We start from the raw sequence: 56,036 nt of genomic DNA, 5'->3' as shown, positions 1-56,036 counted from the left end.
AGCCCGCGACGGATCGCTCCGCCCTCTCGACCATCAGCGCCTCTCGCTGATCGTGCGCGAAGCCTGCGAGGGCTTGTCCGAGACCAGCGCCGAGGACGTGCTCGCGGAGACCTATCGCAACCTCTACGACGGCATCGCCGCCCACGAGCTAACGCTGGCGCCGATCCTCGCCGCCCGCACGCTGATCGAGACGGAACCCGCCTACAGCGAGGTTTCCGCCCGCCTCTTGATGGATCAGCTTCGCGAGGAGGCACTTTCGTTCGTCTCCAGCCGGCCGGAGCGGGCGAGCCAGGCCGAAATGGCCGAGCGCTATCCCGAATACTTCCGCAGCTATGTCGCCCGCGGCATCGCAACCGAACTGCTCGATCCGGAGCTTGCCCGCTTCGACCTTGAACGCCTGGGCCACGCCCTCAAGCCCGAACGCGACATGCGGTTCCAGTTCCTCGGCCTGCAGACGCTTTACGACCGCTACTTCCTGCAAACGCGCGGTGTTCGCTTCGAGCTGCCGCAAGCGTTCTTCATGCGCGTCGCGATGGGTCTCGCCCTGCGCGAGATCGACCGCGAGGCGAAAGCCATCGAGTTCTACGACCTGATCTCGTCGTTCGATTTCATGTGCTCGACGCCCACGCTGTTCAACGCCGGCACGCCCCGCGCCCAGCTCTCGTCCTGCTTCCTCACTACCGTTGCCGACGATCTCGACGGCATCTTTAAGTCCATCAAGGACAACGCGCTGCTCGCAAAGTATTCCGGCGGTCTCGGCAACGATTGGACGCGCGTGCGCGGCCTCGGTGCTCACATCAAGGGTACCAACGGCGAGAGCCAGGGCGTCGTGCCGTTCCTTAAAGTCGCGAACGACACGGCGATTGCCGTCAACCAGGGCGGCAAGCGCAAAGGCGCGGTGTGCGCGTATCTCGAAACCTGGCACATCGACATCGAGGAGTTCCTCGACCTCCGCAAGAACACAGGCGACGACCGCCGCCGCACGCATGACATGAACACGGCCCATTGGATTCCGGACCTGTTCATGCAGCGCGTCGCCGAGGACAGCCACTGGACGCTGTTCTCGCCGGACGAAGTGCCGGACCTGCACGACCTTTACGGCCGCGCCTTCGCCGAGCGCTATGCTGAGTACGAAGCGAAGGCCGAGCGCATGGAATTGCGCATCGCACGCCGCGTCCGCGCCGTCGATCTCTGGCGCCGGATGCTCACCATGCTGTTCGAGACAGGCCACCCCTGGATCACCTTCAAGGATCCGTGCAACCTCCGCTCGCCCCAGCAGCACACGGGCGTCGTGCACTCGTCCAACCTTTGCACCGAGATCACGCTCAACACCTCGAACGACGAAGTCGCGGTCTGCAACCTGGGCTCCGTCAACCTCGCAAACCACGTCACGGCCGATGGCCTCGACCGCGTGCGCCTCGCACACACGATCGACACGGCCATGCGGATGCTGGACAACGTGATCGACATCAACTTCTACACCATCCCCGAGGCGCGCCGCTCCAACCTGCGCCACCGGCCCGTGGGCCTCGGCGTAATGGGAGTCCAGGACGCGTTGCACACGCTGAAGATCCCGTACGCATCGGACGAAGCCGTCGCCTTCGCCGATACGAGCATGGAAGCGATCAGCTACCACGCAATTTCGGCGTCCGCCGATCTTGCGGAAGAGCGCGGCCGCTATCCCTCGTTCGACGGCTCGCTCTGGAGCCGTGGCATCCTGCCGATCGACTCGCTCGCACTCTTGAGCGACGCGCGCGGCGGCGATCTCCGGATCGATACGTCCGCCACGCTCGATTGGGCACCGTTGCGCGAGCGCATCCGCACCGTCGGCATGCGCAATTCCAACGTCATGGCGATTGCACCCACAGCCACGATCTCGAACATCTGCGGTGTTGCGCAGTCCATCGAGCCCGTGTTCCGCAACCTCTACGTCAAGTCCAACATGTCGGGCGACTTCACGGTCGTGAACACGCATCTCGTGCGCGATCTCAAAGCGCGCGGGCTGTGGGACGAGGTGATGGTATCGGATCTCAAATACTTCGACGGTTCCGTCGGCGCCATCGACCGCGTGCCGGAGGACATCAAGGCGCTTTACGCAACCGCCTTCGAAATCGACTCGCACTGGCTCGTGGATGCCGCCTCGCGCCGGCAGAAGTGGATCGACCAGGCCCAGTCGCTCAACCTCTACATCTCGGCGCCGAACGGACGCAAGCTGGACGCGCTCTATCGGCTCGCGTGGGAGCGGGGCCTCAAGACGACCTACTACTTGCGCTCGCAGTCCGCGACCCATGTCGAAAAATCGACGCTCAAGGGCACGGACGGCAAGCTCAACGCCGTCTCGGGAAGCGGCATGGTGTCGGCGCCGGACGCACACGAAGCGCACGTCCCGCGTGCCTGCTCGATCGAAGATCCCACCTGCGAAGCTTGCCAATAGGCAGCAGCGCAACCCTGCCGGGCCCCCGCGCCCCGGCCTCGATCCCGAATGCTCGTAAGTAATGCGTCGGCATTCTCCAGCTTTACATCCTGCCTTGGAGAAGTCTCATGCTTGACTGGTCGGAACCAGCCGCAAACCGCGCGCCTCAAGCGCCGCTCCCCTCGCCCGCCATCGTGCCGGACGCCGAAAGCGGCACCGGCCTCGGACACATCGACCGCAGCGGCGGACGTGTGCGCGTCGACGATAAGGCAATGATCAACGCCCGCGCCGACGTGAACCAGCTCCTGCCCCTCAAGTACGGCTGGGCCTGGGACAAGTATCTGTCGGGCTGCAACAATCACTGGATGCCGACCGAGGTCTCCATGCAGGCCGACATCGCGCTCTGGAAATCGCGTGACGGGCTCACCGAGGACGAACGGCGCATGGTGAAACGCAACCTCGGCTTCTTCGCCGCATCCGAAAGTCTCGTCGCCAACAACATCGTGCTCGCCATCTACCGGCACCTCACCAATCCGGAGTGCCGCCAGTATCTGCTGCGCCAGGCTTTCGAGGAGGCTGTGCACACGCACACCTTTCAGTACATCGTCGAAAGCCTCGGCCTCGACGAGGGCGAGCTGTTCAACATGTACCGCGAGGTTCCCTCCATCACCGACAAGGCCGCCTGGGCGCTCGCTTACACGAAACACCTGGACGATCCCGAGTTCAAAACCGGCACGCAGGAAACAGACCAGGCCTTCCTGCGCGACCTCGTAGCGTTCTACGTCGTGTTCGAAGGCATGTGGTTCTACACGGGCTTCGCGCAGATCCTCTCCCTCGGGCGGCGCAACAAGATGGTCGGCATCGCCGAGCAGTATCAGTACATCCTGCGCGACGAGAGCATTCATCTGAACTTCGGCATCGACGTCATCAACCAGATCAAGGTCGAGAACCCGCATCTCTGGACCAAGGCGTTCCAAGACGAAGTGCGCCAGATGCTGCACGACGCAGCCGAACTCGAAGCCTCTTACGGCCGCGATACCATGCCTTCCGGCCTGCTCGGCCTGAACTCCAAGCTGTGCGAGCAGTACATGCGCTTCATCGCCAATCGCCGCTGCGGGCAACTCGGCCTCGCCCCCGTGTTCGCGGAAACGGAAAACCCGTTCCCCTGGATGTCGGAAGTGATGGACCTCAAGAAGGAGAAGAACTTCTTCGAGACGCGCGTCATCGAATATCAGAATGGCGGGGCGCTCTCCTGGGAATGATCGACGAAACCCTGGGCGGCACGCACCACCGCCCAGGGTGCGCAAGGCATCGACCACGCGTGCGGAGAGTTGCACGGGGCCTGGACGTCCGGCAGGATGAAGCGATCCTATTCGGCCCTCCGACGACACGCAGCCTGCAGAATGAATGCCCCGCACCTGACCGAAAACGAACATCGCCGCATCGCGTGCATCGCCGAGAGCTATGCACGCTTGACCGGACGGCCTCTTGTCGCTGACAGCGACGCCGATCCCGTCGAGGCCCTCTGGCGCGCGCCCATGGCTATCGTAGCTCACGGCACGGAGGCCGATCCCATCTTTTTCTTCGGCAACCGGACCGCGCTCGTGCTGTTCGAAATGGATTTCGACGAATTCAGGCGTCTGCCATCCCGCTTCTCGGCCGAGCCGCTGCTTCGCGAAGAACGTGCGCGCCTGCTCGAACGCGTGACCAAGAACGGCATCATCGCGGATTACGCAGGCGTACGCATTTCTGCAAGCGGAAGGCGCTTTCGCATCGCCAACGCATCGGTGTGGAACCTGACGGACCGACGTGGAAACGCGGTGGGCCAAGCGGCCGCCTTTTCCGAGTGGATCGAAATGACGGCGACGACGTGATACGCATTCACCTCTCTGCACCGCGCGCGGATCCGGAACCGCAGCTGTGCCGGAGCCGTTCAACTCCCGATCCGGGACGAGGGCATGAATGACCAAACCAGCGACGTTCGAGCAATTCTGGCCCGATTACCTGCGAGCCCATTGCGACCGTCGCTCGCGCGCCCTGCACCTCGTGGGAACGGCCATGGGCGTCCTTTGCTTCGCGTTGTTCCTGATCGCATTCCATCCGGGCTGGCTCATCGCGGCACCTGTGGTCGCTTACGGCTTTGCCTGGGCAGGACATCTCCTGTTCGAAAAAAACTCACCGGCGACATTCTCCCATCCGCTATGGTCCTTGCGCGGGGATCTAAGAATGGTCTGGCTCACCCTCACCGGACGCATCGAACGCGAAATCGCACGCGTCGGCGTCGCTCTGGAATAGCGCCCGAAGCGAAACCGCCTGCCGGCTGACACCACCATCCGATCGACACGAAAGGAACCGTCACATGAAGTGCACCGCCGCATCCGTCGCCGCGATCGCCCTGTTGGTATCTGCCGCCCAAGTCACGAGCGCGGCATATGCCGACAAGAAGAGCGCGGCATCCACCGGGACCGCGACGGCGTCCGAGACCGAAAAAAGCGGAACCGACGAGAAGCTGCAGTCCATCGAGCAGGGCTTCTCCATTCCCGCAGCCGACGGTGCATCGGGCAAGACCGAAACGCAGAAGAAGGACGCCGGCAAAAAGTAAAGCGGGCGAATCAGAGCCGTAACGACCGACGCGGCTTCTTGGCGATACGCTCGATCGGCGGCCCGGCGCGCCGCGCAGGCCCTGAATGCGCCGCCGAAAGATCGCCGAACCGGCCCATGGCACGGCTCCAAAGCACCCTCTCGTTTCGCTCGCCCAATTGCGCCATCTCAAACACGAACGCGCCGAGCCGCTCGCGCAGCACGCAATCCTCGCGCTCCAGCATGAGCGCCGCGCACGCTGCATCGAACACCCGCTGCAGCGCCTTGAGGTCGTCATCGTCGAAGGCGGCTTTGTACTGACGCGAAAACATTGACGCCTCACCCTAAGATTTCAGATCAAAAGAACGCGACAACCACACGCTGTAACTAAAGTATTCCAGGCGCGCCTCAAGTCAAACAAACCTCGAACAAGTCTAAATCATCAGAATGACAATATAAGTCATTCAACTCATAGAGAAATTGTCACGCTCTCAGCGCAGAGCACCGCTCCACATTTCACGCCGCTCGACATCCGGCTTGCCCGCACTCGACGTGAACCGCCTGATGTGGTTACTGAAGTTGTCCGACCGAGGGAAAACGGGCCAACAGACATGCGCCGAAATGATCGGGCACAACCGGCCTCGCAGGTTCGGCAGGCTTTGCGTCCTGCCGGCCAACGAACGGCCACAACGCCATGAACGCGTTCGATCGCGACACAGAGCTGGAACGGCGGCAGATCCACGAGATCTCGATCAATGTCGCGCGCCGTCTGCTCGACGTTCTCGAACGACGAAATCAACTCCCGCCGGCGGTCGCCAGCGAGATCGTCAGCGGCGCGCGCGCCATCGCGGAGATCCAGCGCGAGATCGATGGCATCATGACCGCCCTCCCGCACGGCGGGATGCTCGACATGGCCGTGCTGACTCACGTTCTCGCGAACCACAACCGCGCCCTCAGCCTGGTCGAAGACCTCGAAGTTCGAACGGGTGGACGCGGCGCCGCAAGACACCCCGATCCGGAGCGCACGCATGCCGCCCTGATCGCGACAGCGCGTGAAATCGAGCGTGAAACGCGCTTCCACGGCACCGGCCCCGCATCGCAAGCGCGCAGCACGGCGCCTCCGAACTTTTCGCCACCGCAACCGGAACAGTACACTGCCGCCTATACGCAGCCATCGCCTCAACGTGCGCACGGCGCTCCGCCCTCGATGTCTCACGGCAACGCGAGCCCCCCCGCTCCCGCCCACGCCATGCGAGAGCCTGTCCCGGCAGCAGCAGTCCGCCCGCCTCGTCGTCAGCCCCCACCGCAGCAACATCTGCAGCCGCGTCCCTCACCCGCTGCTGTCGCGGCCGCAACCCCGCGGACGCCGCTCCGCGCGCTCGTCTCTTCTCCCGTCGGGGCCGTCGCACTCGTGACCGGCATCGCCATCTTGGCGGCATCGCTTGCGGGTGCGGTAAGCTTTGCACTTTCGAACGGCGACGCATCGGAGGAAAGCCACATGGCGGCGCGCACATCCGGCGGAAAGTTCGACGGGCGCCTGACCGCGGGAGACGCAGCATCCGCAGGCGGCGCCGACATTCTCGTCGTCACCCCACCCGCCAACGCGGCCCCCCTGGCACAGCCCTACCTCGTTGTGCTCGCGACCCGCCCGAGCACGGACGAACTCGATCGGGATTTTCGCTACTTCAAGGAAGCTCATCCCCAGCTCCTTGGCGACGCACGCGGCCGCGTCGACACCATGCAAAGCCAGGATGGAAAGACGTGGCACCGTCTGTCGCTCATCCCTCCACGGTCGCAGGAGGAGGCAGCCTCGCTCTGCGCGGAACTCAAAGCCGCAGGCCTGACCGAATGCTGGATCAAACCTCTGCCGCTCGGACGCGACGCCACACGCTGATCGCGCACGAGGCCCGCTTCGCAGCCCGCTTGCGAGCGGTCTCCATCGGGCTTATGTGAGGCTCCGCCGCGCCTCTCCACCTCGCAAGACGCGCTCCACGTCGAGCCCCCAGGGAACGCATGACACCCATCATCTCGGTCAGGGACCTGAACAAGACCTACGCCTCCGGGCACGTGGCACTGAAGTCCGTCAACCTCGATATCCGCAAAGGCGAGATATTCGCGCTTCTCGGCCCCAATGGCGCGGGCAAAACCACGCTGATCGGCATCATCTGCGGCCTCGTCAATCCAACCTCGGGCGACGTGCGCGTGGATGGGCTCGACATCGGAGCGGACTGGCGCGAGGTCCGCGCCATGATCGGCCTCGTCCCGCAGGAACTGTCGCTCGAAATGTTCGAGCCTGTGCGCTCCACCGTCGCTTTCAGCCGCGGCCTGTTCGGCAAGCCCCGCTCTCCCGAAACGGTCGAGCGCGTCCTTCGCATGCTCTCGCTCTGGGATAAGCGCGACGAACCCATCATGGCGCTGTCGGGCGGCATGAAGCGGCGCGTGCTCATCGCCAAGGCGCTCGCACACGAGCCCGCGATCTTGTTCCTCGACGAGCCGACGGCCGGCGTCGACGTGGAACTCAGGAAGGATATGTGGGCCGCCGTCCGCGCACTGCGGGATGCTGGCGTCACCATCATTCTCACCACCCATTACATCGAGGAAGCCGAGGAGATGGCCGACCGGATCGGCGTCATCAACAAGGGCGAGCTGATCCTCGTGCAGGAAAAAACCGAGCTGATGCGAAAGCTCGGCCGCAAGCAACTCGTGCTGGAACTGACGGAACCGTTGTCCGAAATCCCAGCCGCCCTCGCCGCCTATCGCAAATCCCTCGAACTTGCATCGGACGGCCACGCCCTCGTGTTCACATACGAAACAGGCGGCGAACGCACCGGCATCACCGCGCTCCTCGCCGCAATGCGCGAAGGCGGCATCGGCTTCAAGGATCTCGCCACGCACCAGAGTTCCCTTGAGGACATTTTCGTCGATCTCGTGAGGCAAAGTCCATGAACGTCTACGGCATTCGCGCGATCTACGGCCACGAAATGGATCGCTGGCGGCGCACGCTCATGCAGAGCGTCGTCTCGCCGGTCCTCTCGACGTCGCTCTATTTCGTCGTATTCGGCGCCGCCATCGGCGGCCGCATCGCCGAGATCGACGGCGTGCCCTATGGCGCGTTCCTCGTCCCCGGCCTCATGATGCTCATGCTGCTGACGGAGAGCACGTCGAACGCCGCCTTCGGCATCTATTTTCCGCGCTTCACCGGCACCACCTACGAGTTGCTGTCGGCACCCGTTTCCCCGCTGGAGATCGTGATCGGCTATGTCGGCGCCGCCGCAACCAAATCGGTGGTGCTCGGCCTCATCATTCTGGCGACCGCAAGCCTGTTCGTACCGATCCGCATCGAGCATCCGTTCTGGATGGTCGCATTCCTGATCCTCACCGCGGTGACGTTCAGCCTGTTCGGCTTCATCATCGGCATCTGGGCCAACGGCTTCGAGAAGTTGCAGATCATGCCGATGCTCATCCTCACGCCCCTCACCTTCCTCGGCGGCACGTTCTATTCGATCTCGATGCTGCCGCCGTTCTGGCAGACGGTGACGCTGTTCAACCCGATCGTCTACCTGATCAGCGGCTTCCGCTGGAGCTTCTACGGCGTGGCCGACGTGAACGTGGCCATAAGCTTCGCGATGACGTTGGGCTTTCTCGCCATATGCCTGCTCGTGATCTGGTGGATCTTCAAAACTGGCCATCGCATTCGAACCTGACACGCGCATCGAGCAGAGCGGCAGCCCTAACGCCGGCCAGATCCTCCGGTCACCAGATCGCTGTGTTTGGCGCGCCCCCTCAACACGTCCACATACTTCACTGCGCCCCGCATCATCGTCCCCGGATGTACGAGGTTCGCCGCCGCACCGGCGATGAGCGGCGGCATGCTGAGCCCCGCGCGCTCGATCACGAGCAACGCGCGGTCGCGCTCGTCGATGGCCACCTTCACGGCCTCCGCGTGCGCACGGGCCTGCACACCCTCGAACTCGTGCCGCTCGATGGCAAGCCCGTAGCGCTGTCCCGCAAGCGCCCGGTCGAGATCGAACCCCGGCTCGGACGTCCCCGCCGAAGAGGCCGCGGCCTCCTGCGGCGTCGGCCCGTGATGCACGACGACGAAGGCGCGGAAGAGTTCGAGGAACGATGGCGTCCCGCGCGCGGCGATGTCGGCTTCCAGCCGCTCGCACCCGCCGCGCCAGAGATCGGCTTCCGGATCGTCCTCGCATGTCATGCGGATCGAGTAGCCCCGCGGCAGATCGAGCCGGCCTTGCGCGTCCGAGAGCACGAACGCAAACCACACCCACGCACCCGCAAGCGCGAGCACGAGAAGAAGCGGCCAGAACCGCCGAATGGTCCGCCACATGTCTTTCGGAAAATCCGTCAGAGACGACATCTGCATCGGCCGCGAGAATTCCACCGCACCCGAGTCAAGGCAAGCCTCGCGCAAAGCATTCAGGCCCACGAGCGAAAACGAAGGCGCCCATCTAGCCCGAAGGGCTCGGGAGCAAGGCGACCCGGCGCGTCATGGCGGAGCCATGCTCCGCATGGACTGGCGCGGCGCTCCACAAACCACCACGCCCCTTGAACGAAGCTTCCCTCAGCTTGAGTCCAGAAAAAACGGCTGCGCAGCAGCCCGGGAGCAACGCGACCCGGGCCAAATGGCCCGGCCCTCCACAAAGCACCACACCCTTTGAGCGATGCTTCCCTCAGCTTGAGTCCAGAAAAAACGGCTGCGCAGCAGCCCGGGAGCAACGCGACCCGCGCCAAGTGGCGCGGCCCTCCACAAAGCACCACGCCCGTTGAACGAAGCTTCTCGCAGCTTGAGTCGGCAGAACCTAAGGAGCCAATCCCCCAGAGGGGATTGGCGGCGCGTCGGGATCGTGCACTTCCGCGAACATCGCCGAGCCGTCGCGGCGATAGATGTCGGGCCGGAACTCGATCCGGCCATCGGGCTCGGCCCAGGCCGTGATGTAGGCGAAATAAACCGGCACGGGGCGCGTCAGCTTCACGTCGACCGGCTGCCCCATGTCGAGCACCGCCTGCACCTGACCGGGGTTCTCCCAGCCGGGCTCTTGGCGCGCAAGCCATTCCACCAGCTCGAACACGTCCTGCACGCGCACGCAGCCCGCACTGAACGCGCGCGCGCGCTGCTGGAACAGCGGCTTCAGCGGTGTGTCGTGCATATAGACGCCATGCTCGTTCGCCATGTCGATGCGGACGAGACCGAGCGCATTCTGTGGACCGGGATCCTGGCGCAGCTTGATCACGTTGTGATCGGCTTGGCTCCAGTCGATGGAGCGGGGATCGAGCTCCTGCCCGTTGAAGTTGCCCTGCAGGACGCGGATTTTCTCTTTGTCCAGATACTCGGGCTCTTTCACCAGCAGCGGAAACACGTCGAGCCGCGCGATGCTGTCCGGCACGCGCCAATGCGGGAAGAAGTTGAGCGCGCGGATGTTCGTCTTGAGCGTCGGCGTATCGCGTCCGTTCCGGCCCACGATCACGCGGTGGCGAAGCACGGTCTGGAAGCGGTCCACCGCCTCAAGCTGGTAGGCCGGCACATTGACCAGAACGTATCGTTCCTCGGGCGGCTGCTGGACGAGTTCCAGAATGCGGCCTTGGTTCAGGCGAAGTTGCTGAAGGCGCTCGTCGGCGGAGATGTTGAGCGCGGCCAGCGTCGACTGATCGACGCGACCCGTCGCCCGCAACCCATTGCGCTCCTGATAGCGGACAACCGCCTGTTCGAGTGCGTGGTCGAAACTGTGGCTCGTCGCGTTGGCGTTACGAGGCAACTCGCCGGTCGCCATCAGCCGCCGCCGCAGGAAAGGCACGCGGTCGTCGTCGTCACCGGGCCGCAACATGCGGTTACCCGGAATGGGCCGCCAGCCCCCGCTGTTGACGATCTGATGGTAGGTCTCGATTGCCTTTTCCATGGCGATCAGCATCTCGTCGCTGCGCCATGGCACCTCGTTCGGGCGCAGGTCGTTGACGACGTCCTGCTTCGGCGGCGTCCGTTCGAGCGAGGCGCGGCGTCCCGAAAAATCGGGCGTACCGAAGCCCGTGATGCCTTCCCACCAGTTGTCCTGGGCGGCAACGGGCTGGGCGCAGCCCGCGATCACTGTGGCGACGAAAACCCCCGCGAGGGCCTGCACCCCGCGAAGCGAGCGGCCGGAGACGGTAGGGGCGCGGCGGACAGGCGGGCGGCAAGGCGTCATGAACGGTGTCACCGGAGAACTGATCCTTTTTTCCGGAAGCAGGAAAGCGTGTAGTTGCATACGCGCGATTCAGCGCCGTTAGACTGGACTCATATGGCCAAACAAAGACCCATGTTCAATCTAACGTCCGCCAAACTATTGGATTCACGAGTTATCCAGCCCCGGTGGACTTCACCTACGGGCCTCTCCGTGCTCACGACGGGAAATGATCCCAGCCGCCTCCCGCGACGTCGAGCGCGCGGCCGTCACGCCCCGCTACCGTAACATCTTGCCCGTCGCCGCACTGTCCGACTTCGGCCACCGCGACGCCGCTTTTCGCCGCAGCGTCCCGGAACGCGTCGGCACGATCCGGCGGCACGGCCGCGAGCACCTCGTAATCGTCCCCGCCGCTCAGGACCACCTGAAAGAGATCCGGTGAGTGCTCGACCGCTGTCCGCGCGGGCTCCGAGAGCGGCACGCGCACGCCCTCGATACGTGCAGAAACCCCGGATGCACGCGCCAGCCGTCCGCAATCCTTGACGAGCCCGTCGGACACATCCATCGCGGCCGAGGCAAATTCCAAAATCGCCGGCGCGAGCGAGAGCTTCGGCTGCGGACGCAGATAGCGGCCGACCAGCGCCCGCGCGGACACATCGTCCAGCCCCATCTGAGCGGCCCGCGCCCGATCCTGCCGCAACAGAAGTCCGAGAGCCGCGTCTCCAAGCGTTCCCGAAAGAAAGAGGAGATCGCCGGGCTGGGCCGTCCCACGCTGAACGAAGCGCCCATGAGGCACCGCACCCACTGCGGTCACGCCGATCGAAAGCGGCCCGGGTCTCCGATCCGTATCGCCGCCGGCAAGAGAAAGCCCGAACGCCGCCTGGGCGTCCGCTAGCCCCGCCTGGAAGCCGGCAAGCCATGCGTCGTCCGGGCGATCCGGAAAGGAAAGCGCGAGCAGATAGGCCAGCGGCCGCGCGCCCTTCGCGACGAGATCCGACACGTTGACGGCAAGCGCCTTCCACGCGATGTCGTGCGCCGCATCGTCGGCAAAGAAGTGGACACCTTCCGCCACCGCATCCGTCGTCAGCACGAGATCCATCCCCGCAGGCGGCGTGAGCAGCGCGCAATCGTCCTTGAGACCGAACGCGCCCGGGAAGCCAGAGGCGAGCGGCGCAAACGTCGCCTGGATCAGCGCGTCCTCTCCCCGCGTTTCCCGCTCCGCCATTCGGTTAGGCTCCTTCGCCGGGCACCTCGAACTCCTTCGCACGCACCTTGTGCGCGATCCTGTCGAGCACGCCGTTGACGACCCTGGGCTCATCCGCCTCGAAGAACGCCTTGGAGATGTTGATGTACTCGTTGATGGTGACACGCGCGGGCACGTCGGTTCGTTCCAGGAGCTCGAACACGCCGCCGCGCAGGATCGCGCGCAGGATCGAGTCCACGCGCACGAGCCGCCAGCCGGTCCGAAGCTGCTGATCGACCAGCGGGTCGATGTCGCGCTGGCGCCGCACGACGCCCTTCACGACTTCCGCGAAGAATGTCGTGTCCGCCCCTTCGAGACTGACCGAAAGATCCTCGCTCGCGTCTGCCTCCGTCCCCTCCGCAACATCCGGCGTTGCCAGGAACTGCTCGATCACCTCACCGGCGTCGGTGCCCGCAAGATCCATCTGATAGAGCGCCTGCACGGCCGCCATGCGCGAAACCGTACGCGGCTTCGGCGCGTCGCCCGACGTTTTCTTCCTCCGCGGCAGAGTCATGACGCGTCTCCGCCGAACTGCCGCTCAAGATGCATCAGGCGAAGGCACGCTCGCGCCGCATCACCGCCCTTTCCGTTCGCGCCGCCCTCCGCGCGCGCCAACGCCTGGGCTTCGGTATCGACGGTGAGCACGCCATTGCCGAGCGGGATGGAATAGCGAATAGCCGTCTCCATAAGCCAGTGATTGGTGTTGTTGACGACGATGTCGTAGTGCGAGGTCTCGCCGCGAATCACGCATCCGAGCGCAATCGCGCCGCCATAGCGTCCGGGATCGTCGTCCCCGAACAGCCCCGCATCGAGCGCCTTCGCAAGCACTTGGGGAATTTCCAGCGCACCCGGCACGGGGATGCGGTCGTACGGCACGCCGTGCGCGTCGAGCACCGCGGTCGCGCCTTCGATCAGCGCGTTCGTCACGGCCGTGTAATAGGGCGCCTCGATAATGAGAACGCGCTGCGAGGCTCCGGAATGAAGCTGCATCTCGACACGCGGATGTTGATCGTCTTTTTTCATATCCCTACTCGATGGCGCGCCGGCCGACGATGCGAAGCCCGAAGGCTTCGAGGCCGACGTATGTGTCGCTTGGCGCGTTGGTGAGCAACACCATGTCGCCCACGCCGAGTTCGCGCAGGATCTGCGAGCCGACGCCCACATCCACCTGCCGGCGCCCGCGCGAGACGTTCGCGCCCGAAGCGCGCCGCGCCTGCTGCTCGACCCAGGTGGTGACGCTGCGCGGCCCAAGATCGCGGATGAGAACGAGCACGCCGCGCCCTTCCTGTTCGATCGCGGCGAGCGATTTCGAAACCAGCGTTCCCGCGCCCTGCTCGCCGCCGATACCGAGGAGATCGCCCAGCACGTTGACGGCGTGCACGCGTACAAGCACAGGGCCCGGCGCGGAGAGATCGCCTTTGACCAGCGCCAGATGCTCCACGGGTTCGACCGTCGTCGTGAAGACGTGGAGATCGAACCCGCCCGCGAGCGCGCTCTCGACGCGCGTCTTCGCCACTTCCTTCACGAGCTGATCGTGCTGCAACCGATAGGCGATCAGGTCTTCGATGGTGCCGACCTTGAGCCCGTGCAGTTGGGCGAACGCGACGAGATCGGGCATCCGCGCCATGGTGCCGTCTTCGTTCATGATCTCGCAGATCACCGCCGCCGGATAAAGACCGGCGAGCCGCGCGAGATCGACGGACGCTTCCGTATGCCCCGCACGCATCAGCACGCCGCCTTCGCGCGCGACGAGCGGGAACACATGCCCCGGCGAGACGAGATCGTGCGCGCCTTTCGTCGGATCGATCGCTGTCGCGACGGTGCGCGCGCGGTCGTAGGCCGAGATCCCCGTCGACACGCCTTCGCGTGCTTCGATGGACTGCGTGAACGCGGTGCGCTCGCGCGCAGCCTTCGTCTGCACCATGAATTCGAGTTCGAGCGCTTCTGCGCGCGCCTGCGTCAGCGCGAGGCAGACGAGCCCGCGACCGTGCTTGGCCATGAAGTTGATCGCGTCCGGCGTCGCCATCTGCGCGGGGATCACGAGGTCGCCCTCGTTCTCGCGCTGCTCGTCGTCGACAAGCACGACCATGCGCCCGTTGGCCATCTCGTCCACGATCTCGGCCGTGGACGAAAGAAAGCCTACGTCTCTCTGTCTATCGAGACCCGTGCTCACCCTCGAAACTCCATGATTCGCGCCACATAGCGCGCGAGAAGGTCGATCTCAACATTGACCTCGTCGCCGGGCTTTTTGCGCCCCCACGTGGTCTGGGTCAAGGTCACGGGAATGAGATTGATACCAAAGCGCGCACCCGAAACTTCATTCACCGTAAGCGACGTTCCATCGAGCGCCACGGAACCTTTCGGGGCGACATAGGGTGCCAGGTGCGGAGGCACTTCGATAACCATGCGGCGGCTCTCTCCATCGGCGCGGATGTCCGCGATCCGCGCCACGCCATCCACATGGCCCGCGACGATGTGCCCGCCGAGTTCCTCACCCGCCCTGAGCGGCCGTTCGAGGTTGATGCGCCGTCCCACTTGCCAGGCGCCGAGCGTCGTCTTCGAGAGCGTTTCGTTCGACACGTCGGCGGTGAACGCCGCGCCCGCGCCATCGGCGCGCACCGTCACCACCGTGAGGCATGCCCCGTCGCAAGCAATCGAAGCACCGGGCGCGATGTCGTCGGGATCGTAGCCGCAACGGACGGCAAAGCGCCCATCCTCCCGGCCGATCAACTCGCCAACGTCCGTGATGAGACCTGTAAACACCAGCTTCTCTTGTTCAAGTTGATCGGTCAGCCGTCGCAGTACGGAATACCGTTATCAGATCGGGCCCGGCCCGCCGCGTCGTCACGCGCGCGAGATCTAGCCCCGGAGCATGAGCCCCGGCAAGCGCCGTGGTGTCCCGCAGCCCGCGCTCGGCAACGCCGGCCTGAAACAGAACCACCTCATCCACCAGCCTTTCGGCCGCGAACGCCCGCCAGACGCCCGCCCCGCCCTCGACCAGAAGACGCGTCACACCTTCGCCCGCAAGGCTGGCGAGCGCGTCTTTCATCGCCGGACGTTCGCCGCCTGCTGGCCGCAGAACACGAACGCCAGCCTCCTCCAGTGCTCTGACCCGTCCGGCATCGGCATCCCCTCCCGTCACCACCCAAACGGGCACATCCCGTGCTGTCCGCATCAGCTTGAGGTCCGGCGCGAGATCGAGACTGCGCGATAGCACCACGCGGACCGGCGAGCGCGACCCGAGACCCGGCAGCCTGCATGTCAGCTCGGGATCGTCGTCACGCGCCGTCGCGCCCCCGATCAGAATGGCATCGGCCTCCGCCCGGAGCATATGGCTCTGCGCGCGCGCTTCCGCGCCGGTGACGAAGAGCGCTTGCCCCTGTCTCCCGCGCGGCACCGTCCCGTCGGTCCGGAGCGCCATCTTGAGCTGCACGAACGGCCGACGCTCCGTCACCCTCAGAATATGCCCGAGCGTTACCCAGCGCGCCTCGTCCGCGAACAGGCCGGCGTCCACACGAATGCTCGCATCGCGAAGCAGAGCGATGCCCTGCCCGGCGACGCGCCGATCCGGATCCTCGATCCCGATCACGACGCGCCGAACCCCAGCCGCCACCGCAGCCTCCGCACACGGCGGCGTCTTGCCGTGATGCGCGCACGGTTCGAGCGTGACGTAGAGCGTCGCCCCCCGCGCTTTTTGCGCCCGCGCGCGAAAACGCCTCGACCTCGGCATGCGGCCGTCCGCCCGGTTGCGTCACGCCGCGCGCGATCACCTCGCCCGTCGTCTCATCCGCGACAACGGCGCCGACCGACGGATTGGGTGCCGTCGCGCCCCATCCACGCCGCGCCATCGCGAGCGCTACGCCCATCATATGCCTGTCGAAGTCGGAGAAACTCATGGCGCCCGGTCCGTGTCCTCCAGCCCCGCTCGCGCGGAACGACGAAAGATCAGTGCTTCTTCGCAAGACGCGGCGGCACGTCCATCACGTCGTCGCGCGCGATCTCGCCCAACACTTCCTGAAAATCCGCAGCCTCGCGAAAATCTCGATAGACGGAGGCAAATCGCACGTACGCCACGGGATCGAGCGCGCGCAACCCCTCCATCACATGCGCGCCGATGGTGGACGAGGCGACCTCCGCGTCCCCCGCGCTTTCGAGCTGGCGCACGATGCCCGACACCATGCGGTCGATGCGATCGGCTTCGATGGGCCGCTTGCGCAACGCGACCTGCACCGATTTCAAAAGCTTGTCACGGTCGAACGGCACCTTGCGCCCCGAGCGCTTGACGACGACGAGCTCGCGCAACTGCACCCGCTCGAATGTCGTGAAGCGCCCGCCGCAATCGGGGCACACACGCCGCCGGCGAATGGCGGCGTTCTCCTCCGTCGGGCGGCTGTCCTTCACCTGCGTTTCCTCGCAAGAACAGTAAGGGCAGCGCATGGGATCTCTGTGTCCTTCAGAAACGACGAGGGCGCCGGAACCAGCCGTTCCGGCGCCCCCCTCTCTTAGACTGTCAACGATCTCAAGAATAGATCGGGAAGCGCTTGCAAAGCTCCGTCGCCTCGGCCTTCACCTTGGCCTCAACCTCGCCGTTGCCCGCTTCGCCGTTCTTGGCGAGACCGTCGAGCACTTCGGCAATCATGCGGCCGATATCGCGGAACTCGGCTTCACCGAAACCGCGCGTGGTGCCGGCGGGTGCGCCGAGCCGGATGCCCGACGTCACCATCGGCTTCTCGGGATCGAACGGCACGCCGTTCTTGTTGCAGGTGATGTGAGCGCGGCCGAGCGACTTCTCGGAGATGTTGCCCGTTAGCTTCTTCGGACGCAGGTCGACGAGGATCAGGTGCGTGTCCGTGCCGCCCGAGACGAGCGCGAAGCCGTCGTTGACGAGCACTTCGCCCATCGCCTTCGCGTTGGCGATCACCTGCTTCGCATAGGCCTTGAACTCGGGCTGCAGGATCTCGCCGAACGCAACCGCCTTACCGGCGATGACGTGCATGAGCGGACCGCCCTGGATGCCCGGGAAGATCGCCGAGTTCACCTTCTTCGCGATATCTGCGTCGCTGGTGAGAATCATGCCGCCGCGCGGACCGCGCAGCGTCTTGTGCGTGGTGGTGGTGACGACGTGCGCGTGCGGGAAGGGCGAGGGATGCTCACCAGCCGCCACGAGACCGGCGAAATGCGCCATGTCGACCATGAGATGCGCGCCGACCTCGTCCGCAATCGCACGGAAGGCTGCGAAGTCGAACTGGCGCGGATAGGCCGAGCCGCCGGCGATGATGATGCGCGGGTTCTCGGCCTTCGCGATCTCGCGCACCTTGTTCATGTCGATGATGTGCGTGTCGGGCTCGACCTGATAGTGCACCGCGCGGAACCACTTGCCGGACTGGTTGACCGTCGCGCCATGCGTGAGGTGGCCGCCGTGAGCGAGGTTGAGGCCGAGGATCGTATCGCCCGGCTTCGCGAGCGCGTTGAACACGCCCTGGTTGGCCTGCGAGCCCGAGTTCGGCTGCACGTTGGCGAACTCGCAACCAAAGATCTTCTTCGCCCGCTCGATGGCGAGATCCTCGACGATGTCGACGTACTGACAGCCGCCGTAGTAACGGCGGCCCGGATAGCCCTCGGCATACTTGTTGGTCAGAACGCTGCCGGCCGCTTCGAGCACGGCCTTCGAGACGATGTTCTCGGAAGCGATCAGCTCGATCTCGTGCTGCTGACGACCAAGCTCCTTGTCGATGGCAGACGCGATTTCGGGATCGGTCTCCGCGAGCGGCGCATTAAAAAAGCGGGTGGTCGAATTGGACATCAGGCGTTCCTCGTTGGTATCGGCTTTAATCGGTTTTGAAGGTGGGGCGACGCTGGTCGGAAACCTCGGACATGGCAAACTGGCCGCACGTCCGCTTCCCCGGCGCAACGAGGGAGCGGATTGCGCAGCGAGCCTCACTGGCGCATGGCCTTACCATGCGTCACCGGGGACAAACAAGGAAGCGACCGTCGCACTCAATTTTTGCTGTGCAGCGCAGCAATTGCGAAGGGTGCGAATCTGGGCGGTGACGACCGGGCGAAACCGAGGCCCGCCCACCCGGGTGACGTGCGAAAACGCTGAAAATCCTGCGTGAACGTCGCGGGCGCGCTATTCGGCCGCGAGCTTGCCGGTCCGGCCGACGGCTGCCGGGCACGCCGCCCACAGCGTACCGAGTGCGGCAACGAGATCGGCCATCTGCGCGTCGGTATGGTGCGGCCCCGGAGTGAGCCGGATACGCTCCGTCCCGCGCGGGACGGTCGGGTAATTGATCGGCTGCACGTAGATGCCGTAGCGGTCGAGCAGGCGGTCGGTCACCTCTTTGCAGTGAACCGGATCGCCGATCAGAACCGGCACGATGTGGCTCGGGTTCTGGAACACCGGAAGCCCGGCGTCCTTGAGCAGCCCCTTCAGCGTCCGCGCGCGCTCCTGGTGGCGAGCCCGTTCGAGCTGGCTTTCCTTGAGGTGGCGGATGCTCGCAAGCGCGCCGGCCGCGATGGCAGGCGCCAGCGACGTCGTGAAGATAAACCCCGGCGCGAACGAGCGAATGGCGTCGCACAGGTCGCGCGTGCCTGTGATATAGCCGCCCATCACGCCATAGCCCTTGGCCAGCGTGCCGTTGATGACGTCGATGCGGTCCATCACGCCGTCGCGCTCGGCGATGCCGCCGCCCCGCGGCCCGTAAAGGCCGACCGCGTGCACTTCGTCGAGATAGGTCAGCGCACCGTATTTATCCGCGAGATCGCAGATACCTGCGATCGGCGCGATATGGCCGTCCATCGAATAGACGCTCTCGAAGGCGATGATCTTCGGCGTCCCCGCCGGGATCTCGCGAAGCTTCGCTTCGAGGTCGGCAAGGTCGTTGTGACGGAAGATCTTCTTCTCGCCGCGCCCGTTGCGGATGCCCGCGATCATCGACGCGTGATTCTTCTCGTCCGAAATGATGACGCAGCCCGGAAGCAGCTTTGCGAGTGTGGAGAGTGCCGCTTCGTTTGCCACGAAAGCAGACGTAAACAGCAGCGCCTGCTCTTTGCCGTGCAGATCCGCAAGCTCGTGTTCGAGTTCGACGTGATAGTGCGTGGTGCCCGAGATATTGCGTGTGCCGCCCGAGCCGGCACCGACCGCGTCGATGGCCTCGTGCATGGCCGCCGTCACCTTGGGATGCTGGCCCATGCCCAGATAATCGTTGGAGCACCAGACGACAATCTGCTTCGGACCCTGGACGCTCACATGCTCGGCAGCGGGAAACGCACCCCGGCGGCGCTTCACATCGGCGAACACCCGGTAGCGACCCTCGTTGCGGATCGTATCGAGTGCGGCCTTGAAGTGCCTCGCATAATCGACCATCGACGTGTCCTCGAACCCCAGTATCTTCCGGTATGCTCTTTATATTCGCCGCTCTTCTAGCGGCATGTGAGCGTTAATGCCAGCATCTCCCGGAAAATGTTACTGTGCAACGGTTGTTATGTCGCGCTGGCGCTTGCATTTTCTAGCTCGGAACTCGCCTTTAACTATCCGTTATCCGCAGCTCCGAGACTCTGCTGAATGCTTCACCATGAGGCGGCACGAGCCCCTTTATTGCCTTGACGTAGATCAAGGTTGAGATCCGGCGCCGCCACGTCAAAAACGCGCACGCTCCACCCCTGCCCGCCCCCTCAATAGGACGTTGCGATCTCCGCCACACCGTCGCGATTGTAGAGGTCGCGGCGGAACTGGATCGTGCCGTCCTCGGTCGCCCAGGCGGTGATATAGGCGAAATGCAGCGGCACCTGGCTGGCGAGTCGCACGTCCGCCCGCTCGCCGGTTTCCTTCATCTTTTCGACGCGGGCCTGATCCCAGCCGTCGTTCTGGCCCAAAAGCCAATAGGCCAGCCGCTCGATGTTGTGGACGCGAATGCAGCCCGAGCTGGCCGCTCGGATATTCTGCCCGAAGAGACCGTCCGTCGGGCTGTCGTGCATGTAGACGGACTCGCTGTTGGCGAAGTTGATCTTCACGAAGCCGAGCGGGTTATCTTTGCCCGCGGGCTGACGATACGAGTAGCCGCGCGGAGCGGCGCTGCTCCAGTCGATCTTCGCCGGGTCGAGCTTGCGCCCGTTTCCGTCGTAGGCGTTGATGCCGGTCTTGACGAGCAGGTTCTCGCCCTTGGCCTGGGCCGCGCGCGCCTGCGGAATCAGATCCTCGCGGATCACGGTCGGCGGCAGCCGCCAGATCGGATTGAAGTTCATCTCGTAGATGTTGGAGCGCAGAACCGGCGTCGGCCGGTCCTTCATGCCGACCACCGCCGTATGCCGCGAGATGACGCGGTTAAGCGCCACCGCCTCCACCTGTGCGGACGGAACGTTGACCACGACATAACGCCGATGCGATTTCGTCGTCTGCGTCAGCGTCGAAAGGCGCGAGAGATTGGTCTTGAGCTGCTTGAGGCGATCCTCGGCCGAAACGTTGAGCGCAGCAATCGTCGCCCTGTCGAGCCGCCCATTGGGTGTCAGCCCGTTCGTGGACTGATAGACTTTGAGAGCTTCGACGAGCGTGCCGTCGAGCACATCGCTCCGGCTCCCGCCCGCCGCGAGTTCGCCCGAGATCGCAAGCCGGTCGCGCAGCATCACGACGGCGAAGCTCTGCTCTCCGGGCTTCACCTGCTCGCCCGGCAGCGTGGGCCAGCCGCCCGCCTGAACGATCTCCGTATAGCGCTGGATCGCATCCCGCGTCGCTTTGACGTTCGCGGGCGAGAGCGTGGGCAGCCCCGGCTCGGGGTTGCGCTCCAATTCGCGCAGCGCCTGGCGCTCGGACACGGCGCTATAGCCGCCCCCGGTTGGCCCGAACTGCAGCGTCCAGAAGTCGTCCGCGGACGCGGCACCAGCCGAGACAATCGACCCGAGGACGGCCGCACCGAACCGCAGGCAGCGCCTGCCCCGGATAGCTTGCATCGATATCGCCATGGAGCCCCCCGCGGATCCGAACGGACAGTCACGCGCCTCAGCGCACACAGCGCTGCATTGCACCGCCCCAAGGGCAGAATGCAGCGCATAGAGCAGAACACTTACATGTTCCGCCGATGACAAAAACCCCCGTCGCGGCACCGCTCCGCAAGGTGATGCGGCCCAGCCACAACGAAGGCTCCGATGTCATAAAAAATCAGCAGCCGGACGGAAAATCCCGCGCGCCCCCGCGGAGGGCCAGGCCAAAACGCCTTTGGCGCAGCCAAAGACGTTTTGGCCGAACAGGCCCGTGAGCGAACTAAAGCCTAAACCTAATCTGGTCGGTCCAGAACCGCTCCAGCCGCGCCAGCGCCTTGTTCAACCCGTGGAACTCCTCGCCGGTGACCTGGGCGACCTGCTCGACCGAGCCGAGTTGGCGCTGATAGAGCTTGTGCACCACCTCGGCGGCCTTGCGGCCCTTTGCCGACAGCGAAACGCGCACGCTGCGCTTGTCGCTCTCGCTGCGCTCGTAGTCGATATAGCCCATGTCGACGAGCTTCTTGAGATTGTACGAGACGTTCGAGCCCATGTAGTAGCCGCGGCTCTTGAGCTCGCCCGCCGTCAGCTCCTTGTCGCCCATGTTGTAGAGCAGGAGCGCCTGCACGGCGTTGAGATCGGAGCCGCCCGTGCGGTCGAACTCGTCCTTGATGACATCGAGCAGCAGGCGGTGCAGCCGCTCGATGAGGTTGAGACTGTGGAGATACTCCGAACGAAGATTGGGATCCTGAATGTCGGACGCACGCTGGCGCTCCGCATCGAGTGCGTAGTTCATAACCCTGCCTCACTCACTTACCTGTTTGACGCGACCGTTTTCCGGTTCTGAGGTCAGGCTACGCGGGATCCATAAAAATTAGCTCAATCTATGAGGTAAAAAGCAGGTAAACCTTGGTTCTGATTTGACGCTCCGTTTCGGGCATCAGGCCCTCAATGCCTGCATTTCCTCGCGCGTCGGCAGCACGAACTCGCCGTCCCCGAGCGGCGCGAAATAGGAAGAGACGATCGCCTCCGTCACATCTTCGAGGCGCGCGGGAGACCACGCCGGCGCACCGTCCTTGTCGATCAGCGCCGCGCGCACGCCTTCGAAGAAATCGCCGCCGGCTTCGAGCATCCTGACCGCGAGCCTGTAATCGACCTGCAGCGTCTGCCGCAGATCGCGTGCCTGCGCCTCTCGGATATGGCGATGCGTGATCTTGAGCGAGAGCGGCGACCGCCTGGCGAGATCGGCGGCGGCAGCCTGCGCCCACTCCCGCGGCTCGCCCTCGACGGCCGCGAGCCTGGCCACGATCCCCTCCACCGTCGGCGCCGAAAAGCAATCCGCAATCACATGGCGGTACGGCGCGAGATCCCCCGGCCCAGGCTCCACGTGCCGCTCGTCGAGAACGGTATCGACAGGCCACGTATCGGCGAGCGCCGCCTTGATCTCCTCGAAGCGCTCTCGCGAAATGCAATGCGTGACAAGGCCAAGCGCATAGGCGTCCGCGCGCCCGATGCTGCGCCCGGTCAGGCCGAGATACATGCCGATGTGGTCGGGAAGGCGCGCCAGCGCATGGCACACGCCGACATCCGGAAAGAGCCCGATCATCGTCTCGGGCATCGCGAAGGAATAGCCCTCGCCCGCCACGCGGTGCGTCCCGTAAAGACTGATGCCGACGCCGCCGCCCATCACCATGCCGTCGATCAGCGACACCGCTGGCTTCGAAAAGCACTCGCACTGCCAGTTGAGCGCATACTCGTCGGAAAACGTCTTCTTGCCTTGCGCAAGATCGGCGCGCGCGAGCGAAAGCACCTCACGCACATCAGAGCCGGAAGAGAATGCGCGCGGACTCTCCGACTGGATCACCACGGCATAGATCTGCGGATCGCGCGCGCAGGCCCAGAGACGCTCGGAAAGTTTCGCACGCATGTGGCCGGTCAACGCATTGAGAGCGCGCGGCCGCGAGAGCGTGACGACCGCGAGCGAGCCTACGATCTCCGTCTTCAGCGTGTCTTCTGCTGCGTCCGTCATCGTCCGCCCCCTTCCCGCGCGCAAGATCGTCCCCAAATTCAAACACGTCCGGGAACGGTCCACTTGTTGAGCCACAATTGGCGGCTATACAGGGTTCGGAGATGAGATGAAACTGGCCGCGTGATTCGCTCCATGCCTCGCCCGAGGCGGCATTTGTCGAGCGTCATGCGTCTTGCGGTGGATCAGGACTGCCCATGAGCCCCAAGCCCGCGCCGATCCGGCGGCTTCGGCCACTCATTGCTATTTTCGGCGCTTGCGGATTGCCGTTTGCCGCCATGGCGAACGACGGCTCGTTCGCGGGCTCCGTCACGAGCGCATTCGAGACCATCGTCATCGACGCGACGAAGGCCGCCGCGCAAGCGAAGGCTGCGGCTCAAAACGCGATGGGCTCCGGCAAGAAGAAAAGGAAGTCGCGCTCAAATCAAGAAAAGGCCGCGGAAGATCCCATCGTATCGGAGATCGAGCTCCCGGTCAGAAAGCCACGCCCAGTGTACGGCAAGGCGCCGGAGCAGCCGGCCGCGCCGCCTCCCGCAGCCGCTCCAACGGAAAAGGCGGCCGCTCCGGCCCCTGCGAAGCCCGCCGGAAAGTCCGCCATAGCGGCCGACCCGAAGGCCGAGCCCGCACCGAAAGCCGCAGAGCCCGCTAAGAAGCCGAACCCCAACGAGTGGCCCGCCGAGGATGTGGAGCTTGCACGCGCCCGCTGCACCCAGCTTCTCAAGGGCCTGGATGTGGTGACGGTGCCCGAGCCGCCGATGCGCAAGGGCGACTGCGGCGCGCACGCCCCCGTGCGTCTCATTTCCATCGGCAAGAGCCCGGAGGTCTCCGTCTCGCCGCCCGCGGTCGTCTCCTGCGACATGGTCGTGGCGCTGCACAAATGGATCACCGAGGACATCCAGCCCCTCGCCAAGCGCCACCTGGGCGCCGAGGTGATCAAGATGGAATCGATGAGCGACTACTCCTGCCGCATGGCCTATGGCCGCGTCGGCAACAAGCTCTCCGAGCACGGCAAAGCCAACGCCCTCGACATTCGCGGCTTCATGACCAGAAAGGGCAAGACCGCCGAAGTGCTCGCCGGGTGGGGACCGAACCGGCGCGACATCGCGCGCGAGATCGTGGCCACCAAGCTCGCGGCTGAAAAGGCCGCGGCCGCGAAAGCCGCGGCCGAAAAGTCCGCCGCAGAAGCCGCGGCCCAGGCCGAAGCGGTGGCGGCCGGCAAGCCGATCCCGAGAGCGACCCTCGTCGAAGGCCTGCCGAAGGAAACGGACAAGACCAACCCGCTCGCCAAGCAAGCCGCGCTTCACCTCGGCGGTCCCGAAGCAGATCCCGGCGCGGGCAAAAACGCGAAGAACAAGAAATCCGCCGACAAGAAGAGACGCAAGCAGCGCCGCGGCGAGTTGGACCCCGCCATTCAGGCCGCGCTCCCGGCCGAACGCGCGCCCGCGCGCGACAACACGGCGCGCTTCCTGTACGCGGCCCACGATTCGGCCTGCAAGATTTTCGGCACGACACTTGGCCCCGAAGCCAACGAAGCGCACCGCAACCACTTCCACGTGGACATGGCGCCGCGCAAGTTCAAGAAAATCTGCCGTTGACCCAATTGCCGTGAGGGGCTTGCGCAGGGAAGCGCGAAGCGGGATGGTTCGCCCCCCAACCAATCTCCGACTCCGGGATCGACCGCGTGACCTCCGACAAGCCCTTCTCCGACCGCACCCCGAACGCCCTCGGCGGCTATCCCCTTCAGCGCCCCCGGCGCAACCGGCGCACGAATTGGTCGCGCCGCCTCGTCGCCGAAACGAGCCTGACGCCCGCGGATCTCATCTGGCCGATGTTCGTCATCGAGGGCGACAACCGCCGCGAGCCCATCCCCTCCATGCCCGGCGTCGAACGGCGCTCCATCGACCTCATCGTCGAAGCCGCGCGTGAAGCCGAAACGCTCGGCATCCCCGCCATCGCGCTCTTTCCCAACACGGACCCGAAGCTGCGCACCGGCGACGCGCGCGAAGCGCTGAACCCCGACAACCTCGTCTGCCGCGCCACCCGCGCCGTCAAAGCCGCGGGCCTCGATGTCGGCGTTATTCTCGACGTCGCTCTCGATCCCTACACGAGCCACGGGCACGACGGCCTGCTCGTCGACGGCGAGATCGTCAACGACGAAACGGTCGACATGCTCGTCCGCCAATCGCTCGTGCAGGCGGAAGCCGGCGCCGACGTGCTGGCGCCCTCCGACATGATGGACGGCCGCATCGGCGCGATCCGCCGCGCGCTCGAAGCGGACGGCCACGCGGCCACGCAGATCATGTCCTACGCCGCCAAGTACGCGAGCGCGTTCTACGGCCCCTTCCGCGACGCCGTCGGCTCCGGCGGCCTGTTGAAGGGCGACAAGCGCACCTATCAGATGGATCCCGCCAACGGCGACGAAGCGCTGCGCGAAGTCGCCCTCGACATCGCCGAAGGCGCAGACATGGTGATGGTGAAGCCCGGACTTCCCTATCTCGACATCGTCCGCCGCGTGGTCGAAACCTTCCACGTGCCGACGTTCGCCTATCAGGTGTCCGGAGAATACGCGATGATCATGGCCGCCGCGGAACGCGGCGTGCTGGACGAAGAGCGCGCGATGTTGGAGAGCCTCGCGGCCTTCAAGCGCGCAGGCGCGGCAGGCATCTTCACCTACTTCGCTCCGCGCGTGGCCAAGCTCGTCGGCTGATCAAGAAACGTCAGGTCTCGATCACGCCACCCAGCGCACCGTTCGTGCGCCACGAGAACGGATGCCCCATCAGCCAGCGATAGAGCTTCGGCGCGAAGGGAAGGGCCGACCAGCCCGCGATGTTGATCGTGAGCGCGGCGAGCTGCGGCCCGCCGAACTCCACCCCGATCGCGCCGAGCGCAATCAGCATCACGGACAGCGTCGCCATGGCGGCGAAAACGCCAATGTAGAGGATCATGAACGTCGCATCGTATGCGATCGATCGTTTGTCGGTCATCGGAGGCTCCGCATGTCTCGAATGACAACTGCAAGCGAGCGGCTTTCACGCAGTTCCCAAGCCTTGGCACAACGATACGGTTCCGCGATGAGCGTAAGACGCCATCGCAAGATGCGCCGTGACGCAGCTTTTGTTTGGTTAACATGCCTGAATCGCACATGGCGCGAAACCCGAAACGCGGCGCGATCTCTGCCCCGCAGGCTCTTCGCCCGAAGCGTGAGTCTCGTTGGACACAGAAAGCAGAAACCGTGTGGGTCGCTTGCCCGCCGCATCAGCGGCGGATGCGTCGGCGTGGCTGATCGGCTTGCGCGTCGTACGCGTCATACGCATCGTAGGCGTCCGGCGCGACGCCCTCTTGCGCGCCTTCGGCCGCGGCAGGCGGCATCTGCTGCTGCGCAACCGCGTTGCGCGGCGCAGCGCAATCGGTGAGCCACACGTCGAACACCGGATGCTCGACGGCGTTGAGCCCCGGGCTTTGCGCGAACATCCACCCGCCGAAGATCCGCGTCTGCGTGCCGTCGAGTTGAACTTCCTCCACCTCGACGAAAGAGGTCGTCTTGGGCTGCACGGTGGGCGGGCGCGAATAGCACACGCGCGGCGTCACCTTGAGCGCACCGAATTCGACCGTTTCTCCGATCGGAACTTCGAGCTTGCGGATCGTCGCCGTCACCTTGTCGAGTGCGGAAAAGATCGCGACGCGGTTCTCGATCTTGTCCTCGGCCGCAGCCGGCCAGGCGCCGAGCATCAGGCCCGCGGCGGCGGAAAGCCCGGCCCAGCGCAGCAGCCCCCCGAACGGAGCTGTCGTCTGCTTCGGAACTGACGAAAGACGCGTCATCGAAATGTGCTTGTCCTCAACGCTCACACGATGCCAGCGCATCGCTCGAACTTCTGCGACCCAACGATGGCGCGGGCAAGGCCCACGGATGCGCACGCCATTCGAGCACGCCCTCCGCCCACGCCTACTCGGGACGCCAGGGCTTGTAATCGCCCGTCGCCTTGGGCCGCTGCCCGGAGCCGAGGATCGACCCCGGCGGCCGATAGGCCTCGGGCGTTCCGGTCATGTTCGGCCGATGCGGCTTCTCCCACGGGCGGGGCGTGTAGCGCTCCTCGGTCGGCGGCACATCGACAATGTAATGCAGCCAGCCATGCCACTCGGGCGGCACCTTGGAAGCTTCCGCGAGATCGATGTACGTCACCCAGCGCCGCTGGCGGCCGAGCGGACCGGGACGGCCCTTGCCCTCGATCTGCTCGTAGTAGCGGTTGCCGAACTCGTCGCTGCCGATGAACCGGCCCTGCCGCGCGATCGTGAGCCGCGTGCCCCAGGTATTGCCGCTCCACCAACTGAAGATCTCTTTGAAAAGCCCCATGAAGCTCCCCTCCGCAATCGCGCGAACGCTTGGCTTGGACCGATCGTGCCCCGGACGCTCGTTCGTCCAGGCACGACTCATAGGGCTCGCCGAAGCGCCAGAGCTTGATTTCGGTTCATCCTCAAAAACAATCACGCTCTACCGCGACGCTGCGCCGAACGCCAGCGGGCATTGAAGCGCGGGGCCCTGCGCACGGTCTCCCGGGAGCGAAGCATCGCGCACCACCGCACCGAGTTGCGGACACAGGTATTGCGGCACATTTACAACAAGCAGCCCGATACCCGACAAAAGTGGAATCGGCGTATCCTTCAATCGGCGTTCGGCGACCCCCGGTTTTCGGGCTTTTACACACGCCCAATTTTCAGGCATCCCACGCCGGGCCCGTATTTTCAGGCGATTCCGGCGGTCAATCCCCAACTTGCCAACACCACTAGATATAGATGCGGTTGCCTCTGCGACCTACCAAATCTAGCTCGCCACAGTTTCGCCCTCCCACGAATCGGGATAGCTTCACCTCATCGCCGGACGCGTGGGGGACACTGTCCGCGAGTTCCGAAAGTCGCTTTGCAGCACGTCTCGTATCGCCTGCGTCAACAGCGGCCTGTCGCTGTCCGGGGAACGCCGCACGTCGCGGCGGGCCACGATCGAGGTGTGTCCAGAACAACAACCGCGTCGTCATCCTGTTTTTCGTTGCGCCGCACGTCCGAACACCGAACTGCACGAGGAAAAGATGAAGATCACGCGGCGCTTCACGACGGCCGGCAAGTCACCTTACGACTCCATTGCGTTCCGCCGCGCGACATCCGAGATCAAGAACCCCGACGGCTCCGTCGTCTTCCGCCTCGAAGGTTTCGAGGTGCCGGAGGATTGGAGCCAGGTCGCCGCCGACATCCTGGCGCAAAAATATTTCCGCAAGGCCGGCGTGCCGCGCCACCTCCGCAAGATCGAGGAAACGCAGGTCCCGTCCTGGCTCTGGCGCTCCGTCGCCGACGAGCGCGCCCTCGCCGATCTTCCCGAAGACGAGCGCATGGGCGGCGAAGCCGACGCGCGGCAGGTCTTCGACCGTCTCGCCGGAACCTGGACCTATTGGGGCTGGAAGGGCGGCTACTTCACGAGCGAAGACGACGCCCAGGCCTTCTTCGACGAACACCGTTACATGCTGGCCCGCCAGATGGGCGCGCCCAACTCGCCGCAGTGGTTCAATACCGGCCTGCACTGGGCCTACGGCATCGACGGCCCCGGCCAGGGCCACTTCTACGTCGATTACCAGACCGGCAAGCTCACCGTCTCCGCGTCCGCCTACGAGCACCCGCAGCCGCACGCCTGCTTCATCCAGTCCGTGAACGACGATCTCGTGAACGAGAACGGCATCATGGATCTGTGGGTGCGCGAAGCGCGTCTCTTTAAATACGGCTCCGGCACGGGCTCCAACTTCTCAAGCCTGCGCAGCGCGAACGAAAAGCTCTCGGGCGGCGGACGCTCGTCCGGCCTCATGAGCTTCCTCAAGATCGGCGACCGCGCAGCCGGCGCCATCAAGTCGGGCGGCACCACGCGCCGCGCCGCCAAGATGGTCGTGGTCGACGTCGATCATCCCGATATCGAGGAATACATCGGCTGGAAGGTGAAGGAGGAGCAGAAGGTCGCGGCCCTCGTCACCGGCTCGCGCATCTGCCAGAAGCGGCTCAAGGCCGTGATGAAGGCCTGCGTCAACTGCGAAGCCGATGGGGACGCCTGCTTCGACGCAGCCAAGAACCCTGCGCTTAAGCGCGCCATCAAGGACGCGCGCCGCGACGACGTGCCGATGAACTACGTCCACCGCGTGATCCAGTTCGCGCGCCAGGGCTACAAGGACATCGACTTCGCCACCTACGACACCGATTGGGACAGCGAAGCCTACCTCACCGTCTCCGGCCAGAACTCGAACAACTCCGTGCGCGTGACGGACGCCTTCCTCGACGCCGTCGAGCAGGATCGCACGTGGGATCTCACCGCGCGCACCGGCGGCGGCAAGGTCGTCAAGACAATCCGCGCCCAGGACCTCTGGGAGCAGATCGGGCACGCCGCGTGGGCGTCCGCCGATCCGGGCATTCAGTTCCACACCACCATCAACGACTGGCACACATGCCCGGCGTCGGGGCCGATCCGCGCCTCGAACCCGTGCTCGGAGTACATGTTCCTCGACGACACGGCGTGCAATCTCGCATCCCTCAACCTTCTGACCTTCCGCCGCGAAGATAAAAGCTTCGATACGGATGCCTTCGAGCACGCCTGCCGCCTCTGGACCGTGGTGCTGGAAGTCTCGGTGCTGATGGCGCAGTTCCCCTCGCGCCAGATCGCCGAGCTCTCCTACCGCTACCGCACCCTCGGCCTCGGCTTTGCGAACATCGGCGGCCTGCTGATGGCCTCCGGCATCGCCTACGACTCCGACGAAGGCCGCGCAATCTGCGGCGCCATCTCCGCGCAGATGACGGGCGTCGCCTACGCGACCTCCGCCGAGATGGCGCGCGAGCTTGGCCCCTTCCCGGGCTACGAGCCGAACCGCGACCACATGCTGCGCGTGATGCGCAACCACCGCCGCGCCGCCTACGGCGAAACCCAGGGCTACGAGCGTCTGTCCACGGCGCCCGTCCCGCTGGACGACGCAAGTTGCACAGACGAGAGGCTCGTCGCCGCCGCACGCCGCGCGTGGGACGCCGCCCTCGAACTGGGCCAGGAATGGGGATACCGCAACGCGCAATCGACGGTCATCGCGCCGACCGGCACCATCGGTCTCGTGATGGATTGCGACACCACGGGCATCGAGCCGGACTTCGCGCTCGTGAAGTTCAAGAAGCTCGCAGGCGGCGGGTATTTCAAGATCATCAACCGCGCTGTCCCTGAGGCCCTGCGCACCCTCGGTTATCGCGAGAGCGAGATCGCAGAGATCACCGCCTATGCCGTGGGCCACGGCTCGCTCGCGCAGGCGCCCGCCATCAACCACGGTTCGCTCGCGGCCCGCGGCTTCACGCCGGAGATCGTCCAGAAGGTGGAAGCCGGTCTCGGCACCGCCTTCGACATCAAGTTCGTGTTCAACCGCTGGACGCTCGGCGACGCCTTCCTCACGGGCACGCTCGGCATCCCGGCCGAGAAGCTCGACGAGCCGGCGTTCGACCTGCTCACACACCTCGGCTTCTCGAAGCAGGACATCGAGGCCGCGAACGAGCACGTCTGCGGCGCGATGACCCTCGAAGGCGCACCCCACATCAAGGCCGAGCACCTGCCGGTGTTCGACTGCGCCTCGCCCTGCGGACGCAAGGGCAAGCGCTACCTCTCGGTCACGAGCCACATCCACATGATGGCGGCAGCCCAGCCGTTCATCTCGGGTGCGATCTCCAAGACCATCAACATGCCGAACGAGGCCACCGTCGAGGATTGCAAGGAAAGCTACATGCTCTCCTGGCGTCTCGCCCTCAAGGCCAACGCGCTCTACCGCGACGGCTCCAAGCTCTCGCAGCCTCTGAACGCGCAGGTCCTCGGCGACGACGCGGACGAGCAGGACGAAGCCGCCGAGCAGATGACGGCCGAGAAGCCCGCCGTGGACCGCATCCTGGTCACCGCCGAGCGCCTCGCCCGCCGCGTCACCGAGCTCGAAGCCCAGCTCAAATCCGCGAGCGAGCGCGCCAACGTCCGCTCCAAGATGCCGGGCCGGCGCAAGGGCTACACGCAGAAGGCCTCCGTCGGCGGCCACAAGGTGTATCTCCGCACCGGCGAATACGACGACGGCAAGCTCGGCGAGATCTTCATCGACATGCACAAGGAAGGCGCCGCCTTCCGCTCGTTGATGAACAACTTCGCCATCGCCATCTCGCTCGGCCTGCAGTACGGCGTGCCGCTGGAAGAATACGTGGAGGCGTTCACCTTCACGCGCTTCGAGCCCGCAGGCCTCGTGCAGGGCAACGAGACCATCAAGAACGCGACCTCGATCCTCGACTACATCTTCCGCGAGCTGGCCGTGTCCTACCTCTCGCGTCATGACCTCGCGCACGTCGACCCGCGCGAGATCGTGGGCGAGACGGGCCTCGGCTCGTCCGACGAGGAAACCGACGAGCAGCTCGATCTCGATCTGCCGGCGAGCGTGACGAAGGTCGTGTCGAAAGGCTTCATGCGCGGCAACCTGCGCCTCGCCTCGGGCGGCCGCGCGCACGTCCACGACGCCGATCCTGTCGCGGCACTCGACGACATCGTCTCGTCCTATCCCGCGGTGGAAGGCGCAACCGCCCTCTACACGGACGGCTCGACCGCCTTCAAGGCCGAGACCGAGGTGATGTACCAGCGCACGACCGTCTCCGAGACCAAGCGCGTCTCGTCCGCGCGCACCACGTCGGACCGGATGGCGGAAGCGCGCCTGCGCGGCTACGAGGGCGTCGCGTGCTCCGAATGCCAGAACTTCACGATGGTGCGAAACGGCACCTGCCTCAAATGCGACACCTGCGGCTCGACCTCGGGCTGCAGCTGACGAAAAGAAGGGCGGAGCCGAACGGCTCCGCCCTTTCTCATTTCAAAAGAAGAAAAACGAATTTGGAGCGGGGAGCGAAGCGGCCCAACGTCTGTCGGATACGAAAGGCACCGCGATGCAGAACAGCCTCTTCGAGCTTCTCGAACTCCCTGACGGCCGCGTCTGCGTCGCGCGCCCTGCAACGTGCAATCAAGCGACGCTGATCGCAGGCTCCTTCGCGCGGATCGAAACGGCCGACATCGACACGCACACACCCGTCGGCGTCTATCCCTCGCGCAGCGAAGCGGAGCTTGCCATCCAGCGCGCCGCACCCTCACCGTCAGCCCACGACCCGCTCGCCCCTTTCGCAGCTTGGCGCCGTCCACGCTAAAACGACGGCCGCTCTCGCTTTCGCTCGCGTTCCTCCCCATATGCGCTAATATACAGTCGTCTGCGTATTCGAACGCGTATCCCGTCCCTCGCGCCCTCCGCCGAAGCAAAGCGGAACAGAGGTCGGACCAGCAGACTCACAACCAATCGGGCGCGAAGGAAAGACGGGCATAGAGCGTTGGGTTCGCAGCGGTTCGTTGAACCGAAGCGAGGCGCGCATGGCCCACTACATCCCAGGTTTGTCGCAGATCGTCTCCGGCATACGCGGCGTCGGAAGGCGCGACGTCTCCGAGACCGCCCCCAGCGCGCCCGTCAACGTCAGCCGTCTCGCGGCCCTCATCCCCGATCTGCGCCGCCGGCTTCCCATCGGAACCGCGCTCTCCGACGAGGCCCTGCTCGCGAGCCTCGTCTCCATCGCGCGCCACACATCGGAGGAAGCGCGATGGCGCGCGGCGGAAGCGTCCACACTCGGCCAGCATCTGGCTGTGGGAAGCAGGGATAAGTATCGCGATTTGGTGACTCTGATCGCGGTGTTGCCCAAGCCTTATCTGTGACCCGAGCCGAATCGGTCCACTATTGGACCAACGCGTACAAGTCCTCGAATTCAACGACCGAGCCCGCCGGGATAGGCAGGCTGCCTTCCGTGTTTTGCGTCTGTCCGTTTCGCGTCGAAAAAGAAGCCAGCCCCGTCTCGCGCTCGCCAAGCAATTGGGAGTGTTTCATGTCGCTTGCCGGTCTCCCGGCCCCGCCGTGGTCTACCTTCTGGCAGACCATCTCGACGCGGCCCTCGCCGCCGGGGAGGATCTTCTGAAATCCACGCTGAGCTGGAACGGGGGCGACGCCCGCGCGTCCGATCTCCTGGCTTCCAACCGCCGCGCCGAGCGCGCAGCGGTCGACGCCGTTCGCACGCTCGAACTCATGCTGCTCACCCGCGTCCTGAAATCGCGCGAAAGCGCCCGCGATCTCGCCAAGGCGGACGGCTTCTTCAAATCCATCGCCGGCCTCTACACGAGCGGAACCGCAATCGTTGCCGACGCGGCCCAGGAAATGGCCGACGAAACGGCGTATGCGTTCGATGCCGGTGACGGCGTAACGGGTTATCTCCGCTCGCGCGGGCTGATCGCGGCGGACGAAGCCGCACCTCTCGAAGCCGCTCAGCTCCCGGTCACCGAGGATCTGCTCGTGGCCGGGCGGATGCCGCTCGGCACGCTTCTCGATCTCATCGCGACCTTCCTCGATACGCTTGAGACGCATTACGAATTGTACGATCCGCCGGAGCGGAAGGGCACATCGCCGGCACGCGCCATCCCAGCAGACGCTCTCGTCTGAGCGCACACCGGCCGCGACCGGCGCACGGAAACAACAACGCCCCGGGGATCGGGCTCCCCGGGGCGTTGTCATGAGAAAATGGAGCACCTTCAGTAGTTCCGGCGCGTCACGTCTCCCGCTGCAAGCCGGGCCGCCCCGGTGTGCATATGGCGCGAGAACACCGAGATGTCGTTCGTCGCATCACGTGTAATCGGTGTCGGTCCGGAAACCAGACGCGGCGCAGGCGTGGGCCCTGAAACCAGACGCGGGGCCGGCGTACCCTGCCGCGGCTTCTGCCCGCTCGCCGTTTGCTGGCGTTGCTTGGTCCGGTAGGCCCGCGAGTTGCGGGGCTGATCGCGCTCCACGCGGCTGCGCACCCGAATGGGCTCGCCCGTCAAGTTCTTCGCCGAGTTGGGCTGCCGCTGCGGCTCCGGATCGGCGACATCGGTCGTCTCGATCAAGCTCGCGATCTGAACAGCCTCTACCTCCGATGCTGCCCCGTCGACGGCGGCGACCGCCGTCCCCGGCGTTTCGACAGCCACTTCGACCGCATCGACATCCGCCACCGCCACCTCGACCGTCGGCGCTCCTTGCTCGGCCCAGAGCGCTTCGGTTTCACCCGGCTGGGCTGCAAGAGCCGCTACGGCGGTCGCCGTCTCGACACCCTTCGGCGCGGAAAGCGCGGCAACCGCATAGGTCTGCGCAGCCCCGGCGTGGGCCTCGTCCAAACTTGCGAACTTACCGATGTACCCCGGCACCGCCTCGTAGCGGCGACGCTTCTGATAGGTCGCTTCCGCACGCGTCGGCGCGCCGATCACACGCACCTTGAGATGTGCCACACCGCGGCCCGCAAATCCGAGCTTCTGCGCGGTCGCCTTCGAGACGTCGAGCTTACGGCCGCGCCAGTAGGGTCCTGCGTTGTTGACGCGAACGACGGCGGACTTCTGGGTCGCGGGCGACCAGATCAGCAGCACCGTGCCATTGGGATAGATCGGGCTCGCCGCGTTGTCCGGCGTGTTCGCGCGGAACACCTCTCCCGAAGAGGTCAGGCCGCAAGGGTTGAGTCTGTCCTTCCGGCAGTCGTCGTAGAAAGACGTGTGAAGGGTTTCGTCGCGCCCGACCAGCGCCTTCGTCTCGGCGAGCGTCTTCACGCGGTGGCAAACACGGTTGTAACAGTAGGTCTTGCCGGGCGTCTTGGCCTCGGCCTGGCTGACCCCGAGACCGGCCGTCAGAACGCTGGCCGTCAGCATTGCGCCCCCGAATGCCGGTGCGAGCGAAACAACCGCCGCCCCCCGCAATCCTTGGACACACAAGGCCGCCAGCCTGTTCGCAAGGTCCCTCATCGATCAGCTCCATCGTCGTTGCAACTTTTTGGGTAGGCCTCGTTGGGAAGCCGACGCCCCCGCGCCGTTAACGCTCCCGAGGCGGCAAAAAGCAGGCACAACGAACGATGAAGAGCGGCCAAGTTGCCGCACCATCAAAACCGGGAATTATAAGAATTCCCGCTCCGCGAGCAGGCGGACGAGTGTTTCCCGCGCACTTTCGAGGCGCGCGCCATCCGGGGAGCGAAGCACCAGCTCCGTCCGGTAACCATCTGCGGTAAAAGAAGGATAGCTGCCCATGGCGACATCGGGGTAAGCCGCCTGATGCGCAGCGAAGAGATCGGCGATCTCGCCCTCGGGTTGCCGAAGGACAATCGACACACTGTTTATTTTCGCTCCCGTCCGGAGGCGTTCTGTCGCAGCCTGAAGCATCGATTCCATGATGTCCGGCACGCCGGCGAGCACGAAAACGTTGCCGATGGAGAAGCCCGGCGCCGCCGTGACGCCGTTTGGGATCAGCTCCGCACCTTCCGGAACACGCGCCATCCTGAGCCGGGCGGGCGTAAGCGCGATGTTCCGCGCGGCATAGACAGGCTGCATCATCGCCACCGCGCGCGGATCGATGTCGACGGGCACACCGAACGCCGCTCCGATGCTGTCGGCGGTGAGATCGTCGTGTGTCGGCCCGATGCCGCCTGTCGTAAAAAGATACGTGTAGCGCACGCGCAGCGCATTCACCGCAGCCACGATCTCGCTCACGTCGTCCGGCACGATGCGCACCTCACAAAGCCGGATCCCAATCGCATCGAGGTGCGCCGCGATCGTGCCGATGTTGCGATCCTTCGTGCGCCCGGAAAGAATCTCGTCGCCGATGATCAGCACCGCAGCCGTAATGTCACCACTGTCCGACACGTCACGCCTCTTCGATGTCCCGGCGCCAGCCTAACAAGCCCGCACCTTTGCCGTTGCGCGCCTGCGCATGCTGGCTTACGCCGGGGCTCGCCTCTTGTCCCGCGGCTTTTGGTGCAAACACCTAGCCCTTCACAATTGCTCACCGGATCGCACCTCGCCACCATGAAATTTCCGACACCCCTCGTCCGCGGCCGCCTCGTCCGCCGTTACAAACGCTTCCTCGCCGACGTCGCGCTCGACACGGGAGACGAGATCACGGCGACATGCCCGAACACCGGCTCCATGCGCGGCCTGACCGATCCAGGGTCCGTCGTCTGGCTCTCGGTGAGCGACAGCAAGACGCGCAAGTACGCCCACACATGGGAAATGGTAGAAGCAGACCTCGGCCAGGGCCCGACCCTCGTCGGCATCAACACGAACCACCCCAACCGTCTCGTGGCCGAAGCCGTGAGCGAGGCGCGCATTCCCGAGATCGCGGGCTATGCCACCGCGCGCCGGGAAGTGAAGTACGGCCTGTCGAGCCGCATCGATCTGCTCCTGGAAGACCCGGCCAAAGGTCTCGCCTACGTCGAGGTCAAGAACGTCCACCTCTCGCGAACGCCGGGCCTCGCCGAGTTTCCCGATTCCGTCACCGAGCGCGGCGCCAAGCATCTCCGCGAGCTCGCCGCCATGGTCGAAGCCGGCCACCGTGCCGTGATGGTCTATCTGATTCAGCGCGCGGACGCGGATCGCTTCACCTTCGCAGCCGACATCGACCCGAAATACGCCGAAGCCTACACGCTCGCCTGCGCCGCCGGTGTCGAAGCCATCGCCTACGCGTGCACGCTGACGCCCGAAGAGATCACGATCGCGCGATCCGTTCCGATTGTTGCGCCGCACGATTGATTGCGCGCCGAGCGCGTACGACATCTGATGCGGATCGCCAGGAGCTTTAAATCATGAGCCTGAAATCATGAAGTCCGACAAAGACTGGAAAAAGGAACTGTCGCAAGAGCAATACGCGGTGCTGCGCGAGCACGGCACCGAGCGCGCCGGCACCAGTCCGCTCGATAAAAACTATGCGCCCGGCGAATACCGCTGCGCCGCCTGCGGGTTGCCGCTCTTCTCATCCGAAACAAAATACGATTCCGGCAGCGGCTGGCCGAGCTTCTGGGCCCCGCTCGACGAAGCGGTCGGCACCTCGACGGACTTCAAGCTCATCTACCCACGCACCGAAGTCCATTGCCGCCGTTGCGGCGGGCACCTCGGACACGTGTTCGAGGATGGCCCCGAACCCACCGGCCAACGCTATTGCATGAACGGCGTCGCGCTCGACTTCGTGCCGAAGGAAGACTGAACATCCCCGCCCCTTCGTGTCATCCCGAACGCGCAGAGCGCGATCCGGGACCCAGCGCAAGATGCGTCGAAGACGCGATATTTTTCGCGGTAGAAGCTTCTCCTGGGTCCCGGCTCTGCGCTCGGCTCTCGCCTCGCTTGGCCAGGATGACACAATGGCGAGGGGCGGCCGCCCCTCCTACTCCGCCGCCTCGCGGTGGCTCGCCAGAACCTGATCGGCAAGCCGCCCGGTCAGCTCCGCCAGATGGTGGAACGAGGCCGTATACGTCCCGACCCCGGTCGTTGCCGAGCGCAGTTCCACGATCAGATCCTCGATCTCCGAGTCCGGAATGTGCGCGGACACGACATCCCATCCCGGCCAACCGGGGCGCGCGTCGAAGCCCAGGATCTGCCCGCGCCGCTGCGAGATCATGCCGTTGACGCGCGCGGTCGCCTCCGAAGGCACCGCGATGTCGACGGCCATCACGGGCTCCAGCAACACCGGCTGACACTTCGGCATTCCCTCGCTCATCGCGAGCCGCCCCGCCTGGCGAAACGCCATGTCGGAACTGTCCACCGTGTGAAACGAGCCGTCCTTCAGCGTCACGGCCACATCGACAACGGGAAAGCCGAGCGGCCCCGTCTTCATGTAGTCGGAGACGCCGATTTCCACCGACGGAATGAACTGCTTCGGCACCACGCCGCCCGTGATCGTGTCGTTGAACGTAAAGCCCGACCCGCGTGGCAACGGCGCGATGTCGATCAGGACATCGCCAAACTGCCCGTGCCCGCCGGACTGCTTCTTGTGCCGCCCCCGGATCTCGATCGGCTTTCGGATCGTCTCCTTGTACGGCACCTGCCGCTTCCGCCGCTCGACCACCACGCCGTATTTGCGCGCGAGCCGCTCGAACGCGACACGGAGGTGCATCTCGCCCTGCCCCTTGAGCAGCACCTGGTGCGTTTCGCCCGCGTGCTCCACCACGAGGGACGGATCTTCATCGACGAGTTTTCCGAGCGCGGCGGAAAGCTTCACCTCGTCCTTGCGGTCTTTGAGACCGATCCCGGATACGAGCACAGGCTCCGGCACATCCGGCGCGGCAATCGCGGCGACGCCGCCTTTCTCCGCCGAGATGGTATCGCCGGTCTTCACCCCGTCGAGACGGCCGAGCGCGACCAGATCTCCGGCGCGCGCTGCCGCCTTCTTGAGCGTCTCTTCGCCCTTAAGCCCGAACACGCCCGCCACGCGCTCTTCCACGGCTTCGCCCCCGGTGACGGTCGCCCCGTCCGGCACATCGCCCGAAAGAACGCGCGCAATCGAGAGCTTGCCGCCGTGCCCCGTGTGCAGCGTCTTGAGCACGTACGCCGCGCTTTTTGCGCCGTCCACGCCGAGCCGCTGCGCTGTGCTTTCGACGAACGGCACTTCATGCCGCAGCGCTTTCAACAGCCGTAAAATACCGTGGCCCCGCTCCGCGCTGCCGAGCAGAACCGGACAGATCAGCCCGTCGCTGAACTCGCGCACGAGGTCCGAGAACACGAGTTCCTTATCCGGTGCCACATCGGAGAGCAGTTGCTCCATCAGCGTATCGTCGTAGTCGGCAAGCTGCTCCAGCATGTGGAAGCGCGCTTCCTTCTCGCGGCTGAGATCGTTGGGCTTGATCTCGACCATCTCGGACGGTGCATCCTTGCGGAACAGAAACGCCCGTTCGAGAGCGAGATCGATGAAGCCTGTCGCAACGCCGTTCTCCCAGATCGGGATCTGGCGGAGCACGAGCGGCTTGGTGGAGGCCGGCTGCAACGCCGGCACGATGTCGCGAATGGGGGTTTCGCAGGCGTCGATCTTGTTGAGGAAGAGAATGTGCGGAATGCCCCGGTCCTCAAGCTGCTTGAGGATGACCTGCAGCGCGGGCACACGCTTGGGATCGGGCTCCGACACCACCACCGCCGCATCGCACGCGGTCAGCGCGAGCGCGCCTTCGTGCTGGAATTCGATGGAACCGGGACAGTCGATGAAGGTGAAACTATCGCCGAGGAACTCGGCATCCGCGATGTTGAGCTGAACGCTCATGCCATGGGCGCGGGCTTCGGGAGAGCCGTCGCCCACGGTGCTCTTATCGGCCACTCGACCGGCACGGGCCACGCCGCCCGTGCGGGCGAGAATGGCGTCGAGCAGCGTCGTCTTGCCGGAGAGAAACGGGCCGATCAGTGCAATGCAGCGGGTGCTGCGGCCCGAAGGAAGCCCTGAGCCGGCACCTTGTGTGCCTCTCGGGCCGTCGGATTGCCCCATGGTGTCCTCCTTCCCGCGTCCCGGACCGAGGTCCGGGTTCGCCGTTATGAGGCGCAGAGGAATGCGCGTCGCGCATCCCGCGCCTCACGAAGGAGCGCGACAGGCCGATGGTCGCCCCGGCCCGGCAAAGACGCAAGAGCCTTACGTGCGAAATCTTCGGATAAGGAGAAGCGCGTAGGCAGAATCACAGTGCGCACCAGGGCGGGCGAAACAGCCCTCCGGCAAGTTATTGCAACGCAATAAGTATTCGCAGCCGCAGAACCGAATTCGTGAAAAATGTTACGAAAAATTACTTGAACTAAGTCCATACTGGCCGCATCATGAAAGTGTTGTTTGAGGAGCGTAAAATGCCCTCCAGGCAGCAACCTGAGCAGGTCGAACCGGCAACCTTTTCAACAAGCCGGAAGAGGCAAGGGCTAGGCGAAGAGCGAAGGGATCCAATGGCATGGAACCAGTTGGCCTGATGCAGCGCTTAACCTCCAGGAGGAAGCCTCAGATGAGTAAAGAGTCACTCAGTAAATCACTGGAAAAAGCGGCCGACGCTGCGGGCTATGCCATGGCAGCGACCGAATCCGACTTGATCGAGTGGACGGTTCTCCAGCCCGAAGTGGCCCTGCGCAATGGCCACGTGACCGCCGCGAACCGCAAGAAGCGGATGTCGCTTCCGTTTGCGCGCTTCGAGCACTGGATCGAACAGATCCTCTCACTGCCGGAATTCGGCCGCGCCCACGCTCCGCGCCTTCTTCTGCCGAGCCGCTGACGCGGCGTCAGCAGACCGCGTACAACCGCAAGGGTCTGAGCCGCCTCAGGCCCTTGTTGCGTGATGAAACGATCGAGTTCGCCCACCGATCCGCACCGCTGCTTACGTATTTTCCGCGCACCCCCGCGCGTTGACACCTCCCCCAACCGATGAGAGCTTTTTTCGACGGAATGGATGCAGTCCGTCCGTCCGCGTGTCAGCTCTTACGCAGATCATGAGGGGACCAACTTATGCGCCGTGCTTTCCCGTTGCTCGCTGCCATCGTTCTCGGCGCAACCGCCGTCGCAGCGCAGAACATCGCCCCGATCAAGGAGCGCAAGGCCCACTTCGACGAGATGGGCGATGCCGTGAAGCCCGTCGGCGCCATGTTCAAGGGTGAGCAAGCCTTCGAGTTGGCGGCCGTGCAATCCGCACTCACGGTCATCCGCGAAAAGACCGCCGTTCTGCCGGACCTCTTCCCTGAGGATTCGAAGGAAGGCGAAGAAACGCGCGCGCTCCCCGCGATCTGGAACGACAAAGAGGACTTCAACAACCGCTTCAAGAAACTCGCGGACGCAGCCCAAGCTGCCGAGCCCGCCATCACCGACGAAGCGAGCTTCAAGACGGCATGGAAGGATCTCGTCGGCAACTGTAGCGGCTGCCACAAGAACTATCGTAAACCGAAGGAGTGAGACGGCGCGGGAGCGATGCGATGACCGAGACCGCCCGCGCACATGCCAGCGTTCCAGCCTGGGATCTGCCCACCCGCGCCTTCCACTGGACGCTCCTTGCGCTCATCGTTTGGGCATGGGTGAGCGTCAGCTTCGCCGAAGCGCTCGGCGACACGACGCTCGTCTACCACCGCGCCAACGGCCTCGCGATCCTCACGCTCATCATCTGGCGCATTCTGTGGGGCTTCGCCGGTTCCTCCACCTCGCGCTTCGCAGGCTTCGTGCAGGGTCCGGTCACGGTTGCGTCCTATGCGAGCGCGCTTCTTCGCGGCCGCGCCGCGCGCTATCTCGGGCACAACCCGATGGGCGGGCTTATGGTGCTGGCGCTGCTCGCAACCGTCGCGACCATCGGCAGCCTCGGCCTCTTCGCCGTGGACGACAACGATCTCGTCGGCGGGCCGCTGTATCGCCTCGTCGGCGAAAGCCAGAACGTCCGCCTCACACGGCTGCACGATCAGGTCTTTTACAATGCGCTGCTGCCGCTCGTGATGCTGCACATCGCGGTCAATTCGCTTTACACGCTGGTCAAGAAAGACCCGCTGATCCAGGCGATGGTGACGGGCCGCAAACCGGCGATGGAATACGCCGACGCCCCGCGCGCCGGGCTCGCTTCGGTGGGACGCGCCCTGATCGTGCTCGCGATTGCAGCGACCATCGTCCTCGGCGGCATTCTCGCCCTCGGCGGCAGCCTCAGGCTTTGAGGGGTGCCATTTCCGGGGAACACCCATCCCCTCAAACCGCAAAGTGTCTGGTTCCCGCCCTTCGGCGGGATGACGGTGGAGGGTGGGTGACTGGCCCTGTCCCATAGCACCGTCATCCCGGCGCAGGCCGGGATCCAGACAGGCTTCCGCGATGGGGCGGCCTACTTGAGATTCCCGCAGAAGCGCTGAATGCGCGCGCAGGCGTCCGTCAACGCTTCGGTCGACGTCGCATACGAGATGCGGAACGCGGGCGATCCTTCGAACGCGGCGCCGTGCACCACCGCAACGCCTTCGTCCTCCAAAAGCGCCGTCACGAAATCCTCGTCCGTCGCAATCGTCTTGCCCGTGGGCGTCGTCTTGCCGATCGCACCTGCACAACTCGGATAGACGTAGAACGCGCCCTCGGGCTTCGGGCAATTGAGCCCCGACGCCTGGTTCAACATGCTCACCACGAGATCGCGGCGGGCAACGAACACCTTGTTGTTCGCGGCGATGAAGTCCTGCGGGCCGTTGAGCGCCTCGACGCCCGCCCACTGCGTAATCGAACACGGGTTCGATGTCGACTGCGACTGCAGCTTGCCCATCGCCTTGATCAGCGGCTCGGGACCCGCCGCATAGCCAAGCCGCCAGCCGGTCATGCAATACGCTTTCGACAAACCGTTCATGGTCAGCGTGCGATCGTAAAGCCGCGGCTCAACCTGCGCCGGTGTGAAGAAGCGAAGCCCGTCGTAGAGCAGGTGCTCGTACATATCGTCGGTCAGCACCCACACGTGGCTGTTCTTCGGCTGAAGCAGCACGTCCGTCAGCGCCTTGAGGTCCGCCTCCGAGTACGCCGCACCCGTCGGGTTCGACGGCGAGTTGAGGATCAGCCACTTCGTGGCCGGCGTGATCGCACGGTCGAGCGCCTCGGCCTTGAGGCGATAGCCGTCCTCGGGCTTCGTCGGCACGAACACCGGCTTGCCGCCGCCGAGCAGCACGATGTCGGCGTACGACACCCAGCACGGCGCCGGGATCACGACCTCGTCGCCCGGGTTCAGCGTCGCGAGCAACGCGTTGTAGAGAACCTGTTTGCCGCCCGTGCCCACCGTCACCTGGCTCGTCTTGTAGTCGAGACCGTTGTCGCGCTTGAACTTGGCCACGATCGCAGCCTTGAGCTCGGGGATGCCGTCCACGTCGGTGTACTTGGTCTTGCCGTCCTTCAGCGCCTGGATAGCGGCGAGCTTGATATTGTCCGGCGTATCGAAATCGGGCTCGCCCGCCGAAAGCGAAATGATGTCCCGGCCCTCGGCCTTGAGCTGGCGCGCCTTCATGGAGACGGCGATGGTGGCGGACGGTTGAATGCGGTTCAGGCTGTCGGCAAAAAAGCCCATCTCTGGCGTCTTTCGTTTGCGGTTGAGGGCGCAGATGGCGCCGCAAAATCCAATATTGCGCCGCATCACGCCCTTGAGAAGCGGCGGGGACGCTACGCCGCGGTGTGCGGAAGTCAATACGCCTCTCGTCCAGTATTTATGTTTACCCGATCTTACCGTGTGACGTCTAAGGCACAGGGATCGACGAGAGAGGGCCTGTCTCGGGAATAGCTCGGCTTTGCCACAATCCGAGCAAACCCCAGCCACAGCGGGAGATTGTCTTACTCGCGATCACACCGGCTGGAATCGCAGCCAGAGAGGAGACCTCCCACCGATGACGCGCATCAGACTGACATCCGCGCAACGCAAGCACCTGCCGGACCTCGTCGCGGGGTTCGCAATCGTGGCGCTTCTGCTGGCGCTGATCGGTTGGCACATCGGCATCGTCCTCGGCATCGACGGCTCCGTCGTAGCAGGTGTGGACTGGAACGCCTCCATGGTCCTCCTGGCGGGCGCCTTCATCGCCATGACCGTGTTCAATATGGCCTTCTTCCGCCATCTGAGCCGCGTCCGCGCGCAGGACCGCAAGCGCATCACCAGTCTCCGCGCCCGGCAATCCAGCCGCCGGCTCGGCTCGTAAAAGGGAAAACGCCGCAAAATCGCCCCGTGCAGGGCGTAAATCCCAGTATTGTGAACCTTACACGCACGATAAGCATTGTAGGCAGACACCGAAAAAGTACAGAATTGCGTAGGATAGAGACTGCCAGAGGGCTGCAATCATGATGCTTCGCCGCTTCGCTCTCACCTCCACACCGGCCGCCCGCTCTGGCGCGATTCTGGCCCTTTGCGCGTTGGCAGGGGCAGGCGTCATCGCCTCGGCAAATACGGAAGCCGTCGTCGCAAAGCGCTTTACCGTCGCGTTGGAAGCCCCGTCGCAGCAGACATCGCCGTCCGAAACGGCATCGAACCGCACGCTCGTATCCGGAACGGAAGCCTATTGGCTGTCGGAACGTCAGCGCCTCGACAGCGACGGCGTATCCGTGGAGCCCGCAGCCTGGTCCGGTCCGATGGCTCCCGGCCTTACGGTCGGCGACCGCTTCACTCTGCCCGGCGGCAAGGCCGAGCGCGTCCTCCAGGTCGTCGCCATCGCCGACATCGAGCCCACGCCCGGAACGCTCCAGAGTACGCTCCAGACAGGCACCGCCGCGCCCGGACGGCAGATCGCCATCACCTGCCGCGATTTGACGGCGCCGGACGGCCACACGCATCTCGTGACGTTCGTCGTCCCCGCCGGCACCGCACTCGCCTCTCAAAAGCAGCCGCCGCAGACACTCTAACGCTCTCGGGAGACATCTCTCGCGTTCGGCGCAACCGTTCCGGCGGCGGTTTCGTCTTTGTGGCCGCGAAAGCCCACGCTCGTCGTCCCTGCGCGCCGCGGCGTCTCTCCCGTTGCGCGGATCGGCCGTGCCCCTATGATGGCGCCGCGGGCATCGGGGAGCGGCGCCCGCCACACAGCGCATGACGGCTCACGCGTGAAGCCGAGGGAGTTCGCGGAATGAGGCTCAATCCCCCCACAATCCTGATCTTCCTGATCTCGTTCGTGCTCGCGACGCTGGCGCTCATCACCAAGCTCGGCTTTGTGCCGGTGCCGCGCTACCTGCCCCACCAGGAATTCTGGCTGGCCATCATCGCCTATCTCACGCTGATGATCGGCAATCTTGTACGCGGCCTCTGACGGTCTGTCGTCCCGGCCCAAAAGCTTCGAAGACACAAAAAACGGCTGCACAGCAGCCCGGGAGCAAGGCGACCCGGCGCCAGTGCGCCGGCCATCCACAGACATCCCATCCCTTATCCGAAGTTTCTCGCAACTTGCGTACGAAACAAGAAAACCCTTACCAAGCGAGCGGCTTGCGATCCCGGAAAAAGCCGCCGGTCGGCCCATCTTCCGGCAAGGTCGCGAGCCACACCGCCGTATCGGCACCTTCCTCGACGGTGCGCTCCGCATTGGCCCCGCCCATATCGGTTCTCACCCAGCCGGGGCACATGGAATTCACCTTGATGTCGCCCGGACCGATCTCGGACGCCGTGAGCCGTGTCAACGCGTTGAGCGCGGTCTTGGACATCCGATAGGCCGGATACCCGCTCCCCATCTCCGCAAGCTGCCCGGCGATGGACGACACGTTGACGATCCGCCCGTAGTCTTGCTCCCGCATCAGCGGTAAGGCAGCCTGGATCAGCCGGATCGGACCGAGCAGGTTGGTTTCCATCGTGCGCCGCACGGTGTCGGACTTGAGATCGAAAAAGCTGGCGTTGAAACCGCCCGGCTCGTCGATCAGGATCGCCGCGTTGTTGACCAGGATGTCGAGGCGCCCGTAGAGCCGCTTCACGTCCGCGACGGCCTCAGCCGCACTGTCCTCCCGGTCCACGTCGAGCGCCACCACCGGCACCTCAAGCCCTTCGGATTGCAGCTTCTCCGCAGCCTTCGCACCGTCCTCAGGATCGCGTGCGCCTATCACAGCCAGCACGCCGAGGCGAGCGAGCTGCCGCACGATTTCGAACCCGATGCCTCTATTCGCGCCCGATACGAGTGCGGTCCGAGTGGCAGTCATCGATATCTCCTTGCGCGCAAATCACGATGCGCCGAGAAACTTTAGCCAAATCCCCGCGCCGCGCAACGCGGCTTGCGCCTGTCGGACAGGCGGGGCGCAATCCTCGCATCCACATAATCTTGAAACACAAAAAGGCCGCCCGAGGATGGGGCGGCCTTCTCAGTCTTGCCGACTGAACCCTTCGTGTGCGCTCAGCGCCCCGGCGGATAGAGCCAGGACGGACCGACCGACCCGCCGCGCGTGGGCTGGGCAGCCAAGCCGTTATTGAACGAGCTGGGCGAGAAGTCGAAGCTGCTGCTCGACATCGACTCGCCGACAGGCGGCATCAGAGAACTCCCATCCATGTCGAGAAAACCCGTCGCCGGCCCCGCGTTGGACTTTGCCTGCGCCCCGCCGGATTGCATGGCCCCATGGTTCTCCACCTGGAAGGCGAGCGCCGCATGGGGCGCAACCGCAACCATGGCGCCCAGCGCCGCCGCAAAAAGGACCTGTCTTGTTGCCGTCTGCTTCATTGCCAACCCACCGCAATTCTCTGGCTTTGGATCCAAGATGATATCTGAATCGGGACATTCAAAGGGCAATCCTAGCATCTCCCTCGCGAATCGACCGCAATTCCAGAGCCTGTGGCGCAGACGCCACGCCGCTCAACGGCCTCGGCCGCGCGAACCGTCCGTCGGGCAGTAATCGATCGCCGCGGGCGTCCCGGCAAGCAGGCGGCACACCTCGTCTTTCCGGGCGAGGTTCGCCCTGAGCTGCGCACCCGTCACCTTCATCCCGCGTTTCCGGCCGGCCTCGGCCAGATACTCGTCGTTGCAGTATGGCGTAGAAATCCAGCCGCCGTCTTTCGTAGCCTGGAATCCGTCCTTGCAGACGATCCGAGCCTCGGCCCCACTCCAAAAGCTCGCGAACAGCACGGCAGCCCCTGCGATAGCCAGACGTTGGAACATGGCGGTCCTCCTGTCTGAGCAAAGTGGGAGAAGAGTTGCCTGCGCACAAGTCCCACCCTTCCCTCTGCGGGCCCGGCACGCCATATTCCCGCGATGGCCTCTCCTCCGAAGAAACCCGCAGCCGCTAAGGCGCCGCGCCCCTCGCGCGGGCGCTCCGGCAAGCCTGCCGCGCCGCCAGTCGAAACCGAAGCCGGAACGCCGGGTTTCGGGGAAGCGCCGCAAGCCGCCTTTACGGCCTCCGGTCCGCTGGGCGCGTTCGCGCCCGCCTACTTTGCCGAACAAGCCCGTCAAGACGCCGAAGCGAAGGCCGCAAAGCCTGAACTGCCCGCCCTGCGCCAAAGTGGACCGCTCCCGCCGCGCGCCGCCGCTGGCGAAAGCCTCGGCGACAGCCTGAACGCTATTCTCACGCGCCCCAACGAGCGCACCGACCGCGCCCGCGAAATCCTCGCACGCCAGCCGATGATCGCGGCGCACCCGCTCGTCTCCGGCGACATGCCGATGTTCATGCCGCATCGTCCCGAGCGCCCCGAGAAAAGCGAAGGCGGCGTCGCGTTCCAGCTCGTGTCCGAATTCGAACCCCGAGGCGACCAGCCGACAGCCATCGCCGAACTCGTGAAAGGCGTGCGCGACCGCGAGCAGACGCAGGTGCTGCTCGGCGTCACCGGCTCCGGAAAGACGTTCACGATGGCTCAGGTCATTGCCGAGACCCAGCGTCCGGCGCTCGTGCTCGCACCGAACAAGACGCTCGCGGCCCAGCTCTACGGCGAGATGAAGAGCTTCTTCCCCGACAACGCCGTCGAATACTTCGTCTCCTACTACGACTACTACCAGCCTGAGGCTTATGTCCCGCGCACGGACACCTACATCGAAAAAGAAGCCGACATCAACGAGCAGATCGACCGCATGCGCCACGCGGCGACGCGTGCGCTGCTCGAACGCGACGACGTGATCATCGTCGCCTCCGTCTCCTGCATTTACGGTATCGGCTCCGTCGAGACCTACACGGCCATGACGTTCGCGGTGAAGGTGGGCGAGCGCCTCTCGCGCGACCAACTCCTCGCCGATCTCGTCGCCCTGCATTACAAGCGCAACGACGCGGCCTTCGTGCGCGGCAGTTTCCGCGCCCGCGGCGACACGGTGGAGGTGTTCCCGGCGCACTACGAGGACCGCGCCTGGCGCATCTCGCTGTTCGGCGACGAGGTGGAAAGCATCGTCGAGTTCGATCCTCTCACAGGACAAAAGACGGACGATCTCGCGCTCGTGAAGTTCTACGCCAACTCGCACTACGTGACGCCGAAGCCGACGCTGCAACAGGCCATCAAGAGCATCAAGACCGAGCTCAAGCAGCGCCTCAACGAGTTGTACGACACCGGCAAACTGCTCGAAGCCCAGCGCCTGGAACAGCGCACCGTCTTCGACATGGAAATGATGGAAGCGACCGGCTCCTGCGCCGGCATCGAGAACTACTCGCGCTATCTTACCGGCCGCAACCCCGGCGATCCGCCGCCGACGCTGTTCGAATACCTGCCCGACAACGCGCTCGTGTTCGTGGACGAAAGCCACGTCACCGTCCCGCAGATCGGCGGCATGTTCCGCGGCGACTACCGGCGGAAGGCGACGCTTGCGGAATACGGATTCCGTTTGCCCTCCTGCATGGACAATCGTCCTCTGCGGTTCGAGGAATGGGACGCGATGCGCCCGCAGACCGTCGCCGTGTCCGCGACACCGGGCGGCTGGGAGATGAACGAGACCGGCGGCGCCTTTGCCGAGCAGGTCATCCGCCCCACCGGCCTCATCGACCCCGTGGTCGAAGTCCGCCCCGCAAAGAGCCAGGTCGACGATCTGCTCGACGAGGTGCGTCAGGTGGCCAAGAAGGGCTACCGCGCACTCGTCACCACGCTCACCAAGCGCATGGCCGAGGATCTTACCGAATACATGCACGAGGCGGGCATCCGCGTGCGCTACATGCACTCCGACATCGAGACGCTGGAGCGCATCGAGATCATCCGCGATCTGCGCCTCGGCGCATTCGACGTGCTGATCGGCATCAACCTTCTGCGCGAGGGCCTCGACATTCCCGAATGCGCCCTCGTCGCCATTCTGGATGCCGACAAGGAAGGCTTCCTCAGAAGCGAAACCTCGCTCGTGCAGACCATCGGCCGCGCCGCGCGCAACGTGGACGGCCGCGTGATCCTCTACGCGGACACGATCACCGGCTCCATGGAGCGCGCCATGGCCGAGACGGACCGGCGCCGCGAGAAGCAGGTCGCCTACAACGTCGAGCACGGCATCACACCTGCAAGCATCAAACGCAACATCGCCGACGTTCTATCGTCCGTTTACGAGCAGGATCACGTGACGGTCGATACAGGCCTCGCCGACAGCCCGGCCGTGGGGCACAACCTCGCGGCCGTGATCGCAGACATGGAGCGGCGCATGAAGGATGCCGCCGCCGATCTCGAATTCGAAACGGCCGCGCGCCTGCGCGACGAGATCAAGCGCCTGCGCGAGACGGAACTCGCGATCTCCGACGACCCGCTCGCGCGCCAGTCCTCGATCGAGGATCAGGCAGGCAGTTTCAAAGGCGAACGCAAATACGGCGCGAAGGCCAACATGCCCGCGACCGGCAAGCGCCGGGGTTCCCCCCCTCCCAACCTCCCCCACAAGGGGGGGAGGAGCACCGGAGCAGTCCGACGCTCGACGAAATTCACCTCCCCCTGGTGGGGAGGGGTCAGGGGTGGGGGGAACCCCGGCGTCGCGGATTTCGCAGGAGTACGAGCCCGTGCAGCCGACCTACGCCCAATCCTCGACCCAACCCTCGTCGCGCGTCCGCAAACCCTCGCTCGACGACATGGGCCCCGGCACGGATCGCCCATTGCCTCGCCGCGAAGCGGCAAGCGGCCAAGCGGCCGCCGGGCCCGAGGGCCGCCCTCGCGGAGGGCCAGGCGCATTAGCGCCGTCACGGCCCGTGAGCGGAAAAGATGTGGACCCGCGGACCAAAGCCGGCGCATTCGGTGAGAACGTCCGCGGCCCGCACAAGCCGACCCTCGACGAAATGGGGCCGCACGCCTCGCTGCCGGTGAAGCAGAAGGCAGGCCCGCTCCCCAAGAAACCGGATCTCACGGCCAAGCCATCACGCACCGTCGAGATCGAGACGCCAACCGAGCAGAAACGCCGCAAAGGCCGCTCGCGCAAAACCGGCCGGCCGGGGGCTTAGGTATCGCCGTCGCGGCCGTTGCGTCACGCCGCGACAGCGACATCGCCGCGCCGCACCAACCGCTCCCACAGCATCAGCGCATAAAGCACCAGCACGCACGCGATAATCAGCTCTTCGAGTTCGCTGTGCCGGATCGCGAGCAGCCAATGGTCGCCGCCGGCTCCGCCCGAGGCAAGATGCCGGATGCCCTTGGTGGCGAACACCAGCGCCGCCGGGAACATCAGCCGGCGGTCCGGCCAAAGCACGGGCGGCACCACGCTTTGCAGCAAGCGCACCGGATATCGCCAGCCGAGCGGCACCAGAATGCACGCCACGATCAGCCACGCATTCACGATGCCGCGCGGCAGACGGTTGAACAGCAGCGGCCACGTGTTGTGGAGGTTCCCCTCGTTCTCGTGGTTGTGTTCGAGGAAGTAATCGGGCGGCGTCCAGCCGAGATAATGCTGTCCCCAATTCAGGTCCTCCCCAGCGAAGAAGATCATCGCCGCGATGAACAGCCCGAGCCAGACCTTGAGCTGCCATTCGAGAGGCTGCGCGGCGCGCACAAGGATCAGCGCCACGATCACGGCCGCCGACAGCGTGAGCGCGCCCGTCACGCTTTCGCGGATGCTGGTGTGCGAATCGAGGACGATGCGCTTCAGCTCGCCGCCCATGTACCCAGCCGCCAACGCTGCCCCGAGCAGCATGACCGGCGCGCCGATATGCAAGAACCAAAATCCGAACGAACGATGCCGCCAGTAACGAACCTCAGACCCGACGTCAGCCATACTCTCTCCATTGCCGCGGCAAGACGCTACGGAAGGCAACCGGCCATCGAGACCGCGAAGCCACGCGTCGCAAGCGTCATCGTTTCACGAAACCGACAAAATGATGCATCGGCCCGCCCGCCGCGTCACGTCAAAATTCGGGCCCTCGATCGGCATTCCCACACGCGAAGCATCTTGACGGGGCGGCCCGCGCCGCAGACGGTGGCGCCGTTCACATATCTTTCGGACGGACATAAAGGGGGAAACGGCATGGGCAGGTTCGGACGCGTCTTTTTCACCGGCCTTTTGGCCGCCCTTCCGCTGATGCTCACTATTTTTGTGACCGTCTGGCTGCTTTCCCTCGTCAATCAGTATTTCGGTCCGGGCAGCGGCTTCGGCCGCTTTCTCACGTCCCTCGGCTTCGGCGTCGGAACCTCCGAGATCGCCCCGTATCTAATCGGCCTCGCCCTGATCGGCACCGCCATCTACGCGCTCGGTCTGCTCGTACACTCTCGTCTCGGCAACTGGGTCGCCACCCTGTTCGACCGCCTCATCCGCCGCATCCCGCTCGTGTCGAACGTCTACGATCTGTCGAACCGCTTCGTCTCCATCGTCGATACCAAGAACGGCGACAGCCTGAAGAGCATGAGCCCAGCCTGGTGCTATTTCGGCGGCAAGCCCGGCGCCGCCGTGCTCGCGCTTCTTCCGTCGAAAACCCCGATCCAAATCGGCGGCACGACCTACTTGCCCGTTCTGGTGCCGTCCGCGCCGGTGCCCTTCGGCGGCGCGCTGATTTACGTACCCGAGACCTGGGTCGAACTGGCCGACTTGAAGATCGACGACCTGATGAGCGTCTACGTCTCGATGGGCCTTACGCCACCGACAGCAAGCCCAGCGGCAATCGCCGCGACATCTGGGACCTGAACACGTCCCTACCGCTCTTCCGGCGTGAGGAGACCGATCGCCTACGACCTGTAGGCCAGACGCAGCCCGCCCCAGTGCCGCTCTTTCACGACGATGGGCGCGGAAACGTCGACCATGGGCACGTACGTGTTGCCCATGTCGCGCATATACGTCTGCACGAGAAAACGCTTGCGGTTTGTGCCCGCCCCGAGCCCGACGCGGTCGTTGAACATGCGCCGGTTGCGGCAATGGGCGGCGTTCCAAACAGGGTCGGCACCCTGGGGCTTCGAGAATTGGCTGTTATGCGTCGGCAGATACCCGTTCACATCGACCGGCGCGCAGAACACGACGCGCGCGTCGAACGCCAGCGCCTCGTCGATGATCGGCGTCACGATGCGATCGAACGCCTCCGCATAGACCGTCGTGAACTGCTGGGGATTGGAATTGGCGATCGCCTTGTAATCGCGGTCGAACAGCATCTCGGGCCTGAGCAGACCTCGATCGAGCGCGTCTTCGAGAGCCCGCGCAACGGTCGCGGCCCGCCCGATCACCTCGAAAACGAAGGGCGCATCCGCCGTCTCTACGCCGGACTCGACGCTGGTCGTGATCAGAACCTCGCCTGACACCTGCAATTCGCCCACACGCCCTTCCACACGCCCGATGTCGGCAGCAGACAGCCGAAGCCCCTCGATCACACGCTCCACACCCGCAAGGAGCGACTGGCTGCGCGTATCGATGGCCGCCGCAGCCGCTTGAATATCGGACGCCTGCCCAAGCAGATTACCCACGGTCTTCTCGATGGAATCGATCGTCCCGGAAATGGATGAAGCGCTCGCGTCCACGGACTGCGCCAACTCCGCGCTCTCGCTCCCCTTCTCGATCAGAAGGTTTGCCTTACTCGCGAGATCCCCGACCGTGGACGTGATCTCCTTCGTCGCCTGCGCCGTCTGACCGGCCAGCGCCTTCACCTCCGCGGCGACAACGGCGAATCCGCGTCCGGCCTGGCCCGCGCGCGCAGCTTCGATCGTTGCGTTGAGCGCCAGCAGGTCCGTCTGCCGCGTGATCATCTCGATCCCAGCGGCGACTTGGGAGACCTTTCCCAGCGCCTCCTGCAGCACATGCAAAAGATCGCGTTGTTCGGAGACGGTCCGCACAAGAGCCTGAATGGTGTCGAGTGCGCCGCGCACGGCCGTTGCGGATTGAGAGATGTCGTCGTTGGCGCGCTGCGCCACGTCGAGACTGGCGTGCGCGCCCTCGGCGATACGCTCGTTTTCGGCGCTGAGGGCCCGCATTTCCCCGCCGATGCCCTGCATCTCGGCGCTCTGGGCCTGGACCCGGTTTCCAAGTTCCTTGACGGTGCAGGCGACATCGATGATCTGGTGCCCGACGCCGGTCGCCTCTTGCGCAAATCGCGCGACCACATCGGAAACGGCATCATCCGCAAGCCGGGAATGCGCGCCTGCTTCGGCATCGTTGCGTGCGGTCGAAATCGTCCGATTCTGCATCATGCAAAGGAGATAGCCGATTCGAACGACTACGGAACATCGCCGGACCTGCGACTTTAGGCAAACTCCTGCCGGCGCCAGCGCCGGAACCCTCCTGTGGGCCGACTGGTTTTCTCTGTGTCCCGGAGAGCTCGAAAGGAGACCCCTATGCCCAAGATATCGAAAGCGAAAATTCTGATCCTCGCCACCGACGGCTTCGAGCAGTCGGAACTCGAAGTCCCGCGCGACAAGCTGAAAGACGCAGGCGCGTTGGTGCACGTGGTAGCGCCGAAATCGCGTCAGGACAAAGAGACGATCAAAGGCTGGAAAGGCAAGGATTGGGGCAAGCCCGTCAAGGTCGACCGCGATCTCCCGGATGCCTCGGAATCCTTCTACGACGCGCTCGTTCTCCCAGGCGGCCAGATCAATCCCGATCTGCTGCGCGGCGACGAGGAAGCGCTCGCCCTGATCAAATCCTTCCTCAGTTCCGGCAAGCCCGTGGCCGCGATCTGCCATGCGCCCTGGCTGCTGATCGAAGCCAATGCCGTGCGCGGACGCAAGGCGACCGGCTACAAGACCATCAAGACCGACCTGATCAACGCGGGCGTCGATTGGCGCGACGAGCCGGTCGTCACCGACCAGGGCATCGTCACGAGCCGCAACCCCGACGACCTCGACGCCTTCGTCGCGAAGATCATCGAGGAGGTCGAGGAAGGAAAGCACGACCGCGCGGAACTTGCGGCCTAGACCATGATCGCTTCAGGCCCTATCAGCCTGAAGCGTGAATCATCGGTCTAACTCAAGAGACCATGATCGCTTCAGGCCCTATCAGCCTGAAGCGTGAATCATCGGTCTAACTCAAGAGACCATGATCGCTTCAGGCCCTATCAGCCTGAAGCGTGAATCATCGGTCTCACGAAAGAAATAGGGCGTGATCCCGATTCAATCGAAACCGATCACGACCTATCCCAGCCTCGCTGAGGCCATGCCCAACCGTCCACCGGACCTGAAAGCACCCGCCGCAAGGCGGGTGCTTGCCGCCATGCGCGCAAGGGAACCGGCACCGCTCGCGCGCAGTTGAGTTGGGTTCGGATCAATCCTCCTGTATCTCTACGGACGCGAGCCGCGTGCCCGAATGGGAGAAGATCGCACGTCGAAAACCTCGCGAAATCCCGTGCACGCGCAAACGCCGGAGACCTACGGCATGTCAGGCCCCATCGGTTTCGTTCTCACGCTCCAGAAGCTCTATCCGTTCTGGAATACGGCCGAACAGATCAAGGCCAAGCAGGAAGAACGTCTGCGCGCGCTGCTGCGCCATGCCGTAACGCACTCGCCATACTATCAACGGCGTTTCGCGAGGATCGACATCGAGCGCTGCCCCGTCACCGATCTCCCGACCCTGACCAAGACGGAGATGATGGAGAACTACGACGATCTCGTCACCGACCGGCGCCTGAAGAAGGCCGACCTCGGCGCGTTCGTCGACGATCCGAAAAACCTCGGCCGCTATTACCTCGGCCGCTACGGCGTCAGCCACACGTCCGGAAGCCAGGGCCAACCCGCACTCATCGTGCAGGACCGCGAAGCGCTCGCGCTGGTGTTCGCGGTCCAGTTCGCGCGCGGCACGAAGCTCAAGCGCCGCTTCCTTCCGCATCTCGGGCGCGTCCTCAATCCGGCCCGCATGGCCGTTCTCACCATCAAGCCCGGCTTCTACCCGAGCGCCGCCGCCTTTGCGTATCTTCCGGGCTACCTGCGCCCCGTGTTCAAGCTCATGCCGATCTCGGTGTCGAACTCGATTGCGGAGAACAATCGCAAGCTTGAGGCTTTCCGCCCGCACTATCTCACCGGCTACGCGAGCGCACTCGAAGCGTTCGGCCGCGAGCAGGAAGCCGGGCGCCTGCGCCTCAAGGAACTCGGCTGCCTGACCCAGATCACGAATGTCGCCGAACCGCTTTCCATCGATAAGGGCAACTGGCTGGAAGAGGTCTTCGGCGCATCCGTCGGAGACGAATACGCGATGGGCGAATGTCTGGTGCTGTCGTCCGGCTGCACGGCAGGGCGCGGCGCGCACGTCAACGCCGATCTCGCCATCCTCGAAGTCGTCGATGAGAACAATCGTCCCGTGCCGCCCGGCACCGAAGGCAGCAAGGTGCTCGTCACCAATCTTTACAATCGCGTCCAGCCGATAATCCGCTACGAGGTGGACGACCGCGTGACGATGGGAACGGCGCCGTGCGGTTGCGGCAGCGTGCTCCCCTACATCGCGAGCATCAGCGGCCGCAGCAAGGACCTGCTCTGGATCGAAACCGGCGGCGAGAAGCGCGAGCTTCCGTATTATGTCTTCCTGACCGGCCTGCATCACGTCCGCGATCTCGCCGAACATCAGATCGTGCAAACCGGACCGCGCAATTTCCTGATCCGCGCCGTGCCGCAGAACGGCCGCACCGTCGATGCCTCGCGCATCCGCCAGCTCGTGCAGGACTCCGCTCAGGCCGAAGGCTTGGCAGGCGCGTTCGACTTCGATGTCGAGATCCTGACCGAACTGCCGCGCGGCCCGTCCGGAAAGATCATGCGCGTCAAGAACGAGTACGCGACCATGGTCAACTCCTGAGGGCCCGAACGAGCAGGCCGGCGGCGGCCGCGTCGAGGATCGCCCGGCAATACGCGCAAACCGACGGCGATCTGAAACGCGATCGATCGCTCAGATTTTGACCGCGCGTTCCAAGGCTGCGAGATCCACCTTCTGCATTTGCATCATGGCGCTCATCATGCCCGCCTGCTGCGCCGCCGTCCCTCGCGCCATCACATCCGGCACGCCGGACCAATTGATCTGCCAGGAAAGACCAAAAC

55 protein-coding genes (2 of these 55 cut by a window edge) are annotated in these 56,036 nt (G+C 64.8%); 27 read left to right on the top strand and 28 right to left on the bottom strand.

Annotated features, from left to right (window positions below; genetic code table 11):
- From W911_RS09105 to W911_RS09085, 5 genes are all read left to right on the top strand, one after another.
- A protein-coding gene (locus W911_RS09105) for a ribonucleoside-diphosphate reductase subunit alpha (RefSeq protein WP_023787252.1) crosses the window boundary here: on the top strand, positions 1-2,434 show its 3' portion. The gene continues 440 nt to the left of window position 1, outside the view; 2,434 of the gene's 2,874 nt are visible here — the last part of the coding sequence; the start codon falls outside the window, past its left edge; the stop codon is at positions 2,432-2,434.
- Between the two features lie 107 nt (positions 2,435-2,541).
- Positions 2,542-3,675 carry a ribonucleotide-diphosphate reductase subunit beta gene (locus W911_RS09100; protein ID WP_023787251.1) on the top strand — a complete coding sequence of 378 codons (1,134 nt, stop codon included), beginning with the start codon at positions 2,542-2,544 and terminating at the stop codon, positions 3,673-3,675.
- 141 nt (positions 3,676-3,816) lie between these two features.
- Positions 3,817-4,287, top strand: coding sequence for an MEKHLA domain-containing protein (locus W911_RS09095; RefSeq protein ID WP_023787250.1), 471 nt, complete (start codon positions 3,817-3,819; stop codon positions 4,285-4,287).
- Between the two features lie 88 nt (positions 4,288-4,375).
- Positions 4,376-4,708: an Mpo1-like protein gene (locus W911_RS09090; protein WP_023787249.1), complete on the top strand. Its 333-nt coding sequence runs from the start codon at positions 4,376-4,378 to the stop codon at positions 4,706-4,708.
- Positions 4,709-4,772: 64 nt separating this feature from the next.
- Entirely contained in the window at positions 4,773-5,015 is a 243-nt protein-coding gene (locus tag W911_RS09085; protein WP_023787248.1) for a hypothetical protein, read from the top strand.
- Between the two features lie 10 nt (positions 5,016-5,025).
- Here W911_RS09085 and W911_RS09080 read toward each other — a convergent pair whose 3' ends face one another.
- Positions 5,026-5,325, bottom strand: a complete 300-nt coding sequence (locus W911_RS09080) for a hypothetical protein (RefSeq protein ID WP_023787247.1) — start codon at positions 5,323-5,325, stop codon at positions 5,026-5,028.
- 362 nt (positions 5,326-5,687) lie between these two features.
- Between W911_RS09080 and W911_RS09075 the strand changes: the two genes are divergently transcribed.
- The 3 genes from W911_RS09075 (at position 5,688) to W911_RS09065 (ending at position 8,697) form a co-directional block, all read left to right on the top strand.
- Positions 5,688-6,887 (top strand): SPOR domain-containing protein, encoded by a 1,200-nt coding sequence (locus tag W911_RS09075; RefSeq protein ID WP_023787246.1) that lies wholly within the window; start codon positions 5,688-5,690, stop codon positions 6,885-6,887.
- 119 nt (positions 6,888-7,006) lie between these two features.
- Positions 7,007-7,939, top strand: a complete 933-nt coding sequence (locus tag W911_RS09070; RefSeq protein ID WP_023787245.1) for an ABC transporter ATP-binding protein — start codon at positions 7,007-7,009, stop codon at positions 7,937-7,939.
- The gene (locus tag W911_RS09065) at positions 7,936-8,697 is read left to right on the top strand and encodes an ABC transporter permease (protein WP_023787244.1); all 762 of its coding nucleotides are present in this window, start codon (positions 7,936-7,938) and stop codon (positions 8,695-8,697) included. The genes W911_RS09070 and W911_RS09065 overlap by 4 nt, the downstream gene beginning before the upstream one ends.
- Positions 8,698-8,723: 26 nt before the next feature.
- Here W911_RS09065 and W911_RS09060 read toward each other — a convergent pair whose 3' ends face one another.
- The 14 genes from W911_RS09060 to W911_RS08995 form a co-directional block, all read right to left on the bottom strand.
- On the bottom strand, positions 8,724-9,374 hold the full coding sequence (locus tag W911_RS09060) for a hypothetical protein (RefSeq protein ID WP_144083571.1): 651 nt from the start codon (positions 9,372-9,374) through the stop codon (positions 8,724-8,726).
- Positions 9,375-9,810: 436 nt separating this feature from the next.
- A complete protein-coding gene (locus W911_RS09055; protein ID WP_023787242.1) occupies positions 9,811-11,187 on the bottom strand; it encodes a L,D-transpeptidase family protein in 1,377 nt (458 codons plus the stop codon).
- A 193-nt stretch (positions 11,188-11,380) separates the two neighbouring features.
- The gene (gene thiL / locus W911_RS09050; protein WP_023787241.1) at positions 11,381-12,388 is read right to left on the bottom strand and encodes a thiamine-phosphate kinase; all 1,008 of its coding nucleotides are present in this window, start codon (positions 12,386-12,388) and stop codon (positions 11,381-11,383) included.
- 4 nt (positions 12,389-12,392) lie between these two features.
- Complete coding sequence (gene nusB, locus W911_RS09045; protein ID WP_041316435.1) at positions 12,393-12,920, bottom strand: transcription antitermination factor NusB; 528 nt, start codon at positions 12,918-12,920, stop codon at positions 12,393-12,395.
- Positions 12,917-13,429, bottom strand: a complete 513-nt coding sequence (gene ribH, locus W911_RS09040; protein ID WP_023787240.1) for a 6,7-dimethyl-8-ribityllumazine synthase — start codon at positions 13,427-13,429, stop codon at positions 12,917-12,919. Before ribH ends, nusB begins: the two co-directional genes overlap by 4 nt.
- Positions 13,430-13,433: 4 nt before the next feature.
- Entirely contained in the window at positions 13,434-14,579 is a 1,146-nt protein-coding gene (ribB, locus tag W911_RS09035) for a 3,4-dihydroxy-2-butanone-4-phosphate synthase (RefSeq protein WP_023787239.1), read from the bottom strand.
- A complete protein-coding gene (locus W911_RS09030; RefSeq protein ID WP_023787238.1) occupies positions 14,576-15,169 on the bottom strand; it encodes a riboflavin synthase in 594 nt (197 codons plus the stop codon). Before W911_RS09030 ends, ribB begins: the two co-directional genes overlap by 4 nt.
- A gap of 13 nt (positions 15,170-15,182) precedes the next feature.
- Positions 15,183-16,136 (bottom strand): bifunctional diaminohydroxyphosphoribosylaminopyrimidine deaminase/5-amino-6-(5-phosphoribosylamino)uracil reductase RibD, encoded by a 954-nt coding sequence (gene ribD / locus W911_RS09025; protein ID WP_341872094.1) that lies wholly within the window; start codon positions 16,134-16,136, stop codon positions 15,183-15,185.
- A 215-nt stretch (positions 16,137-16,351) separates the two neighbouring features.
- Complete coding sequence (gene nrdR, locus W911_RS09020; protein ID WP_023787237.1) at positions 16,352-16,843, bottom strand: transcriptional regulator NrdR; 492 nt, start codon at positions 16,841-16,843, stop codon at positions 16,352-16,354.
- 82 nt (positions 16,844-16,925) lie between these two features.
- A complete protein-coding gene (gene glyA, locus W911_RS09015; protein WP_023787236.1) occupies positions 16,926-18,209 on the bottom strand; it encodes a serine hydroxymethyltransferase in 1,284 nt (427 codons plus the stop codon).
- Between the two features lie 327 nt (positions 18,210-18,536).
- Positions 18,537-19,772, bottom strand: coding sequence for a 5-aminolevulinate synthase (gene hemA / locus W911_RS09010; RefSeq protein WP_023787235.1), 1,236 nt, complete (start codon positions 19,770-19,772; stop codon positions 18,537-18,539).
- A gap of 308 nt (positions 19,773-20,080) precedes the next feature.
- A complete protein-coding gene (locus tag W911_RS09005; protein ID WP_023787234.1) occupies positions 20,081-21,364 on the bottom strand; it encodes a L,D-transpeptidase family protein in 1,284 nt (427 codons plus the stop codon).
- Positions 21,365-21,662: 298 nt separating this feature from the next.
- Complete coding sequence (gene ldtR, locus W911_RS09000; RefSeq protein WP_023787233.1) at positions 21,663-22,175, bottom strand: transcriptional regulator LdtR; 513 nt, start codon at positions 22,173-22,175, stop codon at positions 21,663-21,665.
- A 144-nt stretch (positions 22,176-22,319) separates the two neighbouring features.
- Entirely contained in the window at positions 22,320-23,408 is a 1,089-nt protein-coding gene (locus W911_RS08995; RefSeq protein ID WP_023787232.1) for an enoyl-CoA hydratase/isomerase family protein, read from the bottom strand.
- 194 nt (positions 23,409-23,602) lie between these two features.
- On the opposite strand from W911_RS08995, the gene W911_RS18520 reads away from it, so the two are divergent.
- Together W911_RS18520 and hemB are read left to right on the top strand one after the other, a co-directional pair.
- Positions 23,603-25,000: an extensin-like domain-containing protein gene (locus tag W911_RS18520; protein ID WP_023787231.1), complete on the top strand. Its 1,398-nt coding sequence runs from the start codon at positions 23,603-23,605 to the stop codon at positions 24,998-25,000.
- 86 nt (positions 25,001-25,086) lie between these two features.
- On the top strand, positions 25,087-26,112 hold the full coding sequence (hemB, locus tag W911_RS08985) for a porphobilinogen synthase (protein ID WP_023787230.1): 1,026 nt from the start codon (positions 25,087-25,089) through the stop codon (positions 26,110-26,112).
- A 10-nt stretch (positions 26,113-26,122) separates the two neighbouring features.
- Here the strand turns inward: hemB and W911_RS08980 are convergent, their stop codons facing one another.
- From W911_RS08980 to W911_RS08970, 3 genes are all read right to left on the bottom strand, one after another.
- Positions 26,123-26,389: a hypothetical protein gene (locus W911_RS08980; RefSeq protein ID WP_023787229.1), complete on the bottom strand. Its 267-nt coding sequence runs from the start codon at positions 26,387-26,389 to the stop codon at positions 26,123-26,125.
- A gap of 271 nt (positions 26,390-26,660) precedes the next feature.
- Complete coding sequence (locus tag W911_RS08975; RefSeq protein WP_023787228.1) at positions 26,661-27,266, bottom strand: DUF2155 domain-containing protein; 606 nt, start codon at positions 27,264-27,266, stop codon at positions 26,661-26,663.
- Between the two features lie 82 nt (positions 27,267-27,348).
- Positions 27,349-27,756, bottom strand: a complete 408-nt coding sequence (locus tag W911_RS08970) for an NADH:ubiquinone oxidoreductase subunit NDUFA12 (protein WP_023787227.1) — start codon at positions 27,754-27,756, stop codon at positions 27,349-27,351.
- Positions 27,757-28,486: 730 nt separating this feature from the next.
- On the opposite strand from W911_RS08970, the gene W911_RS08965 reads away from it, so the two are divergent.
- The 4 genes from W911_RS08965 to W911_RS08950 all read left to right on the top strand — a co-directional run bounded on the left by W911_RS08965 (position 28,487) and on the right by W911_RS08950 (position 33,949).
- On the top strand, positions 28,487-32,251 hold the full coding sequence (locus W911_RS08965) for a vitamin B12-dependent ribonucleotide reductase (RefSeq protein WP_023787225.1): 3,765 nt from the start codon (positions 28,487-28,489) through the stop codon (positions 32,249-32,251).
- 115 nt (positions 32,252-32,366) lie between these two features.
- A complete protein-coding gene (locus W911_RS08960) occupies positions 32,367-32,621 on the top strand; it encodes a hypothetical protein (protein ID WP_023787224.1) in 255 nt (84 codons plus the stop codon).
- A gap of 217 nt (positions 32,622-32,838) precedes the next feature.
- Positions 32,839-33,174: a hypothetical protein gene (locus W911_RS08955; protein ID WP_023787223.1), complete on the top strand. Its 336-nt coding sequence runs from the start codon at positions 32,839-32,841 to the stop codon at positions 33,172-33,174.
- 160 nt (positions 33,175-33,334) lie between these two features.
- Entirely contained in the window at positions 33,335-33,949 is a 615-nt protein-coding gene (locus tag W911_RS08950; protein ID WP_144083570.1) for a hypothetical protein, read from the top strand.
- A gap of 89 nt (positions 33,950-34,038) precedes the next feature.
- Here the strand turns inward: W911_RS08950 and W911_RS17360 are convergent, their stop codons facing one another.
- Both W911_RS17360 and W911_RS08940 read right to left on the bottom strand, forming a co-directional pair.
- Positions 34,039-35,178 carry a septal ring lytic transglycosylase RlpA family protein gene (locus W911_RS17360; RefSeq protein ID WP_051388535.1) on the bottom strand — a complete coding sequence of 380 codons (1,140 nt, stop codon included), beginning with the start codon at positions 35,176-35,178 and terminating at the stop codon, positions 34,039-34,041.
- 240 nt (positions 35,179-35,418) lie between these two features.
- Positions 35,419-36,162 carry a competence/damage-inducible protein A gene (locus tag W911_RS08940; RefSeq protein WP_023787219.1) on the bottom strand — a complete coding sequence of 248 codons (744 nt, stop codon included), beginning with the start codon at positions 36,160-36,162 and terminating at the stop codon, positions 35,419-35,421.
- A 162-nt stretch (positions 36,163-36,324) separates the two neighbouring features.
- Here W911_RS08940 and sfsA point away from each other — a divergent pair, with 162 nt between their 5' ends.
- Positions 36,325-37,047, top strand: a complete 723-nt coding sequence (sfsA, locus tag W911_RS08935) for a DNA/RNA nuclease SfsA (RefSeq protein WP_023787218.1) — start codon at positions 36,325-36,327, stop codon at positions 37,045-37,047.
- Positions 37,048-37,114: 67 nt separating this feature from the next.
- Positions 37,115-37,498 (top strand): peptide-methionine (R)-S-oxide reductase MsrB, encoded by a 384-nt coding sequence (msrB, locus tag W911_RS08930; protein WP_023787217.1) that lies wholly within the window; start codon positions 37,115-37,117, stop codon positions 37,496-37,498.
- A 177-nt stretch (positions 37,499-37,675) separates the two neighbouring features.
- Here the strand turns inward: msrB and W911_RS08925 are convergent, their stop codons facing one another.
- Entirely contained in the window at positions 37,676-39,760 is a 2,085-nt protein-coding gene (locus tag W911_RS08925) for an elongation factor G (RefSeq protein WP_023787216.1), read from the bottom strand.
- Positions 39,761-40,256: 496 nt separating this feature from the next.
- Between W911_RS08925 and W911_RS08920 the strand changes: the two genes are divergently transcribed.
- The 3 genes from W911_RS08920 to W911_RS08910 all read left to right on the top strand — a co-directional run bounded on the left by W911_RS08920 (position 40,257) and on the right by W911_RS08910 (position 41,931).
- Positions 40,257-40,520, top strand: coding sequence for a hypothetical protein (locus W911_RS08920; RefSeq protein WP_144083569.1), 264 nt, complete (start codon positions 40,257-40,259; stop codon positions 40,518-40,520).
- A gap of 230 nt (positions 40,521-40,750) precedes the next feature.
- A complete protein-coding gene (locus tag W911_RS08915) occupies positions 40,751-41,191 on the top strand; it encodes a c-type cytochrome (protein WP_023787214.1) in 441 nt (146 codons plus the stop codon).
- A gap of 20 nt (positions 41,192-41,211) precedes the next feature.
- The gene (locus W911_RS08910; protein ID WP_023787213.1) at positions 41,212-41,931 is read left to right on the top strand and encodes a cytochrome b/b6 domain-containing protein; all 720 of its coding nucleotides are present in this window, start codon (positions 41,212-41,214) and stop codon (positions 41,929-41,931) included.
- A gap of 161 nt (positions 41,932-42,092) precedes the next feature.
- Here W911_RS08910 and W911_RS08905 read toward each other — a convergent pair whose 3' ends face one another.
- Positions 42,093-43,301 (bottom strand): pyridoxal phosphate-dependent aminotransferase, encoded by a 1,209-nt coding sequence (locus tag W911_RS08905; protein ID WP_023787212.1) that lies wholly within the window; start codon positions 43,299-43,301, stop codon positions 42,093-42,095.
- 313 nt (positions 43,302-43,614) lie between these two features.
- Here W911_RS08905 and W911_RS08900 point away from each other — a divergent pair, with 313 nt between their 5' ends.
- The 3 genes from W911_RS08900 (at position 43,615) to W911_RS08890 (ending at position 45,015) form a co-directional block, all read left to right on the top strand.
- Positions 43,615-43,920: a hypothetical protein gene (locus W911_RS08900; protein WP_023787211.1), complete on the top strand. Its 306-nt coding sequence runs from the start codon at positions 43,615-43,617 to the stop codon at positions 43,918-43,920.
- 139 nt (positions 43,921-44,059) lie between these two features.
- Positions 44,060-44,617 (top strand): hypothetical protein, encoded by a 558-nt coding sequence (locus W911_RS08895; protein ID WP_023787210.1) that lies wholly within the window; start codon positions 44,060-44,062, stop codon positions 44,615-44,617.
- A 218-nt stretch (positions 44,618-44,835) separates the two neighbouring features.
- Complete coding sequence (locus W911_RS08890) at positions 44,836-45,015, top strand: hypothetical protein (protein ID WP_023787209.1); 180 nt, start codon at positions 44,836-44,838, stop codon at positions 45,013-45,015.
- Positions 45,016-45,172: 157 nt separating this feature from the next.
- Here the strand turns inward: W911_RS08890 and W911_RS08885 are convergent, their stop codons facing one another.
- The 3 genes from W911_RS08885 to W911_RS08875 form a co-directional block, all read right to left on the bottom strand.
- Positions 45,173-45,889, bottom strand: coding sequence for an SDR family oxidoreductase (locus tag W911_RS08885; RefSeq protein WP_023787208.1), 717 nt, complete (start codon positions 45,887-45,889; stop codon positions 45,173-45,175).
- Positions 45,890-46,080: 191 nt separating this feature from the next.
- A complete protein-coding gene (locus W911_RS08880) occupies positions 46,081-46,401 on the bottom strand; it encodes a hypothetical protein (RefSeq protein WP_023787207.1) in 321 nt (106 codons plus the stop codon).
- 132 nt (positions 46,402-46,533) lie between these two features.
- On the bottom strand, positions 46,534-46,836 hold the full coding sequence (locus W911_RS08875; RefSeq protein ID WP_023787206.1) for a hypothetical protein: 303 nt from the start codon (positions 46,834-46,836) through the stop codon (positions 46,534-46,536).
- A 93-nt stretch (positions 46,837-46,929) separates the two neighbouring features.
- On the opposite strand from W911_RS08875, the gene uvrB reads away from it, so the two are divergent.
- A complete protein-coding gene (uvrB, locus tag W911_RS08870) occupies positions 46,930-49,854 on the top strand; it encodes an excinuclease ABC subunit UvrB (protein ID WP_244438481.1) in 2,925 nt (974 codons plus the stop codon).
- A complete protein-coding gene (locus W911_RS18475) occupies positions 49,820-50,053 on the top strand; it encodes a hypothetical protein (protein ID WP_041316432.1) in 234 nt (77 codons plus the stop codon). Before uvrB ends, W911_RS18475 begins: the two co-directional genes overlap by 35 nt.
- Before the next feature lie 23 nt (positions 50,054-50,076).
- Here W911_RS18475 and W911_RS08860 read toward each other — a convergent pair whose 3' ends face one another.
- Positions 50,077-50,820: a hypothetical protein gene (locus W911_RS08860; protein WP_023787205.1), complete on the bottom strand. Its 744-nt coding sequence runs from the start codon at positions 50,818-50,820 to the stop codon at positions 50,077-50,079.
- A gap of 249 nt (positions 50,821-51,069) precedes the next feature.
- Between W911_RS08860 and W911_RS08855 the strand changes: the two genes are divergently transcribed.
- Positions 51,070-51,723 (top strand): DUF502 domain-containing protein, encoded by a 654-nt coding sequence (locus W911_RS08855; protein ID WP_023787204.1) that lies wholly within the window; start codon positions 51,070-51,072, stop codon positions 51,721-51,723.
- Between the two features lie 41 nt (positions 51,724-51,764).
- Here W911_RS08855 and W911_RS08850 read toward each other — a convergent pair whose 3' ends face one another.
- Complete coding sequence (locus W911_RS08850) at positions 51,765-53,210, bottom strand: methyl-accepting chemotaxis protein (RefSeq protein ID WP_023787203.1); 1,446 nt, start codon at positions 53,208-53,210, stop codon at positions 51,765-51,767.
- A gap of 144 nt (positions 53,211-53,354) precedes the next feature.
- On the opposite strand from W911_RS08850, the gene W911_RS08845 reads away from it, so the two are divergent.
- Both W911_RS08845 and W911_RS08840 read left to right on the top strand, forming a co-directional pair.
- The gene (locus W911_RS08845; protein ID WP_023787202.1) at positions 53,355-53,933 is read left to right on the top strand and encodes a type 1 glutamine amidotransferase domain-containing protein; all 579 of its coding nucleotides are present in this window, start codon (positions 53,355-53,357) and stop codon (positions 53,931-53,933) included.
- A 457-nt stretch (positions 53,934-54,390) separates the two neighbouring features.
- The gene (locus tag W911_RS08840; protein WP_041318164.1) at positions 54,391-55,797 is read left to right on the top strand and encodes a phenylacetate--CoA ligase family protein; all 1,407 of its coding nucleotides are present in this window, start codon (positions 54,391-54,393) and stop codon (positions 55,795-55,797) included.
- 90 nt (positions 55,798-55,887) lie between these two features.
- Here W911_RS08840 and W911_RS08835 read toward each other — a convergent pair whose 3' ends face one another.
- Positions 55,888-56,036, bottom strand: the 3' portion of a protein-coding gene (locus W911_RS08835; protein WP_244438479.1) for a VOC family protein. It continues 457 nt past the right edge of the window; only the last 149 of its 606 coding nucleotides appear in the window; the start codon falls outside the window, past its right edge; its stop codon occupies positions 55,888-55,890.

It is taken from the genome of Hyphomicrobium nitrativorans NL23, from assembly GCF_000503895.1.
Taxonomy (GTDB): Bacteria; Pseudomonadota; Alphaproteobacteria; order Rhizobiales; family Hyphomicrobiaceae; genus Hyphomicrobium_C; species Hyphomicrobium_C nitrativorans.
Note: the sequence above shows the minus strand (reverse complement) of the source record. Positions and strands in the feature narration are given on the sequence as shown.

What these genes read in the sequence shown, in the direction of transcription:
- W911_RS09100 (WP_023787251.1), top strand. Translation starts at nt 2,542, where the DNA reads ATGCTTGACTGGTCGGAACCAGCCGCAAACCGCGCGCCTCAAGCGCCG.
- W911_RS09095 (WP_023787250.1), top strand. Translation starts at nt 3,817, where the DNA reads ATGAATGCCCCGCACCTGACCGAAAACGAACATCGCCGCATCGCGTGC.
- W911_RS09090 (WP_023787249.1), top strand. Translation starts at nt 4,376, where the DNA reads ATGACCAAACCAGCGACGTTCGAGCAATTCTGGCCCGATTACCTGCGA.
- W911_RS09085 (WP_023787248.1), top strand. Translation starts at nt 4,773, where the DNA reads ATGAAGTGCACCGCCGCATCCGTCGCCGCGATCGCCCTGTTGGTATCT.
- W911_RS09080 (WP_023787247.1), bottom strand. Translation starts at nt 5,325, where the DNA reads ATGTTTTCGCGTCAGTACAAAGCCGCCTTCGACGATGACGACCTCAAG.
- W911_RS09075 (WP_023787246.1), top strand. Translation starts at nt 5,688, where the DNA reads ATGAACGCGTTCGATCGCGACACAGAGCTGGAACGGCGGCAGATCCAC.
- W911_RS09070 (WP_023787245.1), top strand. Translation starts at nt 7,007, where the DNA reads ATGACACCCATCATCTCGGTCAGGGACCTGAACAAGACCTACGCCTCC.
- W911_RS09065 (WP_023787244.1), top strand. Translation starts at nt 7,936, where the DNA reads ATGAACGTCTACGGCATTCGCGCGATCTACGGCCACGAAATGGATCGC.
- W911_RS09060 (WP_144083571.1), bottom strand. Translation starts at nt 9,374, where the DNA reads ATGCAGATGTCGTCTCTGACGGATTTTCCGAAAGACATGTGGCGGACC.
- W911_RS09055 (WP_023787242.1), bottom strand. Translation starts at nt 11,187, where the DNA reads ATGACGCCTTGCCGCCCGCCTGTCCGCCGCGCCCCTACCGTCTCCGGC.
- thiL (WP_023787241.1), bottom strand. Translation starts at nt 12,388, where the DNA reads ATGGCGGAGCGGGAAACGCGGGGAGAGGACGCGCTGATCCAGGCGACG.
- nusB (WP_041316435.1), bottom strand. Translation starts at nt 12,920, where the DNA reads ATGACTCTGCCGCGGAGGAAGAAAACGTCGGGCGACGCGCCGAAGCCG.
- ribH (WP_023787240.1), bottom strand. Translation starts at nt 13,429, where the DNA reads ATGAAAAAAGACGATCAACATCCGCGTGTCGAGATGCAGCTTCATTCC.
- ribD (WP_341872094.1), bottom strand. Translation starts at nt 16,136, where the DNA reads ATGCCGAGGTCGAGGCGTTTTCGCGCGCGGGCGCAAAAAGCGCGGGGG.
- nrdR (WP_023787237.1), bottom strand. Translation starts at nt 16,843, where the DNA reads ATGCGCTGCCCTTACTGTTCTTGCGAGGAAACGCAGGTGAAGGACAGC.
- glyA (WP_023787236.1), bottom strand. Translation starts at nt 18,209, where the DNA reads ATGTCCAATTCGACCACCCGCTTTTTTAATGCGCCGCTCGCGGAGACC.
- hemA (WP_023787235.1), bottom strand. Translation starts at nt 19,772, where the DNA reads ATGGTCGATTATGCGAGGCACTTCAAGGCCGCACTCGATACGATCCGC.
- W911_RS09005 (WP_023787234.1), bottom strand. Translation starts at nt 21,364, where the DNA reads ATGGCGATATCGATGCAAGCTATCCGGGGCAGGCGCTGCCTGCGGTTC.
- ldtR (WP_023787233.1), bottom strand. Translation starts at nt 22,175, where the DNA reads ATGAACTACGCACTCGATGCGGAGCGCCAGCGTGCGTCCGACATTCAG.
- W911_RS08995 (WP_023787232.1), bottom strand. Translation starts at nt 23,408, where the DNA reads ATGACGGACGCAGCAGAAGACACGCTGAAGACGGAGATCGTAGGCTCG.
- W911_RS18520 (WP_023787231.1), top strand. Translation starts at nt 23,603, where the DNA reads ATGAGCCCCAAGCCCGCGCCGATCCGGCGGCTTCGGCCACTCATTGCT.
- W911_RS08980 (WP_023787229.1), bottom strand. Translation starts at nt 26,389, where the DNA reads ATGACCGACAAACGATCGATCGCATACGATGCGACGTTCATGATCCTC.
- W911_RS08975 (WP_023787228.1), bottom strand. Translation starts at nt 27,266, where the DNA reads ATGCGCTGGCATCGTGTGAGCGTTGAGGACAAGCACATTTCGATGACG.
- W911_RS08970 (WP_023787227.1), bottom strand. Translation starts at nt 27,756, where the DNA reads ATGGGGCTTTTCAAAGAGATCTTCAGTTGGTGGAGCGGCAATACCTGG.
- W911_RS08965 (WP_023787225.1), top strand. Translation starts at nt 28,487, where the DNA reads ATGAAGATCACGCGGCGCTTCACGACGGCCGGCAAGTCACCTTACGAC.
- W911_RS08960 (WP_023787224.1), top strand. Translation starts at nt 32,367, where the DNA reads ATGCAGAACAGCCTCTTCGAGCTTCTCGAACTCCCTGACGGCCGCGTC.
- W911_RS08955 (WP_023787223.1), top strand. Translation starts at nt 32,839, where the DNA reads ATGGCCCACTACATCCCAGGTTTGTCGCAGATCGTCTCCGGCATACGC.
- W911_RS17360 (WP_051388535.1), bottom strand. Translation starts at nt 35,178, where the DNA reads ATGCTGACGGCCAGCGTTCTGACGGCCGGTCTCGGGGTCAGCCAGGCC.
- sfsA (WP_023787218.1), top strand. Translation starts at nt 36,325, where the DNA reads ATGAAATTTCCGACACCCCTCGTCCGCGGCCGCCTCGTCCGCCGTTAC.
- msrB (WP_023787217.1), top strand. Translation starts at nt 37,115, where the DNA reads ATGAAGTCCGACAAAGACTGGAAAAAGGAACTGTCGCAAGAGCAATAC.
- W911_RS08925 (WP_023787216.1), bottom strand. Translation starts at nt 39,760, where the DNA reads ATGGGGCAATCCGACGGCCCGAGAGGCACACAAGGTGCCGGCTCAGGG.
- W911_RS08920 (WP_144083569.1), top strand. Translation starts at nt 40,257, where the DNA reads ATGAGTAAAGAGTCACTCAGTAAATCACTGGAAAAAGCGGCCGACGCT.
- W911_RS08915 (WP_023787214.1), top strand. Translation starts at nt 40,751, where the DNA reads ATGCGCCGTGCTTTCCCGTTGCTCGCTGCCATCGTTCTCGGCGCAACC.
- W911_RS08910 (WP_023787213.1), top strand. Translation starts at nt 41,212, where the DNA reads ATGACCGAGACCGCCCGCGCACATGCCAGCGTTCCAGCCTGGGATCTG.
- W911_RS08905 (WP_023787212.1), bottom strand. Translation starts at nt 43,301, where the DNA reads ATGGGCTTTTTTGCCGACAGCCTGAACCGCATTCAACCGTCCGCCACC.
- W911_RS08900 (WP_023787211.1), top strand. Translation starts at nt 43,615, where the DNA reads ATGACGCGCATCAGACTGACATCCGCGCAACGCAAGCACCTGCCGGAC.
- W911_RS08895 (WP_023787210.1), top strand. Translation starts at nt 44,060, where the DNA reads ATGATGCTTCGCCGCTTCGCTCTCACCTCCACACCGGCCGCCCGCTCT.
- W911_RS08890 (WP_023787209.1), top strand. Translation starts at nt 44,836, where the DNA reads ATGAGGCTCAATCCCCCCACAATCCTGATCTTCCTGATCTCGTTCGTG.
- W911_RS08885 (WP_023787208.1), bottom strand. Translation starts at nt 45,889, where the DNA reads ATGACTGCCACTCGGACCGCACTCGTATCGGGCGCGAATAGAGGCATC.
- W911_RS08880 (WP_023787207.1), bottom strand. Translation starts at nt 46,401, where the DNA reads ATGAAGCAGACGGCAACAAGACAGGTCCTTTTTGCGGCGGCGCTGGGC.
- W911_RS08875 (WP_023787206.1), bottom strand. Translation starts at nt 46,836, where the DNA reads ATGTTCCAACGTCTGGCTATCGCAGGGGCTGCCGTGCTGTTCGCGAGC.
- uvrB (WP_244438481.1), top strand. Translation starts at nt 46,930, where the DNA reads ATGGCCTCTCCTCCGAAGAAACCCGCAGCCGCTAAGGCGCCGCGCCCC.
- W911_RS08860 (WP_023787205.1), bottom strand. Translation starts at nt 50,820, where the DNA reads ATGGCTGACGTCGGGTCTGAGGTTCGTTACTGGCGGCATCGTTCGTTC.
- W911_RS08855 (WP_023787204.1), top strand. Translation starts at nt 51,070, where the DNA reads ATGGGCAGGTTCGGACGCGTCTTTTTCACCGGCCTTTTGGCCGCCCTT.
- W911_RS08850 (WP_023787203.1), bottom strand. Translation starts at nt 53,210, where the DNA reads ATGATGCAGAATCGGACGATTTCGACCGCACGCAACGATGCCGAAGCA.
- W911_RS08845 (WP_023787202.1), top strand. Translation starts at nt 53,355, where the DNA reads ATGCCCAAGATATCGAAAGCGAAAATTCTGATCCTCGCCACCGACGGC.
- W911_RS08840 (WP_041318164.1), top strand. Translation starts at nt 54,391, where the DNA reads ATGTCAGGCCCCATCGGTTTCGTTCTCACGCTCCAGAAGCTCTATCCG.